This is a genomic window from Pseudonocardia oceanicola, assembly GCF_047200735.1.
GTDB lineage: Bacteria > Actinomycetota > Actinomycetes > Mycobacteriales > Pseudonocardiaceae > Pseudonocardia.
The window spans coordinates 1-56280 of record NZ_JBJZON010000021.1; the positions used below are offsets into that span (position 1 = coordinate 1).

Genomic DNA, 56280 nt, shown 5'->3' on the forward strand with positions numbered 1-56280 from the left:
GAAGAAGGGCCCGGCTGGTGGGCGGCCGGTGTCGTTCGACCCGGTGAACCGTCCTGGGTGGTGGAGAGGCTCCTGATCCAGCAAGGAGACTGGAGCTGTGGGAGCACCTCGGAAGTTCGATGAGGAGACCCGTGCCCGCGCGGTCCGCCTCTACCTGGACCGTCTGCGTGATCACGGCGAGTCGAAGCTGGCCGCCCGCCGGCACGTCGGTGAGCTGTTGGACGTGAATCCGGCGACGATCCGCTACGGCCACCGCCCAACAGGGTGCGGTGGCCTGAACCTCAGCCTCTCGCAGACCCAGGACGGTTCACTTCCGTGAAGTTGGTGTGTGTCAGTGGTCGTAGGCTGGCCCTTCAACGTGTCGAACACCGACTCGATCCACTGCCGGGCCCGCCGAGGTTGCCGTGGTGGGTGGGTTCGTCGCGCCGGTCCGGGCGCAGCATCCTCACCCCCAGGGCGGCGATCTGGGCCTCGATCTCGCGTCCGGCCAGACCCTTGTCGGCCAACACGGTCGTGCCGGGCCCCCAGCCGCCCGGTTTCTGTGGCGATGGTCAGCAGGTCCAGGCAGACCTCGCGTTCCCCGGTCTTGGGGTTGGCCAGGCACACGCGATCGGCATCCCGTCCGGGGCGGCGAGCAGATAGAACTTGAGCCCCCAGGAGAAGCGCGAGTGCGCGGCGCAGTAGCCGTAGCCGGCGAACCCGGCCAGCTGCGAGCGCTTGACCGTCTCCCGGGAGGCGCCGCACGGCACCGGGGTGGCATCGACCAGACACGGGTCGTCACACCAGGCCGGGCTCACCCGGGCCAGATACGTGATCGCCTGCGCGAGCAGCGGTGCTGCCGTCTTGAGCCGCTGGTGGTAGCCGGGCTGGTTGGGCAGATACCGGAACAGGTGCCCGACCCGGCAGTAGGCGAACCGGACCCAGCGGTGCTCGTTGTCGATCCCGAGCAGGACCTGGGCCACAGCCAGGCAGACCAGTTCGGCATCGCTGAGTCGGGGCCGGCGTCCACGCCCTCGACGAGCCGGGACCACCTGGCCGTCGATCTCCACATACAGCGCGGACAGGAGGGCGTCCAGGCTGTTCGTCACAGTCGATCATGGACGCCCTCCCATCTCGTGGCCGACCGACACGCCACCTTCACGGAATCGATCATCTAGGGAGCGGTCGGACGCCGCATGTCGACGGCTCACGGATCTCCGGCCGGTCCCGAGAGCTGGCCTCATCGTTGACTCAGAGTTTTAGGTCAAATATCTTGTCCTTGTTGCCCTGATCAACGGAGGTCTCGTGCCGACACTCGTCGAACTGCTGTCCCTGTCCGGAAGAACCGCCGTCGTGACGGGCGGCGGGGCCGGGCTCGGTCGCGCCACGGTCCTGCGGCTCGCCGAGAGCGGGGCGACGGTGGCAGTCGCCGACCTGGATCCCGAGGCGGCCACGGAGGTGGCGGCCGAGGTGGTCGGCTCAGGTGGGAGCGCCTTCCCGGTGCCCCTCGACGCCACCGACCCGGAGTCGTCGACACGGGCCGCCGAGCAGGTCGTCTCGCGGACCGGGCGACTGGACGTCTGGGTGAACAACGCCGGCGTCTACCGGATGGCCGCGCTGCTCGGACCGGTCGACGAGGTGTGGAACCTGACCATGGACCTCAACGTCCGCGGTGTCCTGGCCGGTGCCCGCGCGGCGGCCAGGGCCATGGTCGCTGCGGGGTCCGGTGGCTGCGTCGTCAACATCGACTCCATCGCCGGGACGCGGGCGGGGCATCCGAGCATGACCGCCTACGCCGCGTCGAAGGCCGCGGTCCGGTCGCTGACGACGAACCTGGCCGCGGCGCTCGGCCCCCACGGCATCCGGGTGGTCGGGGTGGCACCCGGGGTCGCGATGACCGGGACGATGGTCTCCCACATCGGCGTGCTCGACTCGGCGCGGGCGGGGGTCGCCGAGCGGGGCGCCCGGCTCCCGCTCGGCCGCTTCGCCGAACCGGATGACATCGCCCGCATGGTCGTCGTCCTGGCCTCCGACCTGGCCTCCTACGTCACCGGCGCCACCCTGGGCGTGGACGGCGGGGACGGGACGGGTGGCGGCGGCCCGGTCCCGCTGGAGGTCCTCGGCGTCGCGCCCACCCGCTAGCCGATCCGTCCGTCCCGCGCGAGCATGGGCCCGCGCACTCGAGGAAGAAGGCGCCATGATCCATCGACCGTCGTCGGGCCGCCCGTGAACGGCATCGACTATCTCGACCGCGGCTGGCGGCTCGCGCCGGACCGCGCGTGCCTGGTCGACGCCACCACCGGCGCCCGGTACACCTACGCTGAGGTCCGGGAACGGACGTTCCGGATCGCGAACGGGCTGCGGGCCGAGGGGTTCGGAGTCGGCTCGGTCGTCGGGGTGCTCGCGGGCAACGACCCGGACGCCTTCGTCTGTGTGCTCGGCGCGATGCGCGCGGGCGCCACCTACCTGTCGGTCAACGCACGCAACAGCGTCCGTGAGAACGCCGAGATGTACCGGGACTTCGGCTGCGACGTCCTGTTCGTGCAGGGCGAGTTCGTGGCCAGGGTGGACGAGATCCGGGCGCTGGCGCCGAACGTCAAGCGGATCGTCCGCCTCGACGGCGCCGGGCCGGACGTCCCCGATCTCGCGGAGTACATCGCGGGCGTCTCGGCTGCGCCGTTCGACCTCCCCCATGATCACGAGCGGCCCTACGAGTACCTGACCACGGGCGGCACCACCGGCCGTCCGAAGGTGGTCGTGTGGCCCAACCGGCAGATGGAGAGCGTCGTCGCCAACTTCTCGGCGGTGGCGCCGTGCGACGTCCCGCCGGTGTTCCTGGCCGCGGCCCCGCTGACCCACCTCGCGGGCAAGTTCATGCAGTACGTGATGGCGCATGGCGGCACCGGGATCGTCATGCCGCGGGTGGACCGACAGGAGATCCTTCGGCTCATCCCCCACTACGGGGTGACGCACCTCTTCCTGCCGCCCACGGTGATCTACGACCTGCTCGACGAGCCGGGCGTCCGGGGCGTCGACTACTCCTCGCTGCGCTACTTCCTCTACAGCGCGGCACCGATGGCCCCCGCCCGGGTCCGGCAGGCGATCGAGACCTTCGGGCCGGTGATGTGCCAGGTGTGGGGACAGAGCGAGTCGGCGTGGAACACCGTCCTGCTGCCGCGGGACCACCTCGTCGACGGCGCGATCGCGGACGACGGGCGGCTGGCGAGCTGTGGCCGCCCGCTCCCGTTCGTCCAGGTCGAGGTGATGGACGAGGCCGGGAACCTCCTCGGCCCCGGTGAGCACGGCGAGCTCGTGGTGCGAGGCATGTGCGTGATGACCGGCTACCTGGACGAGCCGGAGCTGACCGCCTCGGTGTCGGCGTACGGCTGGCATCACACCGGCGACATCGGGTTCGCCGACCCGGACGGCTTCCTGCACATCGTCGACCGCAAGAAGGACATGATCATCTCCGGCGGGTTCAACGTGTTCTCGGCCGAGGTCGAGCGCGTTCTCCTGGAGCATCCCGCGGTCGCCGAGTGCGCCGTGATCGGTGTGCCGCACGAGAAGTGGGGCGAGACGATCCTGGCCGTGGTCGAGCCGCGGACCGGACGGGCTCCCGCTCCCGAGGAGCTGATCGCCTTCTGTCGGGACCGGATCGGCGGGATGAAGGCACCCAAGGCCGTCGAGTTCGTGGAGGCGTTGCCGCGCAACGCCAACGGCAAGATCCTCAAGCAGCGCCTGCGGGACCGGTTCTGGGTCGGCACGGATCGGAACGTCTCGTGACCGCCCCCGTCCTCGTCGACCACCGCGGCGGGGTCTCCTGGATCACGCTCAACCGGCCCGCCCAGCTGAACCCCCTCTCGCTCGGGCTGATGACCGAGCTGTCCGACATGCTCGACGACGTGGCGAAGGACCCCTCGTGCCGGGTCGTCGTCGTGACGGGTGCCGGGCGGGCGTTCAGCGCGGGCGGCGACCTCGACGACTTCCGCGGGAGCCTCGACGCCGGCCGTCACGATCTCGTCACGGACTCCATCGCCTTCGCCTCGGCGACCCTGACGAAGCTCGAACGGCTCCCGCAGCCGGTCATCGCCGCCGTCAACGGGATCGCCGTCGCAGGCGGGCTGGAGATGATCCTCTGCTGCGACCTGGTCGTCGCCGCGGCGGGCACCCGGATCGGCGACGGACACCTGCGCTACGGCGTCCTGCCCGGCGGCGGCGGGGCGGTGCGGTCGATGCACCGGCTCCCGCCCGCTGCGGCGAAGGAGCTGCTGCTCACCGGCGGGCTGACGACCGCCGAACAGATGCACGCGTGGGGACTGGTCAACCGGGTCGTCCCCGGCCCCGAGCTGGTCGCCGCCGTCGAGGAGCTGGCCGGACGGCTCGCTCGGCTGAGCCCCCTCGCGCTCGCGCACGTCAAGCGGGTGGCGAACGCCGCGCTCGACCGGTGCGTCGACGACGCGTTGGTGCTCGAGCAGGAGGCCTTCGGCGAGTACGTTCGCAGCCACGACTTCCGCGAGGGCGTGACGGCGTTCGCCGAGAAGCGAGAGCCCGTGTTCCGCGGCGAGTGAGGACGGGCGAGGAAGGACGGGCCCCACCGGTCGCGGTGGGGCCCGTCCGCTGCGCTCAGAGCGTGGCGGCGGTCCCGAGCAGGGCCGTCGACTCCGCGGCCAGGAGGCCGCCGTTGCCGTGGCACAGCGCCACCTCGGCACCCGCGACCTGCCGCTCCCCCGCCTCCCCGCGCAGCTGCTGGACGGCCTCGACCAGCGTGAAGATCCCGTACATGCCCGGCTGGACGCAGGACAGCCCGCCGCCGTTGGTGTTCACCGGGAGCTCGCCCCCCGGACCGATGCGCTCCGGCGAGGCGAACGCGCCGCCCTCGCCCTTCTTGCAGAACCCGAGGTCCTCCAGGAAGAGCACCACGTTGATGGTGAACGCGTCGTAGAGCTGCAGGACGTCCACATCAGCCGGCCCGAGGCCCGCCATGGCGAAGGCCCGCGGCCCGGACTCCGCGGCCGGGGTCGTGGTGAGGTCGGGCATCGCGCTGATCTGTCGGTGCGAGGTCGCGGTGGCGACCCCGAGCAGGTGCACGGGATCGCGGGCCAGGTCCTCGGCCCGCTCCCGCCGGGTGAGGACCACCGCGCCCGCCCCGTCGGTGACCAGGCAGCAGTCCAGGACCGAGAGCGGGTCGCAGACCATCCGGCTCGCGAGCACGTCGTCGACGGTCAGCGGGTCGCGGACGAACGCGTCCGGGTTGAGCTGGGCCCACCGTCGAGCGGCCACGGCGACACCGGCGAGCTGCTCGCGGGTGGTCCCGAAGTCGTGCAGGTGGCGGGCCGCGCTCAGCGCGTAGGAGGAGATCGGTTCGCGCGGGTCCCACGGCGAGTCGTGGACGGGGGCGTCCGGCGGCATGATCGACAACCCGCCGGTGCGCTGGTTGCTGCCGTAGCAGACGACCGCGACCTCGCACAGCCCCGCGTCGAGCGCGAGGGCGGCCCACTGCAGGTGGTCGAGGAAGACGTTGCCGCCGGTGTTGCTCCCGACGTTGACCGCGGGTCGGATGCCGAGGTACTCCCCGACAGCCAGGGTCGGCATCATGTTCACCATGTTGGCGGTGAACAGGCCGTCCACGTCGGACAGCTGCAGACCGGCGTCGTCGAGGGCCCGACGCACGGCCAGCGCGGTCAGGTCGAGGTGTGTGAAACCCGGCGCCGCGCCGAGTCCCGCCAGCCCGACTCCCACGATCGACGCCTTGCCGCGCAGACTCATCGCTGCTCCTCCTCGACCACGAAACCCACGGCGGGCGCCTCGCGGACCTGCACGATCCGCGGGACCACGCGCGAGCCGATCCGTACCTGGTCGGCGGGCACGCCGTCGACCCGGCTGAGCATCCGGGCGCCGCCGTCGAGATCGACCAGGCTGACGTCGTAGTCGCCGCCACGGTCCGGACGCCGGCGGACCGTCGTCGTCGAGGCGACGGTGCCGCCGCCCTCGACCACCCGCCATTCCAGGCCGGTGTTCCCGCAGCCCGGACAGAGCACGCGGGGCGGGAAGACCTGGGTGGCACAGCGGGGGCATACCTGCAGGGCGAACGTTCCCTCGTCGAGGTACCGGCGGTACTCGACATCCGGTGCGGTCATGCTTCTCCTCCGGTGGCGCCCGTCGGTACGGGCAGGGGATCGCGATCGAGCCGGACGGCGTCCGCCGTGCCGGGGAACCGGGTGAAGACCGACGGGTCGTGGCCTGGCACGACGTGGTCGGTCGACGGGACCAGCCGGTCGAACCGGTCGTAGGCCGCCATCAGCTCGGCGACGTTGTAGAGCTCGGGGAAGGCCCGCCGCTGCTGGTAGTTGGCCAGGAAGTGGCAGGCGTCGGAGGCCAGCACCACCGGCCCGCGCGCGGTCGACACCCGCACGACCTGCATGCCCATCGTGTGTCCGCCGACGTGGTGCAGGGTGATGCCGGGCGCGAGCTCGGAGTCGCCGTCGTGGAACCGCACGCGCCCCTCGAACACCCGGTGGACGAGCGTCGTGACGTCTCCGGGATGGAAGGCCCGCCCGCAGGCCGCGTGCGCCATGGCGGGCCCGGTCGCGTACCGCATCTCCCGTTCCTGGAGGTGGAACAGCGCCCGCGGGAACAGGTGCGTGTTGCCGGCGTGGTCGTAGTGCAGGTGGGTGTGGACGACGTCGGTGACGGACTCGTGGTCCACCCCCGCCGCGTGCAGCGCCTCCTCCACCGGCGTCAGCAGGCTCCGACCGCGCAGGCGCGCCTGCTCGGCGTCGAACCCGGTGTCGACGACGACGGTCCCGGCGTCCCCCCGGATCACCCAGACCGCGTAGTCCATCGGCATCGGGCGGTCGTGCGGGTCGCCGCCGACGAAGTTCTCGGCGGAGCGGCGGTCGAGCCGGGCGTAGCGCAGCGCCAGCACCTCGTGGTGTGGCCCCGTCATCCGCGCACCTGCACGCCCGCGAACTCCTCCAGCGGCCGGACGACCGCGGTGAAGTCCGCGCCCGCGCCCTCCCGGTCCCGGACGAACTGCCAGAGCTGGCGCACCGCGGAGCCGACGAACAACGGGACGCCGAGCTCGTCCGCCTGCTCGGCGAACAGCACGACGTCCTTGGTCATCAGGCCCGCCGTGAAGCCGAAGTCGAACGAGCCGGTGAGCACCGCGCGCGGGAACTTGTCCTGGGTGGCGCTGTTGCGTCCGGACCCCGCGTTGACCACCTCGACCATCGCCGCGGGGTCCAGCCCGGCCTTGGCGCCGAACACGAAGGCCTCGGCGGTCGCCGCCAACGCGGTGGCCGACAGGTAGTTGTTGAGCAGCTTCATCGCCTGGCCCTGGCCCGGCGCCTCACCGACCCGGAAGACCCGCCCCAGCTCGGCGAGCACCGGCTCGACGGCGGCGAGCTCGGCCTCCGCGCACGCGACCATCACGGCCAGCGTCCCCTTCGCCGCTCCGGACTTCCCGCCGCTGACGGGTGCGTCGACCGTTGCGATGCCCCGCTCTGCGAGCTCGGCGGCCAGTGTGCGGGCGTGCGCGGTCCCGGTCGTCGACAGCTCGACGATCCGGCGCACCCGCGAGCCGGCCGCGATCCCGGTCCCACCCAGCACCGCCTCGCGCACGATCGCGGGGGTGGGCAGGCTGGTGAGCACCGTCTCCACGGCCTCCCCCACCGCAGCGGCCGACGCCGCAGGCTCGGCCCCGAGATCGACGAGCGCGGCAACGGCCGCCGCGTCGATGTCGAAGACGACGAGGCGATGGCCCGCTGCCAGCAGCCGGCACGCCATCGGCCTACCCATGGTGCCCAGCCCGACGAACCCGATCGCCGTCACGCCGGGGCCCCCTGCTCGGCCGTGTGCTCTGCGATCGCCTCGCGGGCGACGCGGAACGAGTCGACACCCGCGGGGACCCCGCAGTAGATCGCGACCTGCAGCAGGACTTCACGGATCTCCGCGGCCGACACCCCGTTCCGCAGCGCTCCGCGGGTGTGCACTCGCAGCTCGTTCGGCCGGTTCAGGGCGGACAGCATCGCAAGGTTGAGCATGCTGCGGGTGCGCCGGTCCAGGCCCTCTCGGCCCCAGACCGCGCCCCAGCAGTACTCGGTCACCAGGTCCTGCAGCGGTCCGCCGAACTCGTCGGCCGCCGCGAGGGCACGTTCCACGTACTCCTCGCCGACGACCGCCTTCCGGATCGCCAGGCCCGTCTCGTAGCGCTCGTGGGACATGTTCCTCCTCGAACTGCCAAAGTGTTCCACCAAGGTATTTGACCCAAAATCTAGAGTCAACGAGGTCGGCGTCCCGACCGTCTTCGGTCTAGAGTGGTGTCGTGGTCAGAGACATTGGGTCAGAACGATGAGCGCCACGATCGACGCGGTCATGCCGGAGCCGCCGCGCTTCGGCCGGGAGCGGATGGCGGAAGGGGTCACGGACTACCTGCGCGAACTCATCGTGTCCGGCTCGCTCAAGGCGGGCGACCGACTGCGGGTGGAGCACCTCGCCGCACGGTTCGACCTCAGTGTGACCCCGATTCGCGAGAGCCTGATCGAGCTGTACCACGACGGCTTCGTCACCCGCGAGGCACGCCGCGGCTACATGGTCGCCAAGCTGACCCGGGAGGGCTTCACCGACCAGGTCCTGATCCTGGCGATGGTGACCGGCGAGCTCGCGGCTCGGGCGGCCGAGAAGGCGGACGAGGCGGCGGTCGCCGAGCTGGAGGACCTGCAGCGACAGCTCGAGGCGGCGAGCGACCGCGACTCCGCCGAAGGCCTCAACCACCGGATCCACCGCACTATCAACCTGCTCGCCGACTCGCCCGTCCTCGCGCGCCAGGCCGAGCGCTCCTCCCACTACATCCCCCGCTTCACCTGGCAGACCCTGGCCAACCGACCCGCCTCCTGTACCTACGACCACCGGGCTGTGATCGCGGCGATCGGCGGCCGCGAGCCCGAGGCGGCGCGGGTGGCGATGGTCGAGCATCTGAAGAAGAGCGGGGTCCGCCTCGCCGACGAGCTGGCGCAGGCAGGCATCTGGGACTGACGGTCAACGGCGACTCAGCCCGGACGAGGCCGTGAGCAGAGCGAGGGCGTCGGCGCTGGGGCTACCGGGCTCCGCCTGGTAGACGACGAGCTGCTGACCGGGGGCGTCCCGCACGTCGAACGACTGATAGGTCAGCACGAGCCTGCCGACCTGGGGATGGTCGATCTCCTTGGCCGCCCGGGTCTTTCCCCGCACCTCGTGAGCCGCCCACAGCCGGGCGAAGTCCGCGCTGTGCTCGGACAGTTCCGCGACCAGCTCGCGCAGCCGCGGATCGAGTGGATCGTGGCCCAGCGCAGCGCGGAGGTTGCCCACCGCCGACTCGTGCGCCCGCGCCCGGTCGACGTAGAAGGTCCGCCCCGCCGGGTCGAGGAAGGCCATCCGGGCGAGGTTGTCCGCCCGCGTGAAGGGCGCGTAGAGCCGGTCCGCCAGGTGGTTGGTCGCGAGTATGTCGACCGCCCGGTTCATGACGAAGGCCGGGCAGGTGGAGACCGCGTCCATCAGCTGCCGCAGCGCAGGGCTCACTGTCGTGGGTACCGCCCGGGCAGCCCCCTCAGCGACTCCGGCCAGCCGGTAGAGATGGGCGAGCCCTTCGGCATCGAGGTCGAGCGCGCGCCCGACCGCGGCGACTACCGCCGCCGACGGGTGCCGTTCCCGCCCCTGTTCGAGCCGGGCGTAGTAGTCCGCGCTCACCCCGGCCAGGACCGCGATCTCCTCGCGCCGCAGACCCGGGACCCGCCGAGGCCCCGAGCGCGGCAGACCCGCGTCCTCGGGGTTCTGGCGGGCTCGGCGCGCCTTGAGGAACTCGCCCAGTGCCGTGGTCTGCACGATCAGGTGTGCGCGGTCGCGACCGACCGGGACTCCCAGGCCGCGACGTCGCCCAGCAGCGCGTCGATCCGGCTGCGCGTGCGGCGCACGGCGTCCTCCCCCACGACAAGGTGCAGCGGCGCCGCCCCGGAGTCGACGGCCTGCACGATCAGCTCGGCGGCGCGGTCGGGGTCGCCCGGCTGCCTCCCGGACAGCCCCGCGAAGTGGTCGTCGCCGGTGGCGTACACGTCGAGCCGGGGTGTCGTGTGCCGCACGGACCGCTCGGAGAGGAAGCCGGTGCGGAACGAGCCGAGGCCGACGATCGTCGTCCCCACGCCGAACGGCTCCACCTCGCGCGCCACCGCCTCGGACAGCGCCGAGACCGCGGCTTTCGCGGCGGCGTAGATCGCGGAGCCGGGCAGCGGGTCGAGTGCCGCGATCGAGGTGATGTTGACCAGGTGCCCGCGGCTGCGACGCAGGTGCGGCAGCGCGGCCCTGGTCAGGCGCAGGGGGCCGAAGAAGTTGACCTCGAAGAGCTGGGCGGCCTGCTCGTCGGTGGTCTCCTCGACCGGGCCCAGCAACCCGTACCCCGCGCTGTTGACGAGGACGTCGAGGCCACCGGCCAGCTCGACGGCGCGCTCGACGGTCGGCCGGGCCGCCGTCGGATCGTCGACGGACAGGGGCAGGACGTGCAGCCCCGGCAGGTCGCACACGCCGTCCCGAGTGGTTCCGACGACGGTGTGACCTGCCTCGAGCGCGCGTTCGGCGAGGCAGCGGCCCAGGCCGCGGCCGACCCCGGTGATGAACCAGATTGCCATGTCTATCTCCTCTTCACGGTGGTCAGTGCGCGGTGAGGCCGCCGTCGACGACCAGCTCGGCACCGGTGACGAACGACGCCTCGTCGGAAGCGAGGAACAGGTACGCCGGAGCGATCTCCTCCGGGCGGGCGGGACGGCGCATCGGGGTCCGGGCGACGTCCGGCTGAGCGTCCCCCTGCTCGTCGAGCAGGACCTGGATCATCGGGGTGGTGACGACCCCGGGGTGCACGGTGTTGACCCGCACCCCCTGCCGTGCGTACTCGACGGCCGCGGTCTTGGTCAGCAGCCGGACCGCACCCTTGGTGGCCTGGTACGCCGCGGCAGCCCCGCTGCCGACCAGCCCCAGCACCGACGAGGTGGTGACGATCGCCCCGTTCCCGCTCGCCCGCAGCAGCGGCAGGACCGCCCGCATACCGAGCCACGTGCCGGTCTGGTTGACCGCGACGACACGCTCCCACGCGTCGGGGGTCGTGTCCTCGACGCCGGGCCAGTCGACGATCCCGGCGAGCGTAACGAGGACGTCGAGTCCACCGAACCGCTGCCGCACCCCCTCGACGGCGCGTGTCCAGTCCTCCTCCGAGGTCACGTCCAGCCGCACGGCGAGGACCTCGGTCCCGAGCCGCTCGGCGAGCGTGGCCAGCGCGGCCTCGTCGAGGTCGGCGATCGCCAGCGCCGCTCCCTCCCTCGCGAACAGTTCGGCCGTCGCTCGACCGATCCCGCCCGCGGCGCCGCTGATCAGGGCGGTACGCCCCTCGAGTCTTCCCATCGTCTATCCCCGTCCGTCAGGCTGCGGTGAAGCCGCCGTCGGCGGCCACGACCGCGCCGGTGATGAAGCTGCTGCGAGCCGAGGCCAGGAACCCGATGACTTCGGCGATCTCTTCGGGCTGCGCAATCCGGCCCAGCGGATGAAGGGGGCCGAAGGACCGCAGGTAGGCGCGGCCGTCCGGGCGGACGTCGTTCAGAAGGTCGGTCTCGACGACCCCCGGCGCGACGACGTTGGCCCGGATCCCGTGCGGGCCGCCCTCCAGCGCGATCACCTTCGTCAGCTGCGCCAGCGCCCCCTTCGAGGCGCTGTAGGCCGATCCCTCGGGCAGGCCCACCGTGCATGTGTAGGACCCGACATTGACGATCGACCCGCCGCGTCCGGCGGCGTGCATCTGCCGGAACGCCTCCCGGGCGTGCAGGAATGTGCCGCGGGCGTTCACGGCCACCAGGTCGTCCCAGTCCGCGAGGGTCGTGTCGACCAGTGGTCGGTTCACCGTGCGGCCCGCATTGTTGACCAGGACGTCCAGGCCGCCGAACCGGTCCCGGGCGAGGCGGACCGCGTGCACCGCGGTCTCCTCGTCCGCGACGTCTCCGACGAGGACCTCGACCGCACCGGGGTCCGCGAGCCGCTCGACGTCCGCGCTGAGATCCTCCGCGACCACGCGCACGCCGCGCGCCCGCAGCCATTGCACGGTCGCGAGGCCCACCCCGCGCGCCGCGCCCGTCACCACCGCGACGGAACCCTTCACACGGTCGCCATCCGCGTCATCACCCATCGCCTTCTCCTCCGTCGGTCCCGACCGAGGCTCGTGCCCGGCCGGGCGGGTGGCCAGGCCCATCCCTTCCTGGGTGTGTCACACCCAGGCTCCCCATCCCCACGGCCTTGACGGAACAGATTTTGGGTCAAATACTTCGTGCCTGGCAAGTCGAGACCGACCGAGACGAGGACGAACGATGTCGTTCCCCAGCACTCCGGCCCCACCGGACGACGCCACGCCGGCACCCGAGGAGGTGCGCGCACCCGCGGCGATCAGCAAGCGGGTCGTGGTCGCCTCGACCCTCGGCACGATCACCGAGTACTACGAGCTCACCGTCTACACCTACCTCACCACGGTCATCGCGGTGCTGTTCTTCCCGTCGGAGAACCCGACGGTCTCCCTGCTCGCGGCGCTGGCCGCCTTCGCGGCCTCCTTCATCGTCCGGCCCGTGGGCGGGCTCGTCTTCGGCTGGATCGGCGACCGCTACGGCAGGCGGAAGGCGCTCGTCATCGCGCTGCTGGGGATGGCACTCGCCACCTTCGCGGTCGGCGTGCTCCCCACGTTCGCCGCGTTCGGCGTCGGCGCCACCGTCCTGCTGATGATCGCCCGGATCGGCCAGGGACTGTCCGCGGGCGGCGAAATCGGCGGCGCGGCCGCCTATCTCGCCGAACAGTCCCCGAACCACCGGCGCGGCTTCTACACGAGCCTGGTCAACATCGGGGTGCTGGGCGGGACGGCGAGCGCATCGCTCGCCGTGCTCGCTCTGAACGCGATCCTGACCCGCGAGCAGATGCTGGACTGGGGCTGGCGGCTCCCGTTCCTCATCGCCCTGCCGCTCGGCCTGATCGGGATCTACATTCGACGACGGCTGGAGGACTCGCCACAGTTCCTGGCGGCGAAGGAGGACGGCAGACTCCCCAAGGTCCCGGCGGTCGAGCTCCTGCGGAGCCACCGCACGGCGCTGGCCTACGGCTTCGTCGTCGCCTCGCTGATCTTCGGCACGTTCTACGTCATCTTCTCCTACACCCAGATCCTGCTGGTACAGGTCGTGAAGCTCAGCCCGACGATCGCCACCCTGAGCCCCACGGTCGCGCTCCTGGTCGGTCTTGCCTTGCAACCGCTCTTCGGCAAACTCGGCGACCGCATCGGACGCCGCAGGATGCTCGCGGCGGCCTTGGTCTCGATGCTCGTTCTGGCGTTCCCGACCTTCCTGATGCTCACCTCCGGCGACATCGCCCTCGTGATCATCGGAAACGCGCTGCTCGGTGTCCCGGTGATACTGATCCAGGCGGTCGACCTCGGATCCTCTGCGAGCTCTTCCCGACCACCGTGCGCTACAGCGGCGTCTCCTTGTGCTTCAACGTCGCCGCGATCGTGTTCGGCGGCACCACCCCGCTCCTGTGCACCTGGCTGATCAGCGTGACCGGCAGCCCGCTCGCGCCCGCTTTCTACCTCGTGGCGCTCTGTCTGGTCGCCGCGCCCTTCGTCGCCACGATGAAGGAGACCGCCAACCGCCCCCTGCCGCAGTGACCGGCCCGCTGACCGACCGGGTCGCGATCGTCACCGGCGCCGGGTCGGGTATCGGCGCGGCCACCGCGGCGCGGTTCGCCAAGGCAGGAGCTGTCGTGGTCTGCGCGGACATCGACCCGACGGCGGCGAAGGAGGTGGCGACCCGCCTCGGCTCGGCAGGGGCCGCCGCCGAGGCCGCCACGGTGGACGTCTCGCTCGGCGCGGACGTTGAGGCGATGGTCCAGGCCGTTCGTGCGCGGCACGGTCGGATCGACGTGCTGGTGAACAACGCGGGCGTCGGCAGCTCGGGTGCGGCGGTCGACGTGGACGAGGACGAGTGGAACCGTGTGCTCGCGGTGAACCTGACCGCCGTCTGGCGGTGCTCCCGAGCGGTGCTCCCGGTGATGGCGGGCGCCGGGTCCGGGTCGATCGTCAACCTCGCCAGCATCACCGCCCTGCACGGCTACCCCCGGATGGCGGCCTACAGCGCCGCGAAGGGCGGCGTGATCGCCCTCACCCGGCAGATGGCGGCCGATGCGGCCACCCACGGGGTGCGGGTCAACGCCGTGGTCCCGGGAACCGTCCACACCCCACTCACCCAGACGTTGTGGGACGACGGCGGCGGCTTCGGCGGTACTGCGTCCTCCGTCGAGGAGCAGGTGGCCGCCGCCGGGGCCGGCTACCCGCTGGGTCGGCTGGGCACCCCGGACGAGCCGGCTGCCCTGATCGCCTTCCTCGCCGGCGCCGACTCGCGCTGGATCACCGGCCAGGTGTACGTCGTCGACGGCGGCCGCACCGCCGTCGGATGACCTACCGAAGGGAACACATGAGCATGCTGGACCACGCGGTGCCCGCCGCGCGCGACCTCGCCGTCACCGGCCGATCGGTGATCATCACGGGCGCGGGCCAGGGCATCGGCGCCGAGTACGCCCGCCACTTCGCCGCGGCGGGGGCCCGCTGCACCGTCGTCGACGTCGACCCGGACACCGCCCGCGCTGTCGCCGACCAGATCACCGACGCAGGCGGCACGGCGTTCGCCCAGGCCGTCGACATCACCGATCCCACCGGGACCGAGGAGCTCGCGCGGACCGTCGTCGAGCGGTTCGGGCGGGTCGACGCACTGATCAACAATGCGGCGATCTTCGCGGGGCTGACGCTGCGTGGCCTGGAGGAGATCCCGCTCGACGAGTGGGACCGCGTCCTGCAGGTCAACGTCACCGGTACCTACCTGCCGACCCGGGCCGTCGCGCCGTACATGCGGGCGGCGGGGACAGGCCGGATCGTCAACGTCGGCAGCGCGGCCGTCCCCCAAGGGCTCGTGGACTGTCTGCACTACGTCACCTCCAAGAGCGCGATCGTCGGCATGACCTACTCGATGGCCCGCGAGCTCGGCCCCCACGGCATCACCGTCAACGCGATCCAGCCGGGAGGCACCCGCACCGAGGTGGCGCGCAAGACGCAGACCGACGAGGGGCGGGCGCTGATGCTCGCACGCCAGTGCATCAAGCGACACGAGGTACCCGCCGACCTCGTCGGGCTCGCCCTGTTCCTGTGCAGCGACGCCTCGGCCTTCCTGACCGGTCAGGTCATCGCCTGCGACGGGGGCTCCACCCACCGATGAACGGTCCACTGCACGGCCTCACGGTCGTGAGCATCGAACAGGCCGTCGCCGCACCGTTCGCGACTCGGCAGCTCGCCGACCTCGGTGCACGCGTGATCAAGGTGGAACGCACGGACGGAGGCGACTTCGCCCGGGGCTACGACACCTCCGTCCACGGACAGTCGAGCTACTTCGTCTGGCTCAACCGAGGCAAGGAGTCGCTCACGCTGGACCTCAAGTCCGATCACGGACACCGGGTCCTCCGGGCACTGCTGGAGCGAGCCGACGTCCTCGTCCAGAACCTCGCACCCGGTGCGGCGGACAGGCTCGGGCTCGGCGGGCCCGAGCTCCGCGAGCGCCATCCGGGCCTGATCACGTGTGCGATCAGCGGATACGGATCCGGCAGCACCTGGTCCGATCGCAAGGCCTACGACCTGCTCATCCAGTGCCAGGCGGGCCTCGTCGCGGTGACCGGGACCGCCGAGGAGCCTGCTCGCGTCGGGATCTCCGTCGCCGACATCGCCACAGGCATGTACGCCTACAGCGGAATCCTCACCGCACTCTACGACCGGGAGCGCACCGGCCGCGGGCATTCGGTCGACGTCTCGCTGTTCGACTCCCTCGCCGAGTGGATGAGCCAGCCCGCCTACTACACCCGCTACGGCGGCAACCCCCCACCACGGCTCGGCACCGCGCACGCCACCATCGCCCCGTACGGCACCTACCGCGCCGCCGACGGTCGCGACCTCCTCCTCACCATCCAGAACGAACGAGAGTGGGCGCGCCTGTGCACGCAGGTGCTCGACAGGCCAGACCTCGTGGCCGACCCGAGGTTCGCCTCCGGAAGCAGCCGCGTGCGGAATCGCCGTGAGCTGGACCCGGTCATCGGCGAGTGGCTGGCGGGCCTCGATGCCGACACCGCGGCCGCCGTACTGGACCGAGCGGGGATCGCCAACGCTGGCGTCAACTCGGTCGCGGAGTTCCTCGACCACCCCGTCCTCGTCGAACGCGACCGCTGGCGCGCCGTGCAGACGCCGGGCGGCGTGGTGCAGGGACTGGTCCCACCCGTCCGTCTCGACGGCACCGATGCCCCCCTGCGGCCGGTACCCGCCCTCGGCGAGCACACCCGCCGAATCCTCGACGAGCTCGATCTCGCCCCCGCCCGACAGGAGTAGCCCTGATGCGCCGACTACCGATGCTGATCGACGGCAAGCCGGTGACCACGGCACGGACGTTCACCAGCAGCAACCCCTACACCGGCGACGACTGGGCGGAGGTCCCCGACGGCACCCCCTCCGACGTCGACGACGCCGTGCGCGCAGCACGCTCCGCGTTCGAGGGCGACTGGGCCCGGACGACCGGCTTCGCCCGTGCCGCGCTGCTCCGTCGACTCGCCCACCTCATCACCGAGGAGGCCGACACGCTCGCCCGCCTCGAGGTGAACGACTCCGGCAAGCTCTACCGGGAGATGCGCGGCCAGATGCGGTCGCTCGCCTCCTGGTACGACTACTTCGCCGGCGTCGCCGACAAGCTCGAAGGGCGCCAGATCCCCACGCCCAACCCGGACTTCCTCGTCTACACCCGCCGCATCCCCGTCGGCGTGGTCGCCGCCATCACCCCGTGGAACTCTCCGCTGCTCCTGCTGTCCTGGAAGCTCGCCCCCGCGCTCGCCGCAGGGTGCACGGTCGTCGTCAAGCCCTCCGAGCACGCGCCGGTCTCGACCCTCGCCTTCGCCGATCTCTTCGCGCGGGCAGGCTTCCCGCCCGGCGTCGTCAACGTCGTGACCGGCCGGTCCCGGGAGACGGGTGCCGCCCTCGCCGCACACCCCGGCGTCGACAAGGTCGCCTTCACCGGGTCGACCGAGACCGGGCGCGCGGTCGCCCGTGCCGCCGCCGAGCACCTCAACGCGACGACCCTGGAGCTGGGCGGGAAGTCCGCGCAGGTGGTCTTCCCCGACGCCGACCTCGTCGCCGCGGCGAACGGCCTGGTCGCGGGGGTGTTCGCCGCAGCCGGGCAGACCTGCATGGCAGGCTCCCGGCTCATCGTCCATGCCGACGTGCACGACGAGCTGGTCCGCCTCGTCGCGGAGCGCGCGGCCGCGATCCGACTCGGGGACCCCTACGCCGACGACACCGAGATGGGCCCGATCGCCAACGTCCCCCAGTACGAGAAGATCCGCGCCCTCCTCCGTACGGCCGAGGCAGACTCCGCGACGATCGCCGCGGGCGGGTCGCCCGCCGACGACCTGGGCGGGTTCTTCATCCGCCCGACGGTGGTCACCGAGCTCGGCCCCGACGCCACCCTCTGGCGCGCTGAGGTGTTCGGCCCGGTGCTCGCCGTCGCCCGGTTCACGAGTGAGGACGAGGCCGTCACGCTCGCGAACGACTCCCCGTACGGTCTCGCCGCGGCCGTGTGGACCAAGGAGGTCCATCGGGCCCACCGCGTGGCCGCCCGCCTCCGTGCCGGGACCGTGTGGATCAACGCCTACCGGACCGTGGCTCCGAACGTGCCCTTCGGCGGATTCGGTCTATCCGGGATCGGCAGGGAGAACGGGATGGACGCGGTCGACGCCTACTTGGAGACCTCATCGGTCTGGGTGGAGCTCACCGGCGGCACCCGCGACCCGTTCGTGCTGGGCTGATCAGATGATCTCACCGCTGGACGGGGTGAAGGTCGTCGAGTTCGCAGGCCTGGGACCAGGCCCCTTCGCCGCTATGCTGCTCGCGGACGCCGGTGCCGACGTCATCCGCATCGAACGACCGACCGGCCCCGTCGACGGAGGCGCGCTGACCCGGGGACGACCGTGGATCGGCCTCGACCTCAAGTCCCCGGACGGCCTCGCGACGGCGCGCCGCCTGGTCGCGGCCGCAGACGTGCTGATCGAGGGCTTCCGCCCCGGAGTGATGGAACGGCTCGGGCTCGGTCCGACCGACTGCCTGGCGGGGAACCCCGGGCTCGTGTACGGGCGGATGACCGGATGGGGTCAGGACGGCCCACGGGCAGGGCAGGCGGGCCACGACATCAACTACCTCGGTCTCACCGGTGCGCTGCGGTCGATCGCACGTCGTGGCGAGGACCCGGTGCCACCACTCAACCTCGTCGCGGACTACGGCGGCGGAGGGATGCTGCTCGTCCACGGAGTCCTGCTCGCGCTGCTCGAGCGTCGGACGAGCGGACGTGGCCAGGTCGTCGACGCCGCCATGGTCGACGGGGTGAGCCTGTTGATGACCGGCGTCTGGAGTCGCGCCGCGCAGGGAAGGTGGCCCGGCGAACCCGGGACGAACGACCTGGACACGGGTGCGCCGTTCTACGACGTCTATCGCACCGCCGACGACCGGTACATGGCCGTCGGCAGCATCGAGCCGCAGTTCTGGTCACGCCTCCTGCGCACCCTGCAGATCGACCCGGCGGACGTGCCGGACCAGTGGGACCGCGAGCGCTGGCCGGAGATGAAGAAGGTCGTCGCCGCAGCGTTCCGGACTCGGACGCGAGCCGAATGGACGACCGTCTTCGACGCCCTCGATGCCTGCGTCACCCCCGTACTGACGATGGGCGAGGCGGCGGACGACGCACACCTGTCGGCGCGGGACACCCTCCTTCGCACTGCCGACGGCCCCCAGCCCGCGGCGGCACCCCGCCTCTCGAGGACTCCCCCTCGGGTACGCACCGCCGAGCCGCTCGACGACGCTCTCCTGCGATGGCGGCTCCGCGATCCGGCCACAGAACCGTCGTGACGCCCGACCGGTATGCGGAGGTGCTCCGCCACCTCCGCCACGTGGTCGCCGATCTCGACGCCGGTGACCGGCTTCCGGCGGAGCGGGAGCTCGCAGGGACCCTCGGCATCGGCCGGGCTGCCCTTCGCCGCGTACTCGGCGACCTCGCCGCGGATGGACTCGTCGAGACCCGCCACCAGTCGGGCACCTACGTCATGGCGGCATCATCGTGCGTCCGCGCTCTCGGAGGTCGGGGCCGCCGAGAGGGGCCAGTTCGAGAGCATCCTCCGGCCCACCTCTGACGAACTCCGGGCGGTTGCCGTTTTGGTCACCACTCATGCCTGATCACGATCACTCCAACTGAACATCGGCCAAGATCATTTCCTCCGGGAACGCCACTCTCAGCAGCATGAATGAGGTTCGGAGCCGGTGGTGGACCACCCGACTCTCCTGCAGCGGGTTGGGGGTTCGATTCCCTCGCGGCGCACACAAATTGGAAGGCAACGGATCCACCTCCGCCACGCTTCGACCAGCAACAATAGTCTCCGCAGAGCATGCTCGGGTGTCCCTTGGCGCCCCTGTCGACGCATGTTCGTGCCATATGTGGTTCCACGCCAAGATGCTGGGCCGACCGGCCACACGGAGGTCGCTGAGCAACGTACGACCAGAAGCCACAGAGTCACGAGCGCGCCGATCGACGCCGCGAGCGCCCAGGCGAGCGGATCGACCCACAGTGCGACCATCGCGCACAGCAGAAACAGCCGACGAGGCCAGTCACGATCCAGTCGGCGGGTCCGGCGAGATGGCGGGCCGGCTTCGCCACCTCTCCCGTGGGCGTCGAGGCGTCGCTCATCTCACCGCTCCTCGTTTCGCCGCTGTCTGCCGGGCGAATCCCCGCAGATCGACGGCAATGCACTGAGCAGTGCGACAATCGCGGGTCCGCCATGTAGGTGCGGCGCTCGCCGTTAAGTGCCGAAATGGTCGGGAACTGTCCGGATCCGCGGCCACTAACGCGCAGGCACCGTGGTCGGCAGATGCTTTTCGTCGATTCCGAGCATGCGCATTTTCCGGTACAGGGTCGAGCGCGCGATACCGAGCCGTTCGGCCGCAGCCAATTTGTTGCCCCGCGTCTCGACGAGCGCCTCCAGCACGATGTCCCGTTCCGCACGCTGCAGCGACGACCCGCCCGAGCGCGGCGCCATGGAGCGGTACTCGGGTGGCAGATGCTCCTGCGCGATGTCCGACCCCATCGACCGCGCCACCGCCGTCGCCAGGACCGAGTCGAGCTCACGGATGTTGCCCGGCCAGTCAAGGCCGGCCAGTGTGCGGACCGTGCCCGATAGCAGCCGCGGAACGGGGCGCTGGGTGGTGTGCTCGGCGAGCAACATCGGCGCCAGGTCCACGATGTCGTCGGTGCGGTAGCGCAGCGGGGGGACGGTGAGCGAGAACGGGAAGTGGTCGAGCAGGCGGTCCGCCGGCGTCCGTCCGCCCCGGGCGCGGGCGGTGGCCGTCACGCTGCCCGGCGGGGCGGCGTCGATGATCGCCTCCATCCGCTCGACGAGCCCGTCCTCGAGCCGGTCGACGTGACGGAGCACGACGGCGCCACCGTCGGCGAGCACATTTCTGAGCCGTGCAAGCCAGCCGTTCGAGTCGTCGCACGCGAGGACCGCGTCGAGAACGGTGAGGGGATCCTGGCCTGCGCGGCGCCGGTGGATGTGCCGTGCGACGTGGAGCTTCCCGGTTCCCGCCTCTCCGCAGAGCAGGACGGGCCGCTCGGTCCGCAGTGCGGCCTCGACGTCGTCGTGCAGCCTCCGGGTCGCCACGCTGCGGCCGGGCAGGGAATCGAGCGCCCGGGGAGCGCGCGGTCGGCCTGCGCCGCGGCGGGCGGCAGGCGCGCGCCCGTCGCTGCGGGTATGGGCTCGCATCTCGACGAGGACGCCTGCCGGGGCGCCCTTCTCCCCCACCCGGGTCGCCTTGGCCTGGGCCACGACATCGCCCGCCAGCCGGACCTCTCCGGTGTACTCGTCGCAGGTGCCGAGCATCCGGCACGCCCACCCCCACAGCACGGCCTGATCGGAAAGGTCGAGGAGGGCCGAGGCCGCCGTGTTCGCCATGACGACGTCCTCGTTGAGCGAGATCACGGCCGACGTCGCGCGCCGATTGGCGCGCAGGAACTGCTCCAGCAGCATCTGCTCCCGCCGGGAGGCGTCGGCGTACATGCGCGACTCGATCTCCCGCACGGCCGCTAGGACCAGCGGCTTTATCACCCCGTGGGTGTCCCCGACGCGGCACGTGACGTCGAGGACGCCTTCGACCTTCCCGGTGATCGGGTGCTTGACCGGCGAGCCGATACAGGTGAACTCCTGCAGGTTCTCCCGGAAGTGCTCGGCGCCGGAGACCATGAACGGCGTCGCCGCCTCGAGTGCCGTGCCGATGCCGTTGGTTCCCGTGAACTCCTCCGCGTAGAGGAATCCCGGCGAGACGAGCGCCTTGTCGAGGGCCTGGGCCAACGTCCGCTGACCGGCGCGACGGTCGATGATCTGCGCGTCCGAGTCGGCCAACAGGATCGACACCGGGCCGTCCTCGAGTTGCTCGGCGAGGCGGTCGATCACCGGGCCCGCGGCACGCAGCAAACGGTTCGGCCTCTCGAACTCCGGCTGGTAGGGAACCTCCTCGCCAGTCGGCCGGACGCCGACGAGCCTGCACCGCTGCCAGGAGGACATGATCTCGGCCCGGAAGGCGGAGACGGTATCGAGCGGGGACCGATCGTCGAGCAGGCGCTCGCGTTCACCGCGCAAGAACTCGCTCTGCTCGCCTCGGTACATGGCTGCCCCCTTCACCGTTGACGAAGGCCAGGTCGATCGTAGGCCGACAAGCCCACCACAGCGCTGTGTCAACCTACTGTCCGAAAGTGCGACACGGCCCGTGACCAGTGCGATCAGCTCTGATCTACGCCTCGGGCGGACCGACGCCTCCGCACGAGAGCGACGACAACCGTCAAGCACCGACGATCCCGGGCAGCAGTGGCGCCGTGCGCCGCCGGCTGGGGAGGCCGTAGGAGCCGAGAGAGATGACACAGCACACAGCCTGGGGCGACCACCGAGCCGAGACCACCGAGCCGAAACGACGAAGGGCCGGACGCCCGCGGGCGTCCGGCGCTCTCGCATCCGGCTCGTTCAGCTCAGGTCGTACTCGCGGTACCCGGCCGTCTTCACCTCGTCCCACTTGCCGAAGTACGTCGGCACGCCGCCCGAGTAGTTCAGCATCTGGGCCGGCTTGCCCGGGACATTGGCGCCCCAATACCAGGAGCGCGCCTTGGTGAACATCGAGCCCTCGAACAGCTCGTCGACGTGAGCCGTCCACTCCTTCTCGGCCGTGGTGGTCGACTCGAAGCGGCTGTGCCCGTTCCGGCGCACGTGCTCGAGGAACTCGACCACGATGTCGCCCTGGTACTCCGCGGAGGTCGGACCGTTGCAGAACCCGGACGGGCTCTGCGGGCCGTACAGGAACAGCATGTTGGGGAAGCCCGAGGTCGACAGGCCCATGAATGTGTCGACGCGGTCCGCCCATTTGTCCTGCAGTCGCTCACCGTCCACGCCCTGGATGTCGATCGCCAGGATGCCGCCGCGGTTGTTGTCGAAGCCGGTGGCCAGCACGATGACGTCGGCCTCGATCAGGCCGTTCTTGGTGACCACCCCGTTCTCGACGATCTCCAGGACCGGCTCGTCGTTCTGGTCGATCAAGCGGACGTTGTCCTGGTTGAAGACGTCGAAGTAGTCCTGCTCGAGGGCAGGCCGCTTCACCCCGAACGGGTGCGGGGGCTCGGCGGGCGCGAGCAGCTCCGCAGTGGCGACGTCCTTGACGCGCTCGTGGACCTTCTCGCGCCAGAAGTCGTAGAAGGTGCGGTTGGCCGCCTCGTCGGCGAGCAGGTCCTGGTACATGCCCAGCCACAGCGGGAACCCGCCCTCTGCCCAGCACCGCTCGTAGGTGGTGCGGCGCTCCTCCTCGGTCGCGTCGGCGGCGTTCTCGGGCATGAAGTCGAAGTCGAAGCCTGCGAACGCCCTGTAACGGGTGTCGAACCGCTCGGGCAGGTCTCCGCGCACCGCGTCGTTGTCGGCACGGTCGAGCCGGCGCTGACGCATCGGCAGAGCCAGGTTGGGGGTCCGCTGGAAGACGGTGACCTCAGCAGCGTCGTGCGCGGCCTCCTGCACGACCTGGACTCCGCTGGCGCCGGTGCCGATGACAACGACCTTCTTGCCGGTCATGTCGAGACCGTCCTGCGGCCACCGCGCCGTGTGGTGGCACTCGCCGGCGAAGGTCTCCATGCCGGGGATGTTCGGGTAGAGCGGCTTGGCGCCGAACCCGGTCGCGACCAGAACGGTGCGCGCCTTCTGCTGCTTGCCGTCGGACGAGTAGACGGTCCATTCACGGGCGTCCTCGTCCCACTGCGCCTGTGCGGCGAAGGCGTTGAACTCGACGTCCTTGGTCAGCTCGAGCTTGCTGTCGACGTACTCGAAGTAGTCGCGCACACCTGCGAAGTCCGGGTAGCGCTCGCGGAAGTCGTAGTCCTTCCACAAATCCTTGTGCGAGAACTGGTAGATGTGCCCGACGGTGTCCGTGCGAGCACCCGGATAGCAGTTCCACCACCAGATGCCGCCGAGGCCGCCGGCGGAGTCCCAGACCTTGACGTCGAAGCCGAGGTCCCGGAGGCGGTCGAGCTGGTAGAGGCCGGAGAACCCGCCTCCGATGACCAGCACGTCGAGCACGTCGCCGTCCTTGTTCCGGTCGGGGGCGTCGGCAGAAGACTTCGCTGTCGTCATTGCACACTCCTCGTTCTGGAAATGACCGTCGCAGCAGGGGAGGACGGTAGGACTGCGGGCTGGGTCACAACTGTCCGAAATCGAGTCGCTACCCCGCTCGGGGCGATACTGACCTCGTCGAGGATCTTGCCGCCGTCGGCGGGCCCACGGCGCGCTGATGTACGCAGTCGGCCATCCGGATCGCGCCCTCGGCGTCCATCGTCACCCGTCGGGGACGATCATGGCGCCCTCGATCCGCTTCTCCCACTTGGGCTCGTCACCCGGTCGCCGCAGGCGGCGACGTCGCGACGCGGGCCAGGGTGCCGTCGGGCTCGATGTCGAACGCGGCCACGCGATGCCGAACAGCTCGTTCACGATCAGCGTCCCGTCGTCGGCCTTGATCAATTGCGGCAGGGAGGCAGCTGCCCCTTCCGTGATCGCTGGTGTGGGAGGCCGCTGCAACAGCGGCTTCCCCGGAGTAATCGGCGAACGCCGAGGCGATGTCCTTCAGCGTCCGTGAACACGTGCAGCTGGTCTCGTCGTCCAGCGTGAAGATGCCGATCACCCTGCCGCGCAGGACCATCGGGACGCCCATCATGGACCGGACGTTGTGGGCCCGAACCATGTAGCGGAATAGCCGCTCTTCCGCCTCCGCGTGCGCCACGATCAGCGGCTTGCGGCTGGCGAGTATCTCCTGGGTGAAGCGGTCCCCGGTCAGTCCCATCGTTAGTTCGCGGACGGCCGCGTCCGTCGCGTGGTGCCGGGAGTCCTGGCCCATTCGGCCCCGGTTCGATGGAGCAGGCCGGCGCAGCGCGCGCGGCTGATCGTCGACCCGGCGGCCCGACGAGATCGTTTCGGCAGAGATGAGACTCCGCAGCCCCGACAAGCCCTACGCCGACGCGCACCCCACAAGCACGCATGCGACGGGCGGACGCAGTCAAGTGGCGAGGACCAAACTTTGGTATAGGTGACGTTCGTGCCATGAAATGGTTCCACGGCGATCTTCAAATGATCTTCGCCGGAGCATCGTCGCAGGTCAGCAGTGGAGCGGGCGACGGGAATCGAACCCGCGTAGCCAGTTTGGAAGACTGGGGCTCTACCATTGAGCTACGCCCGCGTGCCCCCGGATCACTCCGTGGACGGACCTCAGCGTAGCGGATCGATCGCCCGGCCCCGGCACACCCCGCCCCTCCCCGTACACTGATCCTCGACGGGGTGTGGCGCAGCTTGGTAGCGCACTCGCTTTGGGAGCGAGGGGCCGTGGGTTCAAATCCCGCCACCCCGACCAGGTCGGTCCGGGTCCGGTCGTGCCCGGCACGGCGGACGGTCAGAAGCGGTCGAGGTTCATGACCTTGTCCCAGGCCGCCACGAAGTCCCGCACGAACTTCTCCCCGGCGTCGTCGCTGCCGTAGACCTCGGCGAGGGCACGGAGCTCGGAGTTCGAGCCGAAGATCAGGTCGACCCGGCTGGCCGTCCAGCGCAGCTCACCGGTGGCGCGATCGCGGCCCTCGAAGACCTGCCCGGATCCGCTCGGCGCCCATTCCGTGCCCATGTCGAGCAGGTTGACGAAGAAGTCGGTGGTCAGCGACCCGGGTCGGGAGGTGAACGCGCCGAGCGGGCTCTGCCGGAAGTTCGCGCCCAGCACCCGCAGCCCACCCACCAGGACGGTCATCTCCGGCGCGGACAGCGTCAGCTGGTGGGCCCGGTCGACCAGCAGGTGTTCGGGTGGCACCCGGTCGGCCCTGCGGACGTAGTTGCGGAACCCGTCAGCGACGGGCTCGAGCGGGCCGAACGAGGCGACGTCGGTCTGGTCCTGGGAGGCGTCCGTGCGGCCCGGGGTGAACGGGACCTCGACCGCGTGGCCGGCCTCGTGGGCGGCCTGCTCGACGGCCGCGCACCCGCCGAGCACGATCAGGTCGGCCAGGGAGATCCGCGTGTCGTCGCCGCGGGAACGGTGGAACGACTCCCGGACCTCCTCCAGGACACCCAGGACGTCGGCCAGCCGGTCGGGCTCGTTGACCTCCCACCGCCGCTGCGGCTCGAGGCGGATCCGCGCCCCGTTCGCCCCGCCGCGCTTGTCGCTGGTGCGGAAGGTCGAGGCGGCGGCCCAGGCGGTGCCCACGAGCTGCGACACCGACAGGCCCGACGCCAGGAGCTGCTTCTTGAGGGCGGCGACGTCCTCGGTCCCCACGAGCGGGTGGTCCACCTCCGGCACCGGGTCCTGCCAGATCAGCGTCTCGGCGGGGACCAGCGGCCCCCGGTAGCGCCGCACGGGACCCATGTCGAGGTGGGTGAGCTTGAACCAGGCCCGGGCGAACGCGTCCGCCAGCAGGTCCGGGTGCTCCAGGTACCGCCGGGAGATCGGCGCGTAGCCCGGGTCGAACCGCAGGGCCAGGTCCGTCGTCAGGAACGTCGGGACATGGGTCCTGGACGGGTCGTGGGCGTCCGGCACCGTGCCGGCCCCGGCCCCGCCGGTCGGGACCCACTGCCACGCGCCGGCCGGGCTCAGGACCGCGTCCCACTCGTAGCCGAAGAGGGTCTGCAGGAAGCTGTGGTCCCACCGCGTCGGGGTGGGCGTCCAGGTCCCCTCCAGCCCGCTGCTGATCGCGTGGGCACCCTTGCCCGTGCCGAAGCTGTTGCGCCAGCCCAGCCCCTGCTCCTCCAACGGGGCGCCCTCGGGTTCCGGCCCGAGATGGTCCTGCGGGGCCGCGCCGTGGGTCTTGCCGAACGTGTGGCCGCCCACGATCAGCGCGACGGTCTCCTCGTCGTCCAGTCCCATCCGCCGGAAGGTCTCCCGGATGTCGCGACCCGCCAGGAGCGGGTCCGGCACGCGGTGCGGGCCCTCCGGGTCCACGTAGATCAGGCCCATCTCGGAGGCGGCCAGGGGGCTCTCCAGCTCGCGGACCCGGGTGTGCCGCTCGTCGGTGAGCCAGGCGCGTTCGGGGCCCCAGTAGACGTCCGCGTCGGGCTCCCAGACGTCCGCCCGGCCGCCGCCGAACCCGAAGGTGCGCAGGCCCATCGACTCCAGCGCCACGGTGCCCGCGAAGATCGTGAGATCGGCCCAGGAGAGCTTCCGTCCGTACTTCCGCTTCACCGGCCACAGCAGCCGGCGCGCCTTGTCCAGGCCCTTGTTGTCCGGCCAGCTGTTCAGGGGTGCGAAGCGGAGCATGCCGGTACCGGCGCCGCCCCGGCCGTCGTGGATGCGGTACGTGCCGGCGGCGTGCCACGCCATCCGGACCATGAGCGGGCCGTAGTGGCCGTGGTCGGCGGGCCACCAGTCCTGCGAGGTGGTCAGGACCTCCTCGATGTCGCGTCGGACGGCCTCCAGGTCGAGGGACTCGAACTCCGCGGCGTAGTCGAACTCCTCGCCCATCGGGTCGACGACGGGGGGGTTCCGGGCCAGCATCTTCAGGTTCAGCCGGTTCGGCCACCAGGAGCGGTTGGAGTCGCCCCGGGTCGGGTGCGGGGAGCTCGCGCTCGTCCGGTTCTTCCTCTTGACGACGATGTCGTAGCTGACCGACACGGGATCCCTCGAGATGTGCTCAGGACGTGCTGGCGGTGGGCCGGGCCGGACCCGGTCGTGCACCTCGGCTTCTGCTCGGTACGGCTCTCCAGCATGCGCCCGGGCGCACCCCGCGGACAAGGGCTGGTCTCCCGGGCCGCCTTGCGGCGGGCCAGGGCCGCGACGAGCATCGGGGCGTGGTCGACGCGCACGGGCTGGGTCGTGAGCTGCTCGGTGACCCCGCGACGGGCTGGAGCATGGGGCCGCCGGGCGCGATCGCGGAGTTCGCCCGAGACCCGGAGGAGGTCACCGAGGCCGGCCCGGCCGCGGTCGTCACGCCACGGGGCGGGATCCGGCTCGAACCGCCGCCCGGGACTGTCCCGGTCGCCTACGAGACGCCCGCGGGGCGGGACCTGCACTGGACGCAGGCGGTGGCGTTCTGCCTCCCCCACGGTGAGGCGCGGCGGGCGGGCCGGGCGGCGATCACGGAACTGGGGCCGGACGCCGACGCGCTGCGGCCCGCCGACCGCGGGGCCGTCCTCGTCGACCTCGGGCTCGGCACCCCGACCGTCGACGCCTGTGTGCGGACCGAGGACCTCGAGCTGCTGGCCCTGATCGGGGCGCACGCGGGGGAACCACTGTTCGCCACGCCCCTCGGGGCCGAGCTGGTGGCCCGCAGCCCGCACCGCGTGTTCCTGACGGCCGTCGGTCGGGTCGAGGTGTACGCCCCGATTCCCGGGCCCGACCAGCGGTCACCGCTCGGCCCGCACACCCACCTGCTGCCCCACCTGCTCGGCCGCGAGCCCGGGCCGACCACGCCGGTGCGGGCGGGGTACGTCGCCGTCGCGCACGCCTATCCCCCACACCCCGCGGCGGACCACCTCGGACGACCGCACGCCTTCGACCCGGACCGGCTGGCGCGCTTCGACGCCGTCCTCGACGTCGCGGGAGATCCCCTGCTGCGCGCGCTCAAGGAGTCCGTGCGGGAGGCGGTCCGGGCCGGACGGGCGCCCGTCGGGCTCCCGCAGGACCCGGTCGGGCGGGCCGTCGTCGCCGTCACGCTGCGTCAGCTCACCCGCACCGACGGCCCGACGCCCGAGGCCTGGCTCCCGTACCGTGACCTTCCCGCGGAGCTGCTCGGCCCCGCAGGTGACCCGAACGCCGGGTGAGTCAGGCCGCCTCGCCGGCCCGGTCCTCCCAGTACCACTGGGCCGACATGGGGCTCCGGCAGTCCGGGCACCCGATGTCGAAGCCCTCGGACTCCTCGGCGGGAAGTTCGGCGTAGGAGCCGCAGGAAGTGCAGCTCCACCACAAGGTGTCGCCCATGGGACCGAGGGTAATCACATCCGTGTGGTTCGCAAGCCGGCGGTAGATGCGGGATGCCGTGGGGGAACTACGTATCGAACGCACGGCCGCAGGGCTGCCCCGCTCCTCCCCGACCGACGACGGCGTCGTCATCGACCGGAGAGGATTTGCGACATGGCGGGGATGGACAAGCGGAGCCTGGACGACCCGGACGAGTCCCGCCGTCCGGACAAGACGGTGCTCGACGTGGTCAACCTGCCCGGCGCGACCGTCGGCCGGATCACCCTCCAGCCGGGTTGGCGCTGGTCGGAGTGCATCAAGCCGGCCGCGGGACGGCGAGCTGCCAGACGGCGCACCTCGGCTACGTGATCGCGGGACGCCTGCGCCTGCGGGACGACAGCGGCGGCGAGCTCGACCTCGCGCCCGGCGACGCCTACCAGGTCCCGCCCGGGCACGACGCGTGGGTGATCGGGGACGAGCCCTTCGTCGCACTCGAGTTCGACAGCAAGACCGCGGAGACCTACGCGACCGGCTGATTCGCCGTCCTGCTCCGGCCCGCCGCGGGCGCCGTGGCGGGCCGGGTGTTCTGGCGCGTGCGTGGAGAACCGCGCGCGCTTCCGCTCGTCCACGCTCCAGACGCACTCGCAGGGCGGGGTGACGGTCGGGGCCCCACCCGGGGTCGATGCTCACGTGACACCGCGTAACACGGCGGATGAACCGGCCGAGACAATCCACGGGGCGCGCAGCCGGGACGAACTTCGGATCGTGCGGGCGTGCACGCCGACCCCGCGGCCGGGAGAACCCCTCCCTCACCGGCCGCCGGTCCACGCCGGTGGTGTCCGCCGGCGTGGACCACCTGGTCCCGGCAGGCCCCCTTGCCGCGCGGCGCGAGGCGCCAGAGCGAGGACCCGACGCGGAATCCGCCTCGCGACTCGCGCGGGGAGAAGTCCCGACTCGCGTCGCACGAACTCCCGACTCGCGCGGCACGGTCTCCCGACTCTCGGGGACGGTGGCGGGCGCCTCGAGTCAGATCTCGTCGACGAGCTCCGCGATCGAGCCCACCACGCGGGTGGGCCGGTACGGGTAGCGGTCGACAGCCTCGGCCCGCATGATCCCGGAGAGCACCAGCACCGTGCGCATCCCGGCCTCCATGCCCGCGACGACATCGGTGTCCATCCGGTCGCCGATCATGACCGTGGTCTCGGAGTGTGCCTCCAGGCGGTTCAGGGCCGCCCGCATCATCAGCGGGTTCGGCTTGCCCACGAAGTACGGGTCGACCCCCGTGGCCCGGGTGATCAGGGCCGCGACCGACCCCGTGGCGGGCAGGCTCCCCTCGTTCGACGGGCCCGTCGCGTCGGGGTTCGTGGCGACGAACCGGGCGCCACGCTCGACGAGCCGGATCGCGGTCGTGACCGCCTCGAAGCTGTAGGTCCGGGTCTCCCCCAGCACCACGTAGTCCGGGTCCGACTCCGTCAGCACGTAGCCGATCTCGTGCAGGGCCGTGGTCAGCCCGGCCTCGCCGACGACGTACGCCGAACCGCCCGGCCGCTGGTTGTCGAGGAACGCCGCGGTGGCCAGCGCCGAGGTCCAGATCGCCTCGACCGGCACCTCGATCCCGGTGTTCCGCAACCGGAACTGCAGGTCGCGGGGCGTGTAGATCGAGTTGTTGGTGAGCACCAGGAAGGGCGTGCCGGTCTCGCGGAGGCGGCGCACGAAGGCATCGGCCCCGGGGATGATGCTCCCCTCGTGGACGAGCACGCCGTCCATGTCGGTCATCCACGCCTCGACCGGTTTGCCGTCCGCCACGGACACGATCCTAGGCCCGGGAACGTTCGTGCCGGTCTGTCCGTTGTCGGTGTGCAGAACCCGCCGACAAGGAGAACCCGTGGACCTCGTGACCATCGTCCTGCTGCTCGCCGTGGTGGCGGGCGTCGTCTGGCTGGTCCGCAACCGCAACGCCGGCCAGGCACGCGAGCTCGAGGACGCCAAGGCCGACGCCCGCCGCTGGGTCGAGCGCCTCGGCGGCCAGGTGCTCAACCTCGTCGGCACCAACGAGGCGGCCAAGCAGGCCCTCGCCGACGCCTCCGAGCGCTACACCGCGGCCGGCTCCCAGCTCGACCAGGCCCGCACGACCGCCCAGGCCCGGGGCGTCACCGAGACCGCCTACGAGGGCCTCTACTACGTCCGTGCGGCACGCACCGCTATGGACCTCGACCCCGGCCCCGAGCTGCCGCCGCTGCCCGGCCAGGCCCGTGCGGGCGCGGTCACCGAGGAGCGTGAGGTCGACGTCGAGGGCCAGCACTACAGCGCCTCGCCGAACCCCTCGGAGCGCAACGCGCACTACTACCCCGGCGGCAACGTCGCCGGCCGGCCGGTGCCCGCCGGCTGGTACAGCCAGCCCTGGTGGAAGCCGGCCCTGGTCGCCGGTGCCTGGGGTGTCGGCTCGGCCCTGCTGTTCAGCGCGATGTTCTCGGGCATGGCCGGCAGCGCGTACGCCGACGGCTACTCGGACGCGATGGCCGCGGACATGGCCGCCGGCGGCGACGGCAGCGGCGACATGGGCGGCGACGCCGGGGGCGACATGGGCGGCGACGCCGGGGGCGACATGGGCGGCGACGCCGGTGGTGACTTCGGTGGTGACTTCGGGGGCGACTTCGGCGGCGGCGACTTCGGAGGTTTCGACTTCTGAGCCGCGGGTAACCCAGCGTCAACGACGTCCGGCCGGCTCGCCCGGCCCTGCGCCACTGACCGGCCCGGAGAGCAACGACCCGGGCCGGTCGTGTCGTTGCGGGCCCTGTCGGCGTCCCGCCCCTCCGTCCCCCGTTCCGGGGCCGGCCTCCGGGACCTTCGCCGGTATCTCTCGCGCCCGCCGGGCTCTCTCCTGCGTGTCGACGACAGGAGGTCCCCATGGTCGTGCCGACACCGACCACGTCAGCGACCGCACCACCGGCGGCACCGCAGCCTCCGCCGCAGTTCCCGGATCCGGGGGCCGATGCCGCCGCCCGGCTCTCCCGGCTCGCCGACGGCTACCTGGTCACCGCCGCGCTGTACGTCGCCGCCGAGCTCGGGGTGGCCGACGTGCTGGCACGCGGAGCGTGCGACGCCGACGGGCTCGCCGCGGAGGTCGGCGCCCGACCCGAGCCGCTGCGCAGGGTGCTGCGCGTGCTCGTCGCGGAAGGCGTGCTGGCCGAGTTCCCCGACGGGACGCTCTCCCTGACCCCCAGTGGGCGGCTGCTGCGCTCCGACGTCCCGGGCTCGCTGCGCGGCGCCGTCCGCGCCCGGGGCGGGGTGTACGCGACCGCCGCCCCGGCGCTGCCCGACGCCGTGCGGGAGGGCGGGGTCGCCTTCGAGCGGGCGAGGGGCGAGGCCTTCTTCGACCACGTCGCACGGCGGCCGGCCGATCTGGCGGCGTTCCAGGCGGCGATGGCCGACCGGTCGGCGCGCGAGGCGGCCGACGTCGTCGCCGCCTACGACTTCGGTCGCTTCCGGCGGCTCGTCGACGTCGGCGGCGGCACCGGCGTCCTGCTCTCGGCCATCCTCACCGCCACGCCGGGCCTGGCGGGGGTGCTGCTCGACCGCGGCGAGGTGGTGGCCGGGGCGCGGGTGCCGGAGGGCACCGAGGTGGTCGCCGGGGACTTCTTCACCGGGGTCCCGACCGGTGGCGACGCCTACCTGCTGTCGCGCGTCGTCCACGACTGGGACGACGCCGACGCCCGCTGCATCCTCGACCGCTGCCGGGAGGCGATGGGTCCCGCCGCGACGCTGCTGGTCGTTGACGCGTTACTGCCGGAGCGGGCCGCGGACGGCCCCGCGGTGATCCGCATGGACGCCACGATGCTGCTGCTCGCGACGGGGCGCGAGCGGACCGCGCGCGAGTTCGGCGGGCTGTTCGCCTCGGCCGGCCTCACGCTGCGACGGATCGTGCCGACGACGTCGCCGGTCGGGCTCGTCGTGCTGGAGGCGACACCCGCCTGACCCGCGCGGCCGGGGTCATCCCGCCTGGCAGGTGGGGCACCAGAACAGGTTGCGGGCGGCATGGGTGGCGGTCCGGACCTCGGTGCCGCAGACCAGGCAGGGCATCCCGGCTCGGCGGTAGACGTACACCTCGCCGCCGTGCCGGTCCCTCCGCGCGGCCTGCCCCGTGCGGCGCGGGTCGTGCTCGGGCCGGACGGTGTCGATCCGGCCGCGCCGCACGCCGTCCCTCATCAGGGCCACGAGGTCCGGGGCCATCGCGTCCCACGTGCCACGGTCGAGCGCCCGCCCGGGGATCTGCGGGTCCAGCCCGTGCCGGAAGAGCAGCTCGGCGCGGTAGACGTTGCCGACGCCGGCGAGCACCCGCTGGTCCATCAGCAGTGTCGCGAGCGGGGAGGCCGACCGCGAGAGGCGCTGCCACACCCGTTCCGCGTCGAAGTCGCGGCGGAGCGGGTCCGGGCCGAGCCGCTCGCGGATCGCCCTCACCTCGGCGCGGGTGAGCAGCTCGCACGCCGTCGGCCCGCGCAGGTCGGCGAAGTGCGTCTCGCCGACGTACCGCAGGCGCAGCTGGCCGCGCGGCTCCGGCGCGGGTAGCTCGCCCTCGTCGAACGTCCCGTACAGGCCGAGGTGCACGTGCACGACATCGGGGCCGAAGCGGTGGAACAGGTGCTTGCCGTGCGCCTCGGCCCGGGTCAGCACCTGGCCGTCGAGCAGCGCGGCCGACTCGGCGAACCGGCCCTGTGGGCTGCTGACCGCGACCGGTCGCCTCGCGAACAGCGCCTGGTGCCGCCGCGCCAGCCGGTGCAGCGTGTGCCCCTCGGGCATCAGGCCTGCTCGGCGGACGCGCCCGTCTGCTCGTAGGCGGCGAGCTGGTCGATGCGGCGCTGGTGCCGCTCGCCCCGCGAGAAGGGCGTGGCGAGGAAGGCGTCGACGATGGCGAGCGCCTCGTCCTCGCTGTGCTGGCGGGCGCCGATGCCGACGACCTGGGCGTCGTTGTGCTCCCTGGCGAGCTTCGCCGTCTCGGTGCTCCAGGCCAGGGCGGCCCGGATACCCTTCACCTTGTTCGCGGCGATCTGCTCGCCGTTGCCCGAGCCGCCGATCACGACCCCGAGGCTGCCGGGGTCGCCGACCACACGGCGGGCGGTGTCGATGCAGAAGGCCGGGTAGTCGTCGTCCGGGTCGTAGGTCAGGGCACCGACGTCGACGACGTCGTGACCCGCACCCGTGAGGTGCTCGGAGAGCCGGGCCTTCAGCTCGAAGCCGGCGTGGTCGCTGCCGAGGTAGACGCGCACGGCGAGAATCCTGCCTCATGGACGATGGCGCCGGGATCGCCGGGGTGGACGGGGTGCCTGGCGGCTGGGTGGTGGTGCGGCTGCACGGCCGCGCTCCCCGGTGGACGGTGCGCTGGGCCGTGGTGGCGAGCGCCGTCGAGGTGGCCGACGTGACCGCCGGCTATGCGGCGGTCGGGGTGGACATCCCGCTCGCGCTGCCCGCCGACGGCCTACCCCGCCCGTGTGACGTCCTGTGCGCCGCCCGGCTCGGCCGGGCCCGGTCGTCGGTGTTCCCGGCACCGCCGCGCGAGGTGCTGCTCGCACCGACGCACGAGGCGGCCGTGCGCCGCGCCCGCGAGCTGACCGGGCGCGGGATCAGCGTCCAGACCTACAACATCCGGCGGCAGATCCTCTCCTGGGACGCCGTGCACCCGTTGCCCGACAACGTCATCGAGGTGCATCCCGAGCTGGCGGTGCGCGGGCTGGCACCGGGGACGGAGTTCGCGTCGAAGAAGACGGCGCGGGGTGCGGGCCAGCGCATCGCGGCGCTGACCCGCTGGGTGGACCCGGCCCGGGCGCTGGCCGACCTCCCGGAGGGCGCCCGGCTCGACGACTGCCTCGACGCCCTGGCCGCCACCTGGTCCGCCGCCCGCTGGGCCGACGGGACGGCCGACGTCCTCGGGGGCGAGACCGGTGCCCGGGACCGGATCATGCGGGTCGCGGTCTGACTCGCGGGCGCGACTCGCGGGAGCCCACAGCGCGACTCGCGGGAGCCCAGGGCGCGACTCGCGGAAACCCACAGCGCGACTCGCGGGAGCCCAGGGCGCGACTCGCGGAAGCCCACAACGCGACTCGCGCTACGGATCTCGGAGGTGGGGCGACGGCGGTAGGGTCCGCTCCGTGCGGGCCGGACGATGAGCAGGGTGGAGCCGGGCCGGACGGCCTGGGTCGAGCTGGGCGACGGGGTCCTGGCCCGCCGGCACGCCGAGCTCGACCTGACCACCGGGCTGGTCCTCGGCGGCGAGCGCGCCCTGGTGATCGACACCGGCGGCGACCACCGGCAGGGTGCCGAGCTGGCGGCCGCGGTACGTGCGGTGACCACCCTGCCCGTGACCGTCGTGCTCACCCACGCCCACTTCGACCACTGCTTCGGCACCGCGGCGTTCCTGCCCGCCCCGGTCCTGGCGCACCCCGGTTGCCGGGCCGCGCTGGACCGCACCGCCGCCGCACAGCGTGATCACTGGGCCGCCCACTACCGTGCCGACGGCGACCCGGCGACGGCCGTGGCGCTCGAGGAGACCGAGCCGGTACCACCCGGGCCCGCTCCCCCGGCACTGGATCTCGGCGGGCGGGAGGTCGTGCCGGTCGCCCCCGGGCCCGGGCACACCGACCACGACCTCGCGGTCCACGTGCCCGACGCGGGCGTGCTGTTCGCGGGCGACCTGCTGGAGTCCGGCGCCCCGCCGGACTACGAGGACGCCCACCCGCTCGCCTGGGCCGACGCCGTCGCGGCGCTGCTCGCCCTCGACGTCGGCACGTACGTCCCGGGACACGGCGATCCGATGACCCCCGCGCAGGCCCGGGCCCAGCACGCCGAGCTGGAGGTGGTGGCCGCCCTCGCCCGCGCCGTCGCCGCCGGCGAGCTGGCCGCGGCCGGGGCGGAGGCACGCTCGCCCCACCCCGGCGTCCCCTGGCCCCGGGAGACCTAGGCTCACCGCACGTGAGCCTTTCGCAGGAGTTGCGCGAGTCCGGCCGGGAGACCTGGGATGCCGCCGTCGGGCATCGGTTCGTCGAGGAGCTGTGGGCCGGGACCGTGCCGCCGGACGTGCTGCGCCGCTACCTCGTGCAGGACTTCCAGTTCTGCGACGCCTTCCTGGCCCTGCTGGGCGCGGCCGTCGCCACCTGTGACGACGCCGCGGCCCGGGTGGTGCACGCCCGCCAGGTCGGTGTGGTCGCCGGCGACGAGCACGACTACTTCCACCGCTCCTTCGACCTCCTCGGCGTGCCCGACGCCGACCGGACCGCCCCCGAGCGCGGGGCGCCGACCGAGGGGTTCGTCGCCCTGATGGACGTCGCTCGCACCGGCGGGAGCTACCCGGAGATCGTCGCCGTGCTCCTCGTCGCGGAATGGCTCTACCTCGACTGGGCATCCCGCCCCCATGACGCGCTGCCGAGCGACCCGATCTCCCGGGGGTGGATCGACCTGCACCGTGGCCCCGAGTTCGAGGCCTGGGTCACCTTCCTGCGCGCCGAGCTGGACCGCAGCGCGCCGCGCGCCGCGGACCCCGGGCGTGTCGCCCGGTACTTCGCCGAGGCCGTGGATCTCGAGCTCGCCTTCTTCGACGCGGCGTACGCCGGCCGAGACCGCCACACGTGAGCAGGGCCCCGCGCGCAGGCTATCCGTACGTAACAATCGGCCCCTAGCGTCACTCGCATGAGTGGCGCCGGGAAGCCCCTCCTCGGGGTCGAGGAGGAGTTCCACGTCGTGGACCTCGAGACGCGCCGTGCCGCGCCCGAGGCCGACACCCTCCTCCCCCAGCTCGACGGGGCCGAGTTCGCGCGGGAGCTGCAGCGCTCGCTGGTCGAGACGAACACGCCGGTCTGCGAGACGCTCGACGACCTGGGCGCCCACCTGCGCCGGCTGCGGGCGAAGCTGGAGAGCGTCGCCGAGCCGCACGGGCTGGGGATCGTCGCGGCCGGCACCGTCCCGCTCGTCGACCTGACCGGCGACGACATCTCCGCCGGGGCCCGCTACGAGAAGATGCAGCACGAGTACCAGATGCTCGTGCGGGAGCAGCACATCTGCGGCGCGCAGGTGCACGTCGACGTGCCGGACCGCGACACCGCGGTGCAGGTCGTCCGGCGCGTGGCCCCCTACCTGCACATCCTGCTCGCGTTGTCGGCCAGCTCGCCGTACTGGCGCGGCAACGACACCGGCTACGCGAGCTACCGCAGCATGGTCTGGTCGCGCTGGCCGACCTCCGGCCCGCCGGCGATGGTCGAGACGGCGGCCGAGTACGACGCGATGGTCCACGAGCTGATCGCGTCGGGCACGATCAGCGACCCCGGCATGCTCTACTTCGACATCCGGCCGAGTGCGCACGTGCCGACCGTCGAGCTGCGGGTGTGCGACGCCTGCACGGAGGTCGACGACGTCGTCCTCATCGCCGGGCTGTTCCGGGCCCTGGTGTGCAAGGCCCGCGCGGACCTGGACAAGGGCCTGCCGTTGCCGACGAGCCGGCAGGAGCTGCTGCGCTCGGCGAACTGGCGGGCCGCGCGCTCCGGGCTCGAGGGCGACCTCGTGGACCTGGTCGGTCCGTCGCTGGTCTCGCCCCCGCTGCTGGTCGGGCAGCTCGTCGACATGCTGCGCCCGCAGCTGGAGGAGCTGGGCGACTGGGAGCAGGTCCTCGCGCTGTCGCAGGCCACCCTGGAGCGCGGCAGCGCCGCCGCCCGGCAGCGCCGGATGTTCGGCCGCCGCGGCCGGCTGACGGACGTGGTCGACGCCCTCGTCGCCCACACCCAGGGCCGGCTGCTCTCGATCGAGCCCCCGGTCGAGGTGCCGCTCGCCCGCGAGCTGCTCGCCGACTACCGGCCGGGCGGGTTCGACGAGGCGGTCAGCGACGGCGGCACCGTCCTGCCGCAGTACGGCTGGATGTTCCGGGCGCTGGAGCGCCTCGGGCCGCGCGGGATGGTCGCCGCGGAGTCCGCGCTCGAGACCGAGCAGCGGGCGCGCGGGGTGACGTTCGGTCCCGAGGACGGCACGGCGGAGGCCCGGCTCTTCCCGCTGGACCTGGTGCCGCGGATCGTGAGCGCCGAGGACTGGCACGTCCTCGAGGCGGGGCTCGCGCAGCGGGTCCGGGCGCTGGAGCTGTTCGTCCGGGACGTCTACGGCGAGCGCCGCATCCTGCACGACGGCGTCGTCCCCGCGGCGGTCGTCGACGGGGCGCCCGGCCGGAACCGCGAGGGCGAGATCGTGCCCGGTGACGTCGTGCGGATCGCCGTGGCCGGGATCGACCTGGTCCGCGACGCACCGGACCGCTGGCTCGTGCTCGAGGACAACCTGCGCGTGCCGTCCGGCATCGGCTACTCGATCATGAGCCGGCGCCTGGTCCGCAGCGTGATGAGCGACCTGGAGCCGCCCACCGGCGTCGTCGGGCTCGAGGACGTGCCCGGACGGCTGCGGGCCGCGCTGCTCTCGGCGACCGACTCCGGCAGCCCCGGCGCCGACGAGGTGGCGCTGCTGTCGTCGGGCCCCTCCGACTCGGCCTTCTTCGAGCACCGGCTGCTCGCCGACCGGATGGGCGTGCCGGTGGTGACGCCCCGGGACCTGCAGGTCACCGACGACGGCGTCTACCTGGTGACGACGGGCGGGAAGCGGCGGCTCTCCGCCCTCTACCGTCGGATGGACGAGAAGGACCTGATGAACTCCCGCGGCGCCGACATGCGGCCGATCGGGCGGGCGCTGGCGAGCGCGGTGTCCCGGGGCCGGGTCGCGCTGCTCAACGCGCTGGGCAACGGCGTGGCCGACGACAAGCTCGTCTACGCCTACGTCCCCGACATGATCACCTACTACCTCGACGAGGCCCCGCTGCTGGACATCGTCCCGACCTACCCCTGCGTCGACGACGAGCGGCGCGCCGAGGTGCTCGACCGGCTCGACGAGCTCGTGCTCAAGCCCGTCGACGGGTACGGCGGCAGCGGGATCGTGATCGGCCCGCACGCCGAGCGCTCGGAGCTCACCGAGGTGGAGAAGCTGATCCGGGCCGAGCCGGCCGGGTGGGTGGCCCAGGACATGGTGTCGCTGTCCACCCACCCGACCTTCTCCGGGAACCGGCTGGAGCCGCGGGCGGTCGACCTGCGGGCCTTCGTGTTCCAGAGCCAGTACGGCGGCCGGGCGCACCTCGACGTCGTCCCCGCGGCCCTCTCGCGGGTCGCGCCGCCGGGCAGCCTCATCGTCAACTCGTCGCGGGGCGGCGGGGCCAAGGACACCTGGATCCTCCGGTAGTCGACCAGGGGCGCACGACGCAGTTGGGAGCAGGAACATGTGCGGTATCGCCGGTGAGATGCGGTTCGACGGCAGCCCGGCCGACCCGGCGGTCGTCGCCCGGATCGTCAAGGCGATGGAGCGCCGCGGCCCGGACGGGACCGGGGTGCACGCGGCGGGCCCGGTGGCGCTGGGCCACCGCCGTCTGAAGATCATCGACCTGTCCGAGCGGGGCGCCCAGCCGATGGTCGACTCCGCGCTCGGGCTCGCCGTGGTGTTCAACGGTTGCATCTACAACTACCGGGACCTGCGCCGCGAGCTGGAGGCGGCGGGGTACCCGTTCTTCTCCGACTCCGACACCGAGACGGTGCTCAAGGCCTACGCGCACTGGGGCCCGCAGTGCGTGGAGCACTTCCACGGGATGTTCGCCTTCGCCGTGGCCGAGCGGGACAGCGGCCGGCTCGTGCTGGGCCGGGACCGGCTGGGGATCAAGCCGCTCTACGTGACCGAGGGCGCCGGCGTACTGCGGTTCGCCTCGTCGCTGCCGGCGCTGCTGGAGGCGGGCGGCGTCGACACCTCGATCGACCCGGTGGCGCTGCACCACTACATGACCTTCCACTCGGTCGTCCCGGCGCCGCGGACGATCCTCGCGGGCGTCGGCAAGCTACCGCCCGCCACGGTGCGCACCTACGAGCCGGACGGCCGGCACGCCGACCACGTGTACTGGCGCCCGGTGCACGAGCGCCGTCCCGAGCTGGGGATCACGGACTGGAAGGAGGCCGTGCTCGAGGCGCTGCGCACGGCGGTGCGCCGCCGGATGGTCGCCGACGTCCCGGTGGGCGTCCTGCTCTCCGGCGGGCTGGACTCCTCGCTCGTCGTGGCGCTGCTGGCGCGGGAGGGACAGCGGGGGCTGAAGACCTTCTCCGTCGGCTTCCACGCCGCCGGCGGCGAGAAGGGCGACGAGTTCGAGTTCTCCGACATCGTGGCCGCGGAGTTCGCCACCGACCACCAGCAGATCCTGGTCGACCCCGCGCGGATGCTCCCGGCCGTCGACGAGGCGATCACGGCGATGGCCGAGCCGATGGTCAGCCACGACTGCGTGGCCTTCTACCTGCTGTCCGAGCAGGTGTCGAAGTCCGTGACCGTCGTGCAGTCCGGCCAGGGCGCCGACGAGGTCTTCGCCGGGTACGACTGGTACCCGCCGCTGCGCGACACCCCCCGTGACCAGGCCGTGCAGGCCTACCAGGCGGTGTTCACCGACCGGCCGCACGCCGAGCTGGCCGACGTCCTGGAGCCCGAGTGGCTGCTCGACCACGACCCGAGCCGGGCCTTCGTCGCCGAGCACTTCGGAATGCCGGGCGCGAGCGAGACGTTGGACGCGGCGCTGAGGCTGGACAGCACGATCATGCTCGTGGACGATCCGGTGAAGCGCGTCGACAACATGACGATGGCCTGGGGACTGGAGGCCCGAGTCCCGTTCCTGGACCACGAGCTCGTCGAGCTGGCGGCGGCCTGCCCACCCGAACTGAAGCTCGCGCACGGCGGCAAGGGCGTCCTCAAGGAGGCGGCCCGCGGCGTCGTCCCGGACGACGTCATCGACCGGCCCAAGGGGTATTTCCCGGTGCCCGCGATCCGTCACCTGGAAGGACCGTTCCTGGAGCGGGTGCGCGACGCCGTGACCGACCCCGTGGCCAAGGCGCGGGGGCTTGTCCGGGGGGACTGGCTCGACCGTATGCTCGCGAATCCGAACACCGCGCGTACCACTCTCGGGTCGAACGCGTTGTGGCAGGTGGCACTGCTGGAGATGTGGTTACAGGAGAGGGGGATCTAGCTCATGAACGTCGGTGTCCACGTCGATACCTTCACCGACCGGCGCCGCGCGCAGCTGGCCGGTGAGCTGGACGAGCACCTCTTCACCCCCGCGTACCGCTCCGCGCAGCCCTCCCCGGACGGCACCCTGCTGGCCTGGATCTCCGACCGGGACGGGCGCCCACGCGCCTACGTCGGCCCGATGCCGGCGGGCGAGAACCCCGCCGAGCAGCCGCCCACGCCGCTGGACACCGAGGTGGACCCGGCGGTGGCGTGCGACGTCAAGGCCGTCGGCTGGTGCCCGGACGGCTCGTTCGTGGCCTGCGAGGTCGCCCCCGGCGGCGGGGAGCGCACCCGGGTCCTGCTGCTCTCGCCCGACGGCACCGAGCGGCGTGAGATCGCCGCCGGCTCCGCGGCCGTCACGCTCGGCGCCTGGTCCCCGACCGGGCGCCAGCTCGGCGTCACCATCTACTCGGACCGCGCCTCCGGCGGGGACGGGTCCGGGGTCGCCTGCCTCGTCGACGTGCGGGACGGGTCCTCGATCGTGCTCGGCTCCGGGCCGGCCGCCGTGGTCTGCGCGGTCAGCAGGGACGGCCGCCGCGCCGTCCTGCGCACCGGCCGCCGTGGCGCCCGCACCCTCGAACTCATCGACCTGTGGACCGGCCGGCGCACGGACCTGCTCCCCGGGCACGACGCCACCGTGGCCGACGGGCGCTTCGGCGTCACCGGCGCGGTGCTCTACCTGCACACCGACGCGGGTCGCGAGCGCCCGGCGCTGCTCGCCTGCTCGATCGGCGACGACGAGTCCGGCGGCGAGGTCTCCCTCGCATGGGAGGTCGCCTGCCGGGGACACGACGACCTCGACCAGGTCGCCCTCGACCCGGCCGGGGCCCGCGCCGCGCTCGTCTGGAACGTCGACGGCCGCTCCGAGCTCGAGCTCGTCGACCTGCGCACCGGGCTCACCGACCCGGTGCCGGACCACCCCGGCGACGTCGTCACCGGGCTGGCGTTCACCCGGGACGGGCAGGCGCTGCTGGTCGGCAGCGAGGGGCCGGCCGTGCCGCCGCACGTCGCCCGCATCGCGCTCGACGTCCCCCTCGCCGAGCCCACCCCGCTGCTCCCCGACACCTTCGACCCCCTCGAGCAGCTCGTCGACCCCACGTTGCACGAGTTCCGCGCCGAGGACGGGCTGACCCTGACCGGCTGGCTGTTCCGCCCGCGCGGCGGGTTCGGCGCCGCCCCGACCCTGGTGTGGCTGCACGGCGGGCCCGAGGCCCAGGAGCGCCCGGTCTTCCAGCCGCTGTTCCAGGCGCTGGTCGCGGCCGGTGTGCAGGTGTTCGCGCCCAACGTCCGCGGGTCGGCCGGGTTCGGGCGCGTGTTCTCCCAGGCGGACGACCTGGACCGCCGCTTCACCGCGATCACGGACGTGCGGGCGGCGGTCGGCTTCCTCACCTCGTCCGGGCTCGCCGACCCGGACCGCATCGGCGTGTCCGGGCGCTCCTACGGCGGCTACCTCACCCTCGTCGCGCTCGCGTGGTTCCCCGAGCTGTTCGCGGTGGGCGTCGACGTGTGCGGCATGTCCGACCTGCAGACCTTCTACTCCGACACCGAACCGTGGATCGCCGCCGCCGCGACCACCAAGTACGGCGACCCGGAGCGGGACGGCGAGATGCTGCGCGCGCTCTCCCCCATCCACAGCGCCGACCGGATCAGCGCGCCACTGATGGTCGTGCACGGGGCGTACGACACCAACGTGCCGCTGGGCGAGGCCGAGCGGATCGTCGAGGCGCTGCGGGCCCGCGGCGCCGCCCCCCACTTCCTGCTGTTCGACGACGAGGGCCACGAGACCCACGCCGTCGCCCACCGCGCGGAGTTCACCGCCGAGGTGGTGCGGTGGGTGACGGGCCACCTCACGGAGCCGGCCTCTCGGACCGCCTGAGGGGTTGCCGGGCGCCGCGGTGGGCGGTTGTCGGGCAACCGCGGTCGTGGTGATCACAGCGAGGGTCACAGGAGCGCTGCTCGAGGAGCGCTCGCGTGCCACTCAGAGCGATCTTGGGTCCAAGATCAACGCGAGCGACACAGGAGCGCAGCCGAGCGAGCCGCAGCGTGACGCTCGGAACGATCACGGATGCACGCAGCCCGTCAGCTGGAGATCAGTGCGAGCGGGACGGGAGCGTCGGCCGAGCGGCCCTCCCGTGGCCCTCGGAACGATCCCGGCCCGATCAGCTGCGGGAGAAGGACTGGATGAGCTGGTCGCCGTCGCTGCCCGTGCCGACCCGGAAGGTGTAGGGCTCGCTGCTGGTGGAGCCGTCGGTACGGGTGAAGACGATGGTGGCCGAGACCTGACCGTCCCCGGTGGAGCGGGCGTTCTGGATCTCCACGTCGCTCATCCCGCCGTAGAAGCGGCGGAAGCCGTCGATGCCGCCCGACGCGGCCCGCGCCTCCGAGCCGAGCATCGCGAAGGCCGCGTCGGGGTCGTCGGGCAGGAGGCTGTAGTAGCCCTGCACGAAGGACACCGCGTCGGTGTCCGAGGCCGCGGAGGACGAGGTCGACGGCGTCGCCGACGGCGTGGTCGTGGTCGGGGTCGTGGTCGGCGTGGAGGTCCGGGTCGGGGTCGGCGTGGTGGTGGGCGCCGCCGCCGGCGGGGCCGCGCCGCCGCCCTGCTCGCCGCTGTCGGCCGCGCGGATGGCGCCGATGGCGACCCCGATGCCCACGACGAGCAGCACCACGGCCACGACGACGAACGGCAACAGACGCCGGCCCCGCGGCTTCCCGGCGGCGGGCGGCCGCTCGGACCCTGGCGGGACGACGACGGGCGGCGCGGGCATGTCCGTGAGCGTGCGCGGGCCCGACTTCGCGGCGGCAGGCTGCGGGCCCGGCAGCACCTGGGTGCTGACCGGCGCGGTCGTGGTCAGGCCGGCCGGCGAGGCGCCGCCCGAGATGGCCGTGAGGGCGTCTCGGGCCTGGGCCGCGGTGGGCCGGTCCATGGGCTCGTTGGCGAGCAGGCGCATGAGCAGCGCGGTCAGCGGGCCGGCGTTCTCGGGCGGGCGGACGGCACCGGTCGCGACCTTGTGGAGCAGGGCGTAGGCGTTGTCGTCGAGCCCGAAAGGGGGCTCGCCCTCCACCGCGGCGTAGAGCGTGGCGCCGAGGGCGAAGACGTCCGACGCCGAGGTCGGCTCCTGCCCGCGTGCCACCTCGGGGGCGAGGAAGGCCGGGGTGCCGGCGATCATGCCGGTCCGGGTGAGCTGCACGTCGTCGACCGCGCGCGAGACCCCGAAGTCGGTGATCTTGGCCCGACCGTCCTCGGCGATCAGCACGTTGCCGGGCTTGATGTCGCGGTGCACCACGCCCGCGGCGTGCGCGGCCGCGAGGCCGTCCGCGACCTGCCGCCCGATCGCGGCGACCTCGCGCGGCTCCATCGGTCCCTTCTCGCCGAGCACCACCGCGAGCGAGCGCGAGGGGAGGTACTCCATGACGAGCCACGGCCGCTCGTCGTGCACCACGACGTCGAACATGCTGATGACGTGCGCGTGCTGCAGCCGCGCGCCGATCCGGCCCTCGCGCAGCAGGCGCTGGCGGGACTCCTCGGCGGCGTCGGCCGCGTTGCCGCTGACCGGCGCGCCGGCCGCGATCAGCTCCTTGACGGCCACGGTCCGGTTCAGCAGCTCGTCGGTCCCCCGCCACACCGCGCCCATCGCCCCGACGCCGATGCGTTCCTCGAGCCGGTAGCGGTTCCCGATACGCGGGGCGTCGGGCTCGGGCGGGGTCATGACCGTCAAGGGTAGGCACTACGCGCGCGCGGGGTGCCGGGAGGTCGGGTCGGACGGGGGCACCCCGGGCAGGGGGACACGCGACGACCGGTGATCGCCCGGCGGGTCGGCCGAGGGCCCGCCGAGTCGCGCTCCGCGTCGCGGTGCGGATCGACCTCGTCCGTGCCGCCGCGTGGCACGGGTCCTACGGTGCGCCGCACGGCGGCCGTTCACCGCGGCAGCCCGAGCTTGCGCGCGCAGGCGGGCCAAGAGCCGTAGCCGCCGCGCCGGTCCCGGACCTTCTCGGCGATCTCGATCTGCTGCTCCTTCGTGGCCTGGTCGGCCCGTGGGGCGTACGTCGTGCCGCCGAAGTCGGACCAGGTGGCGGAGTCGAACTGGAGACCGCCGTAGTAGCCGTTGCCGGTGTTGATGCTCCAGTTCCCCGACGACTCGCAGGCGGCGAGGCTGTCCCAGGTGCCCGAGGTCGGGGCCGCGGGCTTCTCGGGCTGGGCGGGCTCCTCGGGCTGGGCGGGCTTCTCGGGCTGGGCGGGCTTCTCGGGCCGGGCGGGCTCCTCGGGCTGGGTCGACTTCTCGGGCTGGGCGGGCTTCTCGGGCTGGGTGGGCTTCTCGTGATCCGCCGTCTCGTCGGGTTCGGTCCGCTCGGCCGGCTCGCCGGAGCCGTCGTGGGAGCCGTCGTGGGAGGGCGGGTCCTCACGGCCGCCGTCGGGGTCCTGGCGTGCCGTCCCGTCCGCCGTCCGGTGCCGGGGCTGCCCCTGCTCGGGCTGCTGGTCGTCGTCGTGGTCGCGCGGACGCGGCCGGTCACCGTCCTCCGCCTCCTCGCCGACCGTCCCGGAGAGGGTCGCGGAGCCGGGGTCCTCGAGGACCTCGGTACCGGGTGCGCCGAAGCCCGCGGCCTCGTCGTCGAGCACCAGGACCCAGTCCCGCTCGTCGCCCGTGCCCGCGGGCGCCTCGAAGGCGGCGAGCCCGGTCGCCTCGACCGGCTCCTCGACCGCCAGCACCTCGCCGGTCCGCGGATCGACCCAGGACGCGGCGACCCGGTCCGCCGCGAGCATGTCGAGGTCCACGGTGACGTCCCCGCCCTCGGGTGTGTAGGCGATCAGGAAGGAGCCGTCCGAGGCGACGGCGGCGGAGATGCGGTCGTCGCCCTCCGACCCGGTGCCGGCCAGCACCTCGTCGGCCGGCTGCAGCAGGCGGTAGGGCCGCGACTCCAGCACGCGCTTCAGCACGCCGAGCTGGGCGCCGCCGTCGGTCGCCACCGCCGCGTCCCAGCCCGGGCCGAACCCGGAGACGGCGGAGTCGGCGTACGTGGCCCCGCTCGCGCCCCCGAGCGCGGCGCGCCAGGCCTCGGCGCGGACGTCGTGGTCGCTCGTCGACCCGGTGGTGCCGGTGGCGCCGACGCAGTCCTCGCCCTCGACGGGCGGGGTAGCGTCGAGCAGCGGCGTGCCGCTACCCGCCGCCGCGGCCCGCGCGTCGGCCCGCGACGCGGACGAGGCGCAGCTGCCGCTCGCCGCGGAGGTCACGTCGGCCGAGCCGGACCCGGCGCCCGCCGGCCCGCCGTCCTCGCCCGCGGCCCCGTCCTCCGTCCCGGACCCGGTCTCGACGGCTTCCCCACCAGCGCCGACCTCGACCCCGACGACGCCCGCTCCACCCCCGAGAGCGATATCGACGCCCGCTCCGGCCCCGGGCTCGCCGTCGCCGCCCTCCGCTCCCGCCCCGACCTCCGCTCCCGCCCCGACCTCCACGGCGTCCGCTCCTGGACCACGCTCGACCCCGACGCCATCGGCACCGCTGCCGAACTCGCGGTCGTCGCCCTTCGCCCCGTGGTCGCCTCCTGGGCGCGACCGGGAGCCGCCGACCGGGTCGGACCCCTCGGAATCCGCGGCGGGCCCACCGGGACCGGCGGAGCCGCCCGCGGGCCCGGGGGCGGACTCGCCCTGCCCGGACCCGGTGCCGGAGCGGCCCGTGGCGGCGCCGTCGCGGCCTCCCGACCCCCGCGGCAGGTGCGCGACCGGCGCGTCGCTCCCGCCCTCCCGCAACCCCTCCACCAGCTCCGCCCAGATCCCCTCGTGCGCGCCGTCGTCGTCGCCGCCCGTCAGCCAGACCACGGAGGCGTCGCCGTACCGGGCGCCGAGGAAGGTGCCGTACTCCCGGGCGTTGCGCTCGGTGACCAGGCTGCCGGCGAGCCCGTCGCTCCACACCGGGGCCAGCGCGAGCGTGACGCCCTCCGCCGACGCGGACCGGACGAGCTCGTCCACGTGCTCCCAGTAGGCCTCCGTCGGTGCGCCGAGGTGCCCGGCGAAGGCCGCGTCCCCTTCCCGGGTCCGCGGCGCGCCGGGCTGCACCAGCGCGGTGCGGACCACGGTGAAGCCCTGGTCGGCGCGGGTGCCGAGGTAGTCGGCCGCCTCGTCGCCGTCGACCGCGGTCACCAGTTCCCAGGCCGTGTCGGCCAGCCAGTAGAAGGGTGTGCCGTCCGGCCGGGAGAACCACCGCCCGTCGACCCGGACCCCGCCCTCCGGACCCTCCCGCACCACGGCCGCCACGAGGACGCCCGCCAGCACGACCACCACCGCCAACGCCGCACCCAGCGCCCGTCCGTAACCGCCCACGGCCGCACGCTCGCAGCGCGCCCCACCCGTCCGGGCCGGAACCGATCATCCCGTCACGATCGTGAACGGCACCGTCGGTGAGGGACGAGCGAGACGCGGACACGCCGTCGGCCACCCAGGTGATCCGCCAAATCGTTTCAGGACGAAAGCGAGCGTCCGGGAGCAGAATGAAGGCGTCCGAGAACTGCGGCGGAGGGAACGGCGATGAAGATTGCGGACATCCTCGACGCGAAGGGCCGGACCGTGCACACGATCCTGCCCTGGGCGACGGTCGCGGACGCCGTGGCCCGGCTCGAGCGCCTGGGGGTCGGCGCCCTGGTGGTGTGCGACGCCGACCAGCGCATGGTCGGGATCGTGTCCGAGCGGGACCTGATCCGGGAGCTCGCGCACCGGCGCACGGAGCTGCTCGACCTCCGCGTCGACGCGGTCATGACCAGGAAGGTCGCCACCTCTCGGCTCGACGAGCCGATCGCCAGCGCCATGGCCCGGATGACCCGAGACCGCTACCGGCACCTCCCGGTGATCGACGGCGGCCGCCTCGTCGGCATGGTCTCCATCGGCGACCTCGTCAAGGCGCGGCTGCGCGACATGGAGCTCGAGACCGGTGTGCTGCGCGACATGTTCATCGCCGCCCACTGATCCTTCCCGCCGGATGCACGAACGGCACTCTTGTGCGGTAGGTCCGCACAAGAGTGCCGTTCGTGCGACACGGGACGCGGGAATGGATCAGTAGTCGAAGTCGGGGTCCTCGGTGCGGGTGCGCTTCAGCTCGAAGAAGTGGGGCCACCCGGCCAGCAGCCGGGCGCCGTCGAAGACCTTCCCGGCGTCCTCGCCGTGCGGCACCTTGCTGATCACGGGGCCGAAGTAGGCGACGTCGTCGACGTGGATGACCGGCGTACCGACGTCCATGCCCACCGGGGCCATGCCCGCGTGGTGGCTCGCCGTCAGCTTCTCGTCGTACTCGGTCGACGTCGCGGCCTCGGCCAGGGACGCGGGCAGCTCCAGCTCCGCCAGCGCCTCCTTGATCACCACGTCGAAGTCCTTGTTGCCGCCGTTGTGGATGCGCTCGCCCATCGCCGTGTACAGCGGGCGCAGGACCTCCGGGCCCTTCAGCTCGGCGGCCGCCATGCAGACGCGGACCGGACCCCAGCCCTTCTCCATCATCGCCTCGTACTGCTCCGGCAGCTCGCGGCCCGAGTTGAGCACCGACAGGCTCATCACGTGGAAGTTCAGCTCGATGTCGCGGACCTTCTCGACCTCGAGCATCCACCGGGAGGTCAGCCACGCCCACGGGCACAGCGGGTCGAACCAGACGTCGACCTTCGTCTTCTCCGTCTCGGTGCTGGTCATGGGCACTCCGTTCGTCCGGGGAGGGACTCGATCGTTCCGCACAACCCCGAGGGGTGGACGGCCTGTTCCCGGATACCCCGCCGGCGCCGGGCGCAATGACGGGGCGACCACTTCACCCACGTGATTGGATGCCCTCACGCCACACGTCTGCCGGAAGGACCGTCCCCCGCTCATGGCCCCGCCCAACCTGACCCGGACCGACGCCGAGCGCCGGGCCGCCCTGCTCGACGTCTCCGGTTACGTCGTCGACCTCGACCTCACCGACGGCCGCGGCGGACCGGGCGAGAAGACCTTCGCCACCACGACCACGGTCCGGTTCGCCTGCGCCGAGCCGGGCGCGGACAGCTGGATCGACTTCGTGGGCGCCTCGGTCGAGTCCGCCACACTGAACGGCACCGCGCTCGACGTCTCCGGCTACCGCGAGGACGACGGGATCGCGCTGCCCGGCCTGGCCGCCGAGAACGAGCTCACCGTCCACGCCACCGGCGCCTACATGAACACCGGCGAGGGGCTGCACCGCTTCGTCGACCCGGTCGACGGCGGCGTCTACCTCTACTCGCAGTTCGAGACGGCGGACTGCAAGCGCCTGTTCGCCTGCTTCGACCAGCCGGACCTCAAGGCCCGCTACACGCTCACCGTCACCGCGCCGCACGACTGGAAGGTCGTGTCCAACGCCGTCGCGGAGACCTCCGCGGACGACGGCGCGACCGTCCACCGCTTCGCCGAGACCGAGATCATGTCGACCTACCTGGTCGCCCTGATCGCCGGCCCGTACGCGAGCTGGCACACGGAGCACGACGGCATCCCGCTCGGCATCTACTGCCGCGCCTCGCTGGCCCCCCACATGGACCACGAGCGGATCTTCACCGAGACGCGGCAGGGCTTCGACTTCTACCACCGCAACTTCGGGATCCGGTACCCGTTCGGCAAGTACGACCAGCTCTTCGTGCCGGAGTTCAACGCAGGCGCCATGGAGAACGCCGGGGCCGTGACCTTCCTCGAGGACTACGTCTTCCGGTCCCGGGTCACGCGTTTCCTCTACGAGCGGCGCGCCGAGACGATCCTGCACGAGATGGCGCACATGTGGTTCGGCGACCTCGTGACCATGCGCTGGTGGGACGACCTGTGGCTCAACGAGTCGTTCGCCACCTGGGCCTCGGTGCTCTGCCAGGCCGAGGCGACCGAGTACGCGCAGGCATGGACGACCTTCGCCAACGTCGAGAAGTCGTGGGCCTACCGGCAGGACCAGCTGCCCTCCACGCACCCGATCGCCGCGGACATCCCGGACCTGCAGGCCGTCGAGGTGAACTTCGACGGGATCACCTACGCCAAGGGCGCGTCGGTGCTCAAGCAACTGGTCGCCTACGTCGGGCTCGAGCCGTTCATGGCGGGGCTGCGTGCGTACTTCGAGGCCCACGAGTGGGGCAACGCCACGTTCGACGACCTGCTGGGCGCGCTGGAGAAGGCCTCCGGCCGGGACCTGTCGGACTGGGGCGCGCAGTGGCTGCGCACCACCGGGCTCAACCTGCTGCGCCCGCAGTTCGAGGTCGACGACGAGGGCCGGTTCACCTCGTTCGAGGTCGTACAGGGCGGCGCCCGGCCGGGCGCGGGCGAGCTGCGCACCCACCGGGTCGCCGTCGGCGTGTACGACGACGAGGAGGGCCGGCTGGTGCGGACCCACCGGGTCGAGGTCGACGTCACCGGCGAGCGCACGGCCGTCGAGGAACTGATCGGGAGCCCGCGCGGGAAGCTCGTCCTGGTCAACGACGACGACCTCACCTACTGCGCGCTGCGGCTCGACCCGGGCTCGCTCGCCACCCTCATCGACCGGATCGGCGACATCGCCGAGCCGCTCCCCCGCACCCTGTGCTGGTCGGCGGCCTGGGAGATGACCCGCGAGGCCGAGCTCAAGGCACGCGACTTCACCACGCTGGTGGCCGGCGGGTTCGGCCGGGAGACCGAGATCGGCGTCGTGCAGCGGCTGCTGCTGCAGGTGCAGACCGCGGTGGCCTCCTACGCCGACGAGGGGTGGGCCGCGGACACGGGTTGGCCGCTGCTCACCGACGCCCTGGCCGCCCAGCTCGACTCGGCCGAGCCCGGCTCGGACGCCCAGCTCGCCGTGGTCAACGCGCTGTCCGGGAGCGTCCTGCCCGCGGCGACGCTGGACCGGTTCGCCGCCTGGCTGGAGGGCCGGGACGTCCCGGAGGGGCTGACCGTCGACACGGACCTGCGCTGGCGGTTGCTGCACGCCCTGGCGGCGCACGGCCGGGCCGGCGAGGAGGCGATCGAGGCCGAGCACCGCCGGGACGCCACCGCGGCCGGCGAGCGGCAGGCCGAGCGCGCCCGCTCCCTCGTCCCCACGCCGGAGGCCAAGGCGAAGGCCTGGGACCGCGCGGTGCACGACGACGAGCTGCCCAATGCCGTCAACGAGGCGATCATCGGCGGGTTCAGCCACCCGGGCCAGCGGGCCCTGCTCGCGCCCTACGTGGAGAAGTACTTCGCCGAGGTCGCGGACGTCTGGGCGCGGCGGACCTCGGAGCGCGCGCAGAGCGTGGTGCTCGGGTTGTTCCCGTCCTGGGCCGTGGAGAAGTCGACGGTCGACGCCGCCGACGCCTGGCTCGCCGACGAGAGCCACCCACCCGCGCTGCGCCGGCTGGTGTCCGAGGGCCGGGCCGGCATCGTCCGCGCCCTGGCCGCGCGGGAGTTCGACCGCAGCTGACCGCATCGTCGATCCGGAGCGCGCTCCGGGACCGGCGGGACGCGTGAAGGATCCATCCTGCGCGCTCCAGCCGGCCCCGGACGCGTCATGGATCCACAGTGCGCTCCCGGGCTCGCCCCGGACACGTGATGGATCCACAGTGCGCGAGAAGGTTGCTCGGCGTACGGGTGAACGTCGACTGCTCCGGCCGGCACTGCCATACTCCGCATCTCACCGAGGGTGATCCGTGCTCCCCCGTCTGCGGCACCCCCGACCCGCCGGAGTCCGCGCATGCGCATCCCGTCCGCGCTCTACCCCGTCCTGCTGGCATGCCTCGTCGCCGCCGGCTGCGGTGAGCCCGGCGCGGACCAGGCCGCGCTGGTCGCCACCGGCCCGGCAACGGTCGCACCCGCCCCCGTGCCCTCCTCCCGGCCCGCGGCCATGCCCGTCCCCGGCGCCCCCTCCGTACTGCGGGCGGCCCTCGACGCCACTCACGACCTCCCGAGGCCCACGCCCACCCCGTCGTCCACCCCGGAGGCCTCGACGCCCGGGCCGGGACGCTCCGGTGCTGGTGGAGGCGGCGGTGGCGGCGCCACCGGACCGGCCGGGCGCACCGTGAACACCGAGGTGACCTTCTACGGCGCCTACGACAACGACCCGCCCGGCAGCGCCGCGATCGCCTACCCGGTGGCGCACTCCGAGGCCGGGGGGACCGGCACGTACGCGGACCCGATCACCTTCGCCGCCGACCCGGACTACCTGGCCGTCGGCACGATCGTCTACTACGCCCCGCTGCGGAAGTACTTCGTGATGGAGGATCTCTGCGCGCCGTGCCGGGACGAGTACCAGGCGAACGGGCACCCGCACATCGACTTCTACACCGGCGGCTACGACAGCGGCGTCTCCGCCTGTCAGTCGGCACTCACCCCGTCCGGTCTGGTCGCGGTCGAGGTCTCACCACCGCCGGGCCGCGCGGTCGACGCCACACCCCTCTACTCGAACGGGCGATGCATCTCCGGTTGATCACCGGGAACGCTGGAGATCGTGACGAGCGCAGGTCCGCACGCCCCTCCGGCCGTGCCCGAGCACCTGCGCCGGCCGGCCGCCGTCGCGGTCGGGCTGGCCACCGTGGTGTTCGCGCTGCTCGGCGTCCGCTACGCCGGGGAGCGTGGCCACGGCGTGCTCGACGGACGCGCGGAGAGCCTGGTCGACTCGCTCGCCTCGGCGCACCTGTGGCTCCTGTGGCGGTTCAGCGAACTGGGGTCACCGCCGCTGGTCGTGTTCGCGGCGTTCGCGCTGTGCGGCCTCTGTCTGGCGCTGGGCCGGCGCCGGCTCGCCGTCGTCGCGATCGTGGGCCCGGGCCTCACCGGGGTCGCCACGACCTTCCTCAAGCCCGCGATCGGGCGGACGATGGAGTTCGGCGGCTTCGCCTATCCCAGCGGCCACACGGGCGGTGCGACGTCGATCGCCCTGGTTGCGGCCCTGCTGCTGGTCAGCCTCGTGCGGCCGGGGCGGATCACCGGCATCGCGCTGGTCGTGACGATCGCGCTGGTCGTCGGCGGCACGATCGGCACGGCGATGGTCGCGACCGGAACGAGGGCCCGCCGGACGACGCCCGGCGAGCCCTCGGTGGTTCGTGCCGTCAGCGAGCCAGCAGGCGGCTGAGCAGCCCCTTCTTCGACCCGCCGCCGTCGGCGGGCCGGTAGTGGCCGCAGACGGACGCGCCGCAGGCGCCGCAGTCGTCCCCGCGGCGGTAGTGCTCGTGCGCCTCGGCCTCGTGCCCGCACACGCACACCCCTGCCGGGGCGGGGGCCGGCGGCGTCGGTGCGACCGGCGGCGCGGCCGGAGCCTCGGTGCCCTCGCGACCGGTCCGCTGGGCGGGCACCGCGACGTGCGGCGTCGCCAGATCGTCCACCGCCGGCATCCCCGTGGGAGGGGTCAGTACCGACGAGGAGGATCCCTGCGGACCACCGTCAGTGGTCCGGCTGCGCGGACGGGCGTTGTCCGACTCACCCATTCGGGATCCCACCTTTCTTCCGACCGGCCTTGAGGGGCCGGATGGAGCACAGTATGCAACTGATCGACCCCTGCGGGCTATCACCAGGAGTGGTGAGACGCCCGGCGGTGTTCGTCGTTGCCCTACTGTGCGACGTGGTCGGTGGCCGGTCGGTTCGCGTCGACGGCCGGAAGGGTGATGGTCGCGGCACAGCCGCGCGGACCGTCCACCGTCCGTAGGGACAAGGACCCTCCCTGCCCCTCCATGAGCTCGCTGCTGATGTGGAGCCCCAATCCGGAACCTCCGGCACCGGCGTCGCGTACACCCCGTCCGAGAACCTCGTGCTCCTTCCCCGGGGGAAGGCCCGGCCCGCGGTCCCTGACCTCGATTACCACCTCGTCACCCTCGGAAAACGCCGTCACCGTGACGGGAGTTCCCGGCGCGTGACGTTCACAGTTGGCCAACAGGTTGGTGACGACCTGTGCGATCACGGCCGAGTCGCCGAGCGCCGCGAGCCCGTCGGGCACCTCGAGAGCCACTGCCCGGCCCCGCGCCCGCTGCAGCGCCACCAGGCCCGCGAGCATCGGTTCGACCTCGTACGACGCGGGTTCGTCGGCCTCGTCGCCGGCCAGGTCCTGCTCCAGCTGCAGCGCGTCCGCCGAGCGTTCGAGGATGGTGTGCAGGCGCCCGAGCTCGGCGAGGACCGCGCTGCGCAGCCGCTCGTGGTCGGGCCCGTCGGCCTCGGCCGAGAGCAGGTGGGTGATGCCGGCGAGCCCGGCCAGGCCGTTGCGCAGCTCGTGGTTGCGCTCGGCGGTGTGCACTGCGGCGCGCTCCATGTGCAGCGCGGCGGCGGCGAGCTCCTCCTGTTGCTCGAAGTTCTCCTCCTGCAGCGACCGCAGCCCACGCTGGACGAGCTGCAGCAACCCGACCAGCAGTACCGCCATGCCGACGATCCTCAGACACGGGAACACGAGGTCCGGCACCGGTGGGCCCATCGGGGTGGACAGCCGGTAGAGCTGGGCGCCGGCCACCACGACCAGGCCCAGCCCGATGCGTAGCCGGGTGGTGCTCTGCCGGCGTACGGCGTCGACCACCGCCAGGACCGCGGCGCCGATCCAACCGATCACGACGACCACGGCGCTCACCGGCCCCGCGACCACCCGCGTGACCGGTCCCAGGTCCGGCACCAGGAACAGGGCCAGGACGGCGAGGACCGCCCCGCCTACCATGATCACCCAGCCGCCCCACGCCCCCAGCCGGCGCGGTGAGCGCAGTGCGAAGACCAGCAGGACGAGCGCGGTGGCGTAGGCGAGCAGCCGGGAGACCTGCGTGGCCGAGGAGGCGGTGCCGGTCGGCGCGGAGACGCCCCACGGCAGGACGACCAGGTCGTAGAGGACCAGGGCGGCCGCCAACCAGGCCAGCCGGGCCTCGCCGAGCAGGCGGGAGGCCACCAGCGCCAGGATCGCGGCCGCGGCGCCGATACCGGCGCCGACGAGGGTGAGGATGTCCGCCGCGGTCTCCTGCTGCAGCCACTCCACGACCTGCGGGCTGCCGACCAGCGCGGCGACCCCGGCACAGAGCGCGAGCAGCACCCCCACGTCGACGGCCAGGCGCGAGGTGAAGCGGGCGCGCCGCAGCCGCCCCACCGCGCTCGTGACACCCGTCGCCATGACGCCGAGGACCCCCTCCCCGGGCGCGCCCCCGGCGCACCGCTCATCCATCTTAGGGATGCGCGCACCCGGGTACGCGGCGGACGAGGAGCCTCAGCCGGTCGGCCGTCGGGCGTTCACCCGACCCGAGCCGTCCTCGTGACCTGCGGCGACGGCCGGCTCAGGTCCCGGTCGCCCTCCGGTACAGGGCCACGGCCTCGAGCTGCGAGCTCACCTCGAGCTTGGTGAGCACCGCGCGGATCTGGGTGCGCACGGTCGCCAGTGACACCACGAACTGGTCCGCGACGGCCTGGGCGCGTTTGCCGCGGGCCAGCTCGGCCAGCACCTCGCGTTCGCGCTGGGTGAGCCTGCCGAGCTTCTCGGTGAGGTCCCGGCGTTCGGCCTGTCGGCGACGGGAGAGGTCGATGAACTTCTGTCGCCGGTCGTCGGACATCACCGCACGCCCGGCGACAGCCTCGTGCACGGCCGCGAGCAGCGTCGGGAACGGTGCGTTCTTGGGTACCCAGGCGAGCGCGCCGGCGTCGAGGGCCGAGCCGACGCGGGCCGGGTCGGCGCTCCCGGACAGCACGAGGACCTGCCACCCGATGCCCAGCAGCGGGCCGACCAGCTGTACGCCGTCGATCCGGTTGCCCTCCGGGTCACGGCCCAGGTCGAGGTCGAGCAGGACGAGCCCGGGCCCGAGCTTGCCGGCCTCGGCCAGGAGGCCGCGCTCCGCCGTCGGGCGGATGCGGGAGGCCTCGATCCCCTCGGAGCGCAGGCTGAGCACGAGGGCGGTCGCGACGAGCTCGTGGTCGTCGACGACCACGACGGGCGTGCCGATGCCCGGGGGTCGCTGCCGGTCGTCGTGCCGGGTCGGTTCACTCATGGAGTACGAGGATGGCCTTCGCTGTCGGACCGACGAACGGTCCTGGGACCGCACCGGTCCGCCCACGCGGTGCCGGTCACTGTCCGGAGCGTGGAGGAACCCGTACGCCTCGCCCACATGATTGCACCATATGGCGTGACGGGCCCTACCCATCCCGCACGACTGCGTGATGAGGGTGTGGCCCGGCCCGCGTCCGGCCCCGGTGACCCGGTGCCGTCAGCGGCGCGGACCGGCCTGGTCGGCCAGCATCCGCAGCCCGCTGAGCAGCCCGCCCAGCAGGTCGCTCTCCTTGAACGAGGCCACCATGCTCATGACGGCGAGCTTGGCGCCCCGGTCCGGCAGCCGCAGCTTCGCCTCCGAGCCGGTGATGACCTCGACGACGCGCTGCCCCGGGCTCACCGCGACGAGCACGGACTCCGGCGCGCGCTCGAGCGAGGCCTGCAGCTCGACCGCGCGCACCTCGGTCTTCTCGGTGAGGTCGCCCAGGTAGATGGCGAAGAGCAGGCCGGTCTCGCGGCTGGCCAGCGTGAGCGCCTCGTCGAGCCGGGACAGCTGCGGGGTGGTGAAGGGAACCCCGTCGGAGGTGTCCACCTCGGTGAAGACCTCCGCGGCCGAGATCCGGCCGGACGCGGTCACGACCGTGCCCTCCGGCAGGTTCTCCGGGTCGAGCGTGGCGACGGCGCCGTGGCCGTGCCCGCCGTGCT

The 56280-nt window shown here is 72.7% G+C and carries 51 protein-coding genes, 2 tRNA genes and 2 pseudogenes (2 of these 55 cut by a window edge); 28 read left to right on the top strand and 27 right to left on the bottom strand.

Going from position 1 to position 56280, the window contains the following annotated elements; genetic code table 11:
- Positions 1-97: 97 nt before the first annotated feature.
- Positions 98-244 (top strand): annotated as a pseudogene (locus ACL02T_RS25155) (IS3 family transposase); the annotation flags it as partial.
- A 101-nt stretch (positions 245-345) separates the two neighbouring features.
- On the opposite strand, the pseudogene ACL02T_RS25160 reads toward ACL02T_RS25155, so the two are convergent.
- Positions 346-1088: pseudogene (locus tag ACL02T_RS25160) on the bottom strand (transposase family protein); the annotation flags it as partial.
- A 196-nt stretch (positions 1089-1284) separates the two neighbouring features.
- Here ACL02T_RS25160 and ACL02T_RS25165 point away from each other — a divergent pair.
- From ACL02T_RS25165 to ACL02T_RS25175, 3 genes are all read left to right on the top strand, one after another.
- A complete protein-coding gene (locus ACL02T_RS25165; protein WP_412833235.1) occupies positions 1285-2121 on the top strand; it encodes an SDR family NAD(P)-dependent oxidoreductase in 837 nt (278 codons plus the stop codon).
- Between the two features lie 84 nt (positions 2122-2205).
- Positions 2206-3762: a class I adenylate-forming enzyme family protein gene (locus ACL02T_RS25170; RefSeq protein ID WP_412833236.1), complete on the top strand. Its 1557-nt coding sequence runs from the start codon at positions 2206-2208 to the stop codon at positions 3760-3762.
- Positions 3759-4547: an enoyl-CoA hydratase/isomerase family protein gene (locus ACL02T_RS25175; protein WP_412833237.1), complete on the top strand. Its 789-nt coding sequence runs from the start codon at positions 3759-3761 to the stop codon at positions 4545-4547. Before ACL02T_RS25170 ends, ACL02T_RS25175 begins: the two co-directional genes overlap by 4 nt.
- A 55-nt stretch (positions 4548-4602) precedes the next feature.
- On the opposite strand, the gene ACL02T_RS25180 is transcribed toward ACL02T_RS25175, so the two are convergent.
- From ACL02T_RS25180 to ACL02T_RS25200, 5 genes are read right to left on the bottom strand one after another with little or no spacing between them, the layout of a single operon-like run.
- Positions 4603-5745 carry an acetyl-CoA acetyltransferase gene (locus tag ACL02T_RS25180; protein ID WP_412833238.1) on the bottom strand — a complete coding sequence of 381 codons (1143 nt, stop codon included), beginning with the start codon at positions 5743-5745 and terminating at the stop codon, positions 4603-4605.
- Positions 5742-6116, bottom strand: a complete 375-nt coding sequence (locus ACL02T_RS25185; protein WP_412833239.1) for a Zn-ribbon domain-containing OB-fold protein — start codon at positions 6114-6116, stop codon at positions 5742-5744. Before ACL02T_RS25185 ends, ACL02T_RS25180 begins: the two co-directional genes overlap by 4 nt.
- Positions 6113-6925 (bottom strand): N-acyl homoserine lactonase family protein, encoded by an 813-nt coding sequence (locus ACL02T_RS25190; protein WP_412833240.1) that lies wholly within the window; start codon positions 6923-6925, stop codon positions 6113-6115. Before ACL02T_RS25190 ends, ACL02T_RS25185 begins: the two co-directional genes overlap by 4 nt.
- Positions 6922-7809 (bottom strand): NAD(P)-dependent oxidoreductase, encoded by an 888-nt coding sequence (locus tag ACL02T_RS25195; protein ID WP_412833241.1) that lies wholly within the window; start codon positions 7807-7809, stop codon positions 6922-6924. The genes ACL02T_RS25190 and ACL02T_RS25195 overlap by 4 nt, the downstream gene beginning before the upstream one ends.
- Entirely contained in the window at positions 7806-8201 is a 396-nt protein-coding gene (locus ACL02T_RS25200) for a carboxymuconolactone decarboxylase family protein (protein WP_412833242.1), read from the bottom strand. Before ACL02T_RS25200 ends, ACL02T_RS25195 begins: the two co-directional genes overlap by 4 nt.
- A gap of 127 nt (positions 8202-8328) precedes the next feature.
- On the opposite strand from ACL02T_RS25200, the gene ACL02T_RS25205 reads away from it, so the two are divergent.
- Entirely contained in the window at positions 8329-9012 is a 684-nt protein-coding gene (locus tag ACL02T_RS25205) for a GntR family transcriptional regulator (RefSeq protein WP_412833243.1), read from the top strand.
- A gap of 3 nt (positions 9013-9015) precedes the next feature.
- On the opposite strand, the gene ACL02T_RS25210 is transcribed toward ACL02T_RS25205, so the two are convergent.
- Genes ACL02T_RS25210 through ACL02T_RS25225 form a run of 4 tightly spaced genes read right to left on the bottom strand, consistent with a single transcriptional unit; the run spans position 9016 to position 12175 of the window.
- On the bottom strand, positions 9016-9837 hold the full coding sequence (locus tag ACL02T_RS25210) for a helix-turn-helix transcriptional regulator (protein WP_412833244.1): 822 nt from the start codon (positions 9835-9837) through the stop codon (positions 9016-9018).
- Between the two features lie 2 nt (positions 9838-9839).
- Positions 9840-10634 (bottom strand): SDR family NAD(P)-dependent oxidoreductase, encoded by a 795-nt coding sequence (locus ACL02T_RS25215; RefSeq protein ID WP_412833245.1) that lies wholly within the window; start codon positions 10632-10634, stop codon positions 9840-9842.
- A 22-nt stretch (positions 10635-10656) separates the two neighbouring features.
- Positions 10657-11400 (bottom strand): SDR family NAD(P)-dependent oxidoreductase, encoded by a 744-nt coding sequence (locus tag ACL02T_RS25220; protein WP_412833246.1) that lies wholly within the window; start codon positions 11398-11400, stop codon positions 10657-10659.
- 16 nt (positions 11401-11416) lie between these two features.
- On the bottom strand, positions 11417-12175 hold the full coding sequence (locus ACL02T_RS25225; protein WP_412833247.1) for an SDR family NAD(P)-dependent oxidoreductase: 759 nt from the start codon (positions 12173-12175) through the stop codon (positions 11417-11419).
- Between the two features lie 178 nt (positions 12176-12353).
- On the opposite strand from ACL02T_RS25225, the gene ACL02T_RS25230 reads away from it, so the two are divergent.
- From ACL02T_RS25230 to ACL02T_RS25260, 7 genes are all read left to right on the top strand, one after another.
- Positions 12354-13571 (top strand): MFS transporter, encoded by a 1218-nt coding sequence (locus ACL02T_RS25230; RefSeq protein WP_412833248.1) that lies wholly within the window; start codon positions 12354-12356, stop codon positions 13569-13571.
- Between the two features lie 112 nt (positions 13572-13683).
- Positions 13684-14475 (top strand): SDR family NAD(P)-dependent oxidoreductase, encoded by a 792-nt coding sequence (locus ACL02T_RS25235; protein ID WP_412833249.1) that lies wholly within the window; start codon positions 13684-13686, stop codon positions 14473-14475.
- 17 nt (positions 14476-14492) lie between these two features.
- Positions 14493-15287: an SDR family NAD(P)-dependent oxidoreductase gene (locus ACL02T_RS25240; protein WP_412833250.1), complete on the top strand. Its 795-nt coding sequence runs from the start codon at positions 14493-14495 to the stop codon at positions 15285-15287.
- On the top strand, positions 15284-16441 hold the full coding sequence (locus ACL02T_RS25245) for a CaiB/BaiF CoA transferase family protein (RefSeq protein WP_412833251.1): 1158 nt from the start codon (positions 15284-15286) through the stop codon (positions 16439-16441). Before ACL02T_RS25240 ends, ACL02T_RS25245 begins: the two co-directional genes overlap by 4 nt.
- Before the next feature lie 5 nt (positions 16442-16446).
- On the top strand, positions 16447-17907 hold the full coding sequence (locus ACL02T_RS25250) for an aldehyde dehydrogenase (protein ID WP_412833252.1): 1461 nt from the start codon (positions 16447-16449) through the stop codon (positions 17905-17907).
- 4 nt (positions 17908-17911) lie between these two features.
- Entirely contained in the window at positions 17912-19000 is a 1089-nt protein-coding gene (locus ACL02T_RS25255; RefSeq protein ID WP_412833253.1) for a CaiB/BaiF CoA transferase family protein, read from the top strand.
- Positions 18964-19281 carry a winged helix-turn-helix domain-containing protein gene (locus ACL02T_RS25260; protein ID WP_412833254.1) on the top strand — a complete coding sequence of 106 codons (318 nt, stop codon included), beginning with the start codon at positions 18964-18966 and terminating at the stop codon, positions 19279-19281. Before ACL02T_RS25255 ends, ACL02T_RS25260 begins: the two co-directional genes overlap by 37 nt.
- 705 nt (positions 19282-19986) lie before the next feature.
- Here ACL02T_RS25260 and ACL02T_RS25265 read toward each other — a convergent pair.
- The 4 genes from ACL02T_RS25265 to ACL02T_RS25280 form a co-directional block, all read right to left on the bottom strand.
- Positions 19987-21804: a sigma-54-dependent Fis family transcriptional regulator gene (locus ACL02T_RS25265; RefSeq protein ID WP_412833255.1), complete on the bottom strand. Its 1818-nt coding sequence runs from the start codon at positions 21802-21804 to the stop codon at positions 19987-19989.
- 351 nt (positions 21805-22155) lie between these two features.
- Positions 22156-23799: a flavin-containing monooxygenase gene (locus ACL02T_RS25270; protein WP_412833256.1), complete on the bottom strand. Its 1644-nt coding sequence runs from the start codon at positions 23797-23799 to the stop codon at positions 22156-22158.
- Between the two features lie 256 nt (positions 23800-24055).
- Positions 24056-24556: a GAF domain-containing protein gene (locus ACL02T_RS25275; RefSeq protein WP_412833257.1), complete on the bottom strand. Its 501-nt coding sequence runs from the start codon at positions 24554-24556 to the stop codon at positions 24056-24058.
- A gap of 265 nt (positions 24557-24821) precedes the next feature.
- Positions 24822-24895, bottom strand: a tRNA-Gly gene (locus tag ACL02T_RS25280).
- 94 nt (positions 24896-24989) lie between these two features.
- On the opposite strand from ACL02T_RS25280, the gene ACL02T_RS25285 reads away from it, so the two are divergent.
- Positions 24990-25066: transfer RNA gene (locus tag ACL02T_RS25285), tRNA-Pro, on the top strand.
- A gap of 39 nt (positions 25067-25105) precedes the next feature.
- Here the strand turns inward: ACL02T_RS25285 and katG are convergent.
- Positions 25106-27301 carry a catalase/peroxidase HPI gene (gene katG / locus ACL02T_RS25290; protein WP_412833258.1) on the bottom strand — a complete coding sequence of 732 codons (2196 nt, stop codon included), beginning with the start codon at positions 27299-27301 and terminating at the stop codon, positions 25106-25108.
- Between the two features lie 176 nt (positions 27302-27477).
- On the opposite strand from katG, the gene ACL02T_RS25295 reads away from it, so the two are divergent.
- Positions 27478-28449, top strand: a complete 972-nt coding sequence (locus tag ACL02T_RS25295; protein WP_412833259.1) for a DUF6925 family protein — start codon at positions 27478-27480, stop codon at positions 28447-28449.
- 1 nt (position 28450) lies between these two features.
- On the opposite strand, the gene ACL02T_RS25300 is transcribed toward ACL02T_RS25295, so the two are convergent.
- Positions 28451-28606 carry a hypothetical protein gene (locus tag ACL02T_RS25300; RefSeq protein ID WP_412833260.1) on the bottom strand — a complete coding sequence of 52 codons (156 nt, stop codon included), beginning with the start codon at positions 28604-28606 and terminating at the stop codon, positions 28451-28453.
- Between the two features lie 153 nt (positions 28607-28759).
- Here ACL02T_RS25300 and ACL02T_RS25305 point away from each other — a divergent pair, with 153 nt between their 5' ends.
- The gene (locus tag ACL02T_RS25305; protein ID WP_412833261.1) at positions 28760-28954 is read left to right on the top strand and encodes a cupin domain-containing protein; all 195 of its coding nucleotides are present in this window, start codon (positions 28760-28762) and stop codon (positions 28952-28954) included.
- Entirely contained in the window at positions 28951-29121 is a 171-nt protein-coding gene (locus ACL02T_RS25310) for a cupin domain-containing protein (RefSeq protein ID WP_412833262.1), read from the top strand. The genes ACL02T_RS25305 and ACL02T_RS25310 overlap by 4 nt, the downstream gene beginning before the upstream one ends.
- A 490-nt stretch (positions 29122-29611) precedes the next feature.
- On the opposite strand, the gene ACL02T_RS25315 is transcribed toward ACL02T_RS25310, so the two are convergent.
- Positions 29612-30361, bottom strand: a complete 750-nt coding sequence (locus ACL02T_RS25315) for an HAD-IIA family hydrolase (RefSeq protein WP_412833335.1) — start codon at positions 30359-30361, stop codon at positions 29612-29614.
- A gap of 109 nt (positions 30362-30470) precedes the next feature.
- On the opposite strand from ACL02T_RS25315, the gene ACL02T_RS25320 reads away from it, so the two are divergent.
- Positions 30471-31274 carry a hypothetical protein gene (locus ACL02T_RS25320; protein ID WP_412833263.1) on the top strand — a complete coding sequence of 268 codons (804 nt, stop codon included), beginning with the start codon at positions 30471-30473 and terminating at the stop codon, positions 31272-31274.
- A 218-nt stretch (positions 31275-31492) separates the two neighbouring features.
- Complete coding sequence (locus ACL02T_RS25325) at positions 31493-32560, top strand: methyltransferase (protein WP_412833264.1); 1068 nt, start codon at positions 31493-31495, stop codon at positions 32558-32560.
- A gap of 15 nt (positions 32561-32575) precedes the next feature.
- On the opposite strand, the gene ACL02T_RS25330 is transcribed toward ACL02T_RS25325, so the two are convergent.
- Together ACL02T_RS25330 and ACL02T_RS25335 are read right to left on the bottom strand one after the other, a co-directional pair.
- Complete coding sequence (locus ACL02T_RS25330; protein WP_412833265.1) at positions 32576-33382, bottom strand: Fpg/Nei family DNA glycosylase; 807 nt, start codon at positions 33380-33382, stop codon at positions 32576-32578.
- Positions 33382-33849: a ribose-5-phosphate isomerase gene (locus ACL02T_RS25335; protein WP_412833266.1), complete on the bottom strand. Its 468-nt coding sequence runs from the start codon at positions 33847-33849 to the stop codon at positions 33382-33384. The genes ACL02T_RS25330 and ACL02T_RS25335 overlap by 1 nt, the downstream gene beginning before the upstream one ends.
- A 17-nt stretch (positions 33850-33866) precedes the next feature.
- On the opposite strand from ACL02T_RS25335, the gene ACL02T_RS25340 reads away from it, so the two are divergent.
- The 6 genes from ACL02T_RS25340 (at position 33867) to ACL02T_RS25365 (ending at position 42560) form a co-directional block, all read left to right on the top strand.
- Complete coding sequence (locus ACL02T_RS25340; RefSeq protein WP_412833267.1) at positions 33867-34556, top strand: DUF429 domain-containing protein; 690 nt, start codon at positions 33867-33869, stop codon at positions 34554-34556.
- Positions 34557-34742: 186 nt separating this feature from the next.
- On the top strand, positions 34743-35537 hold the full coding sequence (locus tag ACL02T_RS25345) for an MBL fold metallo-hydrolase (protein ID WP_412833268.1): 795 nt from the start codon (positions 34743-34745) through the stop codon (positions 35535-35537).
- Positions 35538-35548: 11 nt separating this feature from the next.
- The gene (locus ACL02T_RS25350) at positions 35549-36205 is read left to right on the top strand and encodes a TenA family protein (protein ID WP_412833269.1); all 657 of its coding nucleotides are present in this window, start codon (positions 35549-35551) and stop codon (positions 36203-36205) included.
- A gap of 57 nt (positions 36206-36262) precedes the next feature.
- On the top strand, positions 36263-38833 hold the full coding sequence (locus ACL02T_RS25355; RefSeq protein ID WP_412833270.1) for a glutamate--cysteine ligase: 2571 nt from the start codon (positions 36263-36265) through the stop codon (positions 38831-38833).
- A gap of 37 nt (positions 38834-38870) precedes the next feature.
- Positions 38871-40643 carry an N-acetylglutaminylglutamine amidotransferase gene (locus ACL02T_RS25360; protein WP_412833271.1) on the top strand — a complete coding sequence of 591 codons (1773 nt, stop codon included), beginning with the start codon at positions 38871-38873 and terminating at the stop codon, positions 40641-40643.
- Positions 40644-40646: 3 nt separating this feature from the next.
- The gene (locus ACL02T_RS25365) at positions 40647-42560 is read left to right on the top strand and encodes a S9 family peptidase (RefSeq protein ID WP_412833272.1); all 1914 of its coding nucleotides are present in this window, start codon (positions 40647-40649) and stop codon (positions 42558-42560) included.
- Positions 42561-42843: 283 nt separating this feature from the next.
- On the opposite strand, the gene ACL02T_RS25370 is transcribed toward ACL02T_RS25365, so the two are convergent.
- Both ACL02T_RS25370 and ACL02T_RS25375 read right to left on the bottom strand, forming a co-directional pair.
- A complete protein-coding gene (locus ACL02T_RS25370; protein ID WP_412833273.1) occupies positions 42844-44391 on the bottom strand; it encodes a serine/threonine-protein kinase in 1548 nt (515 codons plus the stop codon).
- 209 nt (positions 44392-44600) lie between these two features.
- Positions 44601-46997, bottom strand: a complete 2397-nt coding sequence (locus tag ACL02T_RS25375; RefSeq protein WP_412833274.1) for an apiosidase-like domain-containing protein — start codon at positions 46995-46997, stop codon at positions 44601-44603.
- Positions 46998-47201: 204 nt separating this feature from the next.
- Between ACL02T_RS25375 and ACL02T_RS25380 the strand changes: the two genes are divergently transcribed.
- On the top strand, positions 47202-47636 hold the full coding sequence (locus tag ACL02T_RS25380) for a CBS domain-containing protein (RefSeq protein ID WP_412833275.1): 435 nt from the start codon (positions 47202-47204) through the stop codon (positions 47634-47636).
- A gap of 87 nt (positions 47637-47723) precedes the next feature.
- On the opposite strand, the gene ACL02T_RS25385 is transcribed toward ACL02T_RS25380, so the two are convergent.
- The gene (locus tag ACL02T_RS25385) at positions 47724-48347 is read right to left on the bottom strand and encodes a mycothiol-dependent nitroreductase Rv2466c family protein (protein ID WP_412833276.1); all 624 of its coding nucleotides are present in this window, start codon (positions 48345-48347) and stop codon (positions 47724-47726) included.
- Between the two features lie 172 nt (positions 48348-48519).
- Between ACL02T_RS25385 and pepN the strand changes: the two genes are divergently transcribed.
- The 3 genes from pepN to ACL02T_RS25400 all read left to right on the top strand — a co-directional run bounded on the left by pepN (position 48520) and on the right by ACL02T_RS25400 (position 52710).
- Positions 48520-51066, top strand: coding sequence for an aminopeptidase N (gene pepN / locus ACL02T_RS25390; protein WP_412833277.1), 2547 nt, complete (start codon positions 48520-48522; stop codon positions 51064-51066).
- Positions 51067-51336: 270 nt separating this feature from the next.
- Entirely contained in the window at positions 51337-52068 is a 732-nt protein-coding gene (locus ACL02T_RS25395) for a hypothetical protein (RefSeq protein ID WP_412833278.1), read from the top strand.
- Between the two features lie 21 nt (positions 52069-52089).
- Positions 52090-52710, top strand: a complete 621-nt coding sequence (locus tag ACL02T_RS25400; RefSeq protein WP_412833279.1) for a phosphatase PAP2 family protein — start codon at positions 52090-52092, stop codon at positions 52708-52710.
- Here ACL02T_RS25400 and ACL02T_RS25405 read toward each other — a convergent pair.
- Complete coding sequence (locus tag ACL02T_RS25405) at positions 52688-52960, bottom strand: hypothetical protein (protein ID WP_412833280.1); 273 nt, start codon at positions 52958-52960, stop codon at positions 52688-52690. The genes ACL02T_RS25400 and ACL02T_RS25405 overlap by 23 nt on opposite strands.
- A 224-nt stretch (positions 52961-53184) precedes the next feature.
- Complete coding sequence (locus ACL02T_RS25410; RefSeq protein WP_412833281.1) at positions 53185-54762, bottom strand: sensor histidine kinase; 1578 nt, start codon at positions 54760-54762, stop codon at positions 53185-53187.
- A 109-nt stretch (positions 54763-54871) separates the two neighbouring features.
- The gene (locus ACL02T_RS25415) at positions 54872-55576 is read right to left on the bottom strand and encodes a LuxR C-terminal-related transcriptional regulator (protein WP_412833282.1); all 705 of its coding nucleotides are present in this window, start codon (positions 55574-55576) and stop codon (positions 54872-54874) included.
- A 216-nt stretch (positions 55577-55792) separates the two neighbouring features.
- A protein-coding gene (locus ACL02T_RS25420; RefSeq protein WP_412833283.1) for a DUF5130 family protein crosses the window boundary here: on the bottom strand, positions 55793-56280 show its 3' portion. The gene runs 13 nt beyond the window's last position; 488 of the gene's 501 nt are visible here — the last part of the coding sequence; its start codon lies beyond the right edge, outside the window; its stop codon occupies positions 55793-55795.
- Position 56280 carries a 1-nt sliver of an aa3-type cytochrome oxidase subunit CtaJ gene (gene ctaJ / locus ACL02T_RS25425; protein WP_412833284.1) on the bottom strand. 245 nt of this gene lie beyond the right edge of the window, so only 1 of the gene's 246 nt is visible here; the start codon falls outside the window, past its right edge; only part of the stop codon is in view: it crosses the right edge, with 1 base visible at position 56280. The genes ACL02T_RS25420 and ctaJ overlap by 14 nt, the downstream gene beginning before the upstream one ends.

Excerpts from the sequence above, each read along its gene's own strand:
- ACL02T_RS25180 (WP_412833238.1), bottom strand. The coding sequence starts at position 5,745 with ATGAGTCTGCGCGGCAAGGCGTCGATCGTGGGAGTCGGGCTGGCGGGA.
- ACL02T_RS25185 (WP_412833239.1), bottom strand. The coding sequence starts at position 6,116 with ATGACCGCACCGGATGTCGAGTACCGCCGGTACCTCGACGAGGGAACG.
- ACL02T_RS25190 (WP_412833240.1), bottom strand. The coding sequence starts at position 6,925 with ATGACGGGGCCACACCACGAGGTGCTGGCGCTGCGCTACGCCCGGCTC.
- ACL02T_RS25200 (WP_412833242.1), bottom strand. The coding sequence starts at position 8,201 with ATGTCCCACGAGCGCTACGAGACGGGCCTGGCGATCCGGAAGGCGGTC.
- ACL02T_RS25205 (WP_412833243.1), top strand. The coding sequence starts at position 8,329 with ATGAGCGCCACGATCGACGCGGTCATGCCGGAGCCGCCGCGCTTCGGC.
- ACL02T_RS25215 (WP_412833245.1), bottom strand. The coding sequence starts at position 10,634 with ATGGCAATCTGGTTCATCACCGGGGTCGGCCGCGGCCTGGGCCGCTGC.
- ACL02T_RS25220 (WP_412833246.1), bottom strand. The coding sequence starts at position 11,400 with ATGGGAAGACTCGAGGGGCGTACCGCCCTGATCAGCGGCGCCGCGGGC.
- ACL02T_RS25225 (WP_412833247.1), bottom strand. The coding sequence starts at position 12,175 with ATGGGTGATGACGCGGATGGCGACCGTGTGAAGGGTTCCGTCGCGGTG.
- ACL02T_RS25230 (WP_412833248.1), top strand. The coding sequence starts at position 12,354 with ATGTCGTTCCCCAGCACTCCGGCCCCACCGGACGACGCCACGCCGGCA.
- ACL02T_RS25240 (WP_412833250.1), top strand. The coding sequence starts at position 14,493 with ATGAGCATGCTGGACCACGCGGTGCCCGCCGCGCGCGACCTCGCCGTC.
- ACL02T_RS25245 (WP_412833251.1), top strand. The coding sequence starts at position 15,284 with ATGAACGGTCCACTGCACGGCCTCACGGTCGTGAGCATCGAACAGGCC.
- ACL02T_RS25250 (WP_412833252.1), top strand. The coding sequence starts at position 16,447 with ATGCGCCGACTACCGATGCTGATCGACGGCAAGCCGGTGACCACGGCA.
- ACL02T_RS25255 (WP_412833253.1), top strand. The coding sequence starts at position 17,912 with ATGATCTCACCGCTGGACGGGGTGAAGGTCGTCGAGTTCGCAGGCCTG.
- ACL02T_RS25260 (WP_412833254.1), top strand. The coding sequence starts at position 18,964 with ATGGCGGCTCCGCGATCCGGCCACAGAACCGTCGTGACGCCCGACCGG.
- ACL02T_RS25265 (WP_412833255.1), bottom strand. The coding sequence starts at position 21,804 with ATGTACCGAGGCGAGCAGAGCGAGTTCTTGCGCGGTGAACGCGAGCGC.
- ACL02T_RS25270 (WP_412833256.1), bottom strand. The coding sequence starts at position 23,799 with ATGACGACAGCGAAGTCTTCTGCCGACGCCCCCGACCGGAACAAGGAC.
- ACL02T_RS25275 (WP_412833257.1), bottom strand. The coding sequence starts at position 24,556 with ATGGGCCAGGACTCCCGGCACCACGCGACGGACGCGGCCGTCCGCGAA.
- ACL02T_RS25300 (WP_412833260.1), bottom strand. The coding sequence starts at position 28,606 with ATGGGCGACACCTTGTGGTGGAGCTGCACTTCCTGCGGCTCCTACGCC.
- ACL02T_RS25305 (WP_412833261.1), top strand. The coding sequence starts at position 28,760 with ATGGCGGGGATGGACAAGCGGAGCCTGGACGACCCGGACGAGTCCCGC.
- ACL02T_RS25315 (WP_412833335.1), bottom strand. The coding sequence starts at position 30,361 with ATGACCGACATGGACGGCGTGCTCGTCCACGAGGGGAGCATCATCCCC.
- ACL02T_RS25325 (WP_412833264.1), top strand. The coding sequence starts at position 31,493 with ATGGTCGTGCCGACACCGACCACGTCAGCGACCGCACCACCGGCGGCA.
- ACL02T_RS25330 (WP_412833265.1), bottom strand. The coding sequence starts at position 33,382 with ATGCCCGAGGGGCACACGCTGCACCGGCTGGCGCGGCGGCACCAGGCG.
- ACL02T_RS25340 (WP_412833267.1), top strand. The coding sequence starts at position 33,867 with ATGGACGATGGCGCCGGGATCGCCGGGGTGGACGGGGTGCCTGGCGGC.
- ACL02T_RS25345 (WP_412833268.1), top strand. The coding sequence starts at position 34,743 with ATGAGCAGGGTGGAGCCGGGCCGGACGGCCTGGGTCGAGCTGGGCGAC.
- ACL02T_RS25355 (WP_412833270.1), top strand. The coding sequence starts at position 36,263 with ATGAGTGGCGCCGGGAAGCCCCTCCTCGGGGTCGAGGAGGAGTTCCAC.
- ACL02T_RS25360 (WP_412833271.1), top strand. The coding sequence starts at position 38,871 with ATGTGCGGTATCGCCGGTGAGATGCGGTTCGACGGCAGCCCGGCCGAC.
- ACL02T_RS25365 (WP_412833272.1), top strand. The coding sequence starts at position 40,647 with ATGAACGTCGGTGTCCACGTCGATACCTTCACCGACCGGCGCCGCGCG.
- ACL02T_RS25370 (WP_412833273.1), bottom strand. The coding sequence starts at position 44,391 with ATGACCCCGCCCGAGCCCGACGCCCCGCGTATCGGGAACCGCTACCGG.
- ACL02T_RS25380 (WP_412833275.1), top strand. The coding sequence starts at position 47,202 with ATGAAGATTGCGGACATCCTCGACGCGAAGGGCCGGACCGTGCACACG.
- ACL02T_RS25385 (WP_412833276.1), bottom strand. The coding sequence starts at position 48,347 with ATGACCAGCACCGAGACGGAGAAGACGAAGGTCGACGTCTGGTTCGAC.
- pepN (WP_412833277.1), top strand. The coding sequence starts at position 48,520 with ATGGCCCCGCCCAACCTGACCCGGACCGACGCCGAGCGCCGGGCCGCC.
- ACL02T_RS25395 (WP_412833278.1), top strand. The coding sequence starts at position 51,337 with ATGCGCATCCCGTCCGCGCTCTACCCCGTCCTGCTGGCATGCCTCGTC.
- ACL02T_RS25410 (WP_412833281.1), bottom strand. The coding sequence starts at position 54,762 with ATGGATGAGCGGTGCGCCGGGGGCGCGCCCGGGGAGGGGGTCCTCGGC.
- ACL02T_RS25415 (WP_412833282.1), bottom strand. The coding sequence starts at position 55,576 with ATGAGTGAACCGACCCGGCACGACGACCGGCAGCGACCCCCGGGCATC.